Here is a 57,671-nt window from a genome sequence, read left to right as displayed (position 1 = left end):
CGCTATGGTGTCGTTATAAAGTTTAGTATAGTTTTTTGAACGTTCTCTACCAACCAATAAAGCAGGGTCGTATGTTGGCCCGGAAATCATGGAGAGAATTTCTCCTGTAGCAGGTTCTATAGCTACAATACCACCTCTTTTTCCGTTCATTAGGGTTTCACCATACTCTTGTAAGGTTTTATCAATGGTAATACTAATTTGTTTTCCTTGTTCAGGTAAAGTATCTAATTCCCCATTTTTATATGGACCAATATCTCTATTGAATCTGTCTTTTTGTATGTATTGCACACCCTTTCTTCCTCTTAAAAGGTCTTCGTAATAACGTTCTACTCCAGTTCTGCCTTTTAATTCACCTTGTACATAATACTTGTTAACGGCAAGATCTCCTTCGTTTACCTCGCTAATATACCCAAGAACATTGGCTGCACTGGGCGTGTCGTAATAACGTAAAGATCTTTTTTGAATATAGAAACCTTTGTATTTACGCATTTTCTCTTGGAGCTTAGCATAATCTTGTTTTGATAGTTGAGGTACAAGTACAGAAGGAAGTCTAGGGGAGTATACTCTCGCTTTTCTTAATTTTTCAACGAATTTCTCTTTTTCTATGCCTAAAAGCCCACAAAACTCTAAAGTGTCCAGAGCCTTTACTTCTCTTGGTATGACCATGACGTCATAAGCAGGGTCATTACCTACCAATAGATGACCATTACGATCGTATATGTAGCCACGTTCTGGATAATCATAAATAGCTTTAATTGCGGGGTCTTCTAAAACCTGTTCTGCAGAAAAACTAAAAATTTGCAAATAGGATAGCCTTCCCAAAAAGGTAATTGCGATTACAATGATAATAGATGATAAAAGAATTTTTCTCATTCTTTTTTAGTGCTGAATAACGTACTGAACAAAATACCTAATATCAACGTGGAAATACCCACTACGACTGTTTTTTGTAAAATTAACAAGCTATTTGCAAAGCTGAAAATTTCTAAAGTGAAGTATACCAAGTGATGTATTATAATCAATAACGCTAAAAACGTAAATTGTTGTGCCTTAGTGCTATTGTTTAACTTAAAACTTTGAAATTCATAATTGACACCAAAGACAAAACGCATTATGGTTGGTCTTAAATAGGCTATGGTTACTGTGGCTGCTGCGTTAATGGCAAGTGTGTCAGAGAAAATATCTACGCAAAGACCTAAGAAAAAACATAGAAGTATAAAGGTAGTTCTATTTTGTTTAATAGGATACCAGTAAAGAAAGAGAATGTAAACCAGTGGGTTTATATACCCAAAAAAATTCAATTTATTGAATACTAGTACTTGTACCAATACCAATAAAATAAATCGGAGTACAATTAAAAATGTCGTACTATTGATCATTGGCCTCTGTTTCTGCTTCTAGTTCTAAAACTTCTTTGCGATTTAAATTTTTAATGATATATATAGTCCCAATATTGGTCATATCATTGAACAGTTCTACATTAATAAAGTAGAAACTTTTAGAATTGTCCAAATCAAAACTTTTAATGGTTCCTATAGGTATATTCTCCGGGAAAATGCTACTCATGGCTCCCGTTACAATGGTATCGCCAATGGTTAACGGCACCAATCTTGGAATGTCAATTAGTTGAACAACATTATAATCGGTCGTGTTTTCCCAAACTAAAGATCCAAAGTGGTTAGAGTTTTTGATTTTAGCGTTTATGGTAGATTTGTCACTTAAAATACTCTGCACGGTAGAAAAATTATTTGACGTGTTTTCCACGATGCCAAGAATACCTTTATCAGTTATAACACCCATATCTTGTGCAATACTATCGTTTTCACCTTTGTTGATAGTTATATAATTGCGTTGATCGGCATAGCTGTTATTAATTGCCCTACCCCTAATTATTTCATAATTAACAGAAGTAGAATCTATTCTTGAAGGCGATAGTAATACGTTGTTGAATAGCCTATCCCTAAGTCGTTTGTTTTCCTCTACCAGCCTGTTGTTTTCTTCCCTTAATCCAAAATAGGAAGTTATATTATCTGAGAATGTATATATACTTCCAGTAATATAGTTGGAGGAATTTAAAAATTTAGATTGATGGTACGAATGCGATTGAAATGTGAAAATGAATGAAATAAAGAGCAAAAAAAGGTATAGTAAGAAAATCTTATTCCTAATTAAAAAATTTATGATCTGCTGCATTCACCTCTAAATTTTTACTCAATAATTGAGATTTGAAATTAACTCTCGTTAGTTAAGTTCTAACAAGTATTAACTTGTAAAACATCATCATAACCACTATTAAATGATTTTTAAACTTTACTAAAGGTTGTTTATCGTGAAGTTAAAAAGTTATTCTTAAAAAAAGAACTTCTTACTTGATCAATATACTCTTATAGCGTTCTAGATTTTTTAATGCAATACCGGTACCACGAACAACTGCACGTAAAGGATCTTCCGCGATATACACAGGTAGATCGGTTTTTTGTGATAGCCTTCTATCCAGACCACGTAGCATAGAGCCACCACCGGCAAGATAAATACCTGTATTGTAAATATCGGCAGCTAATTCTGGTGGAGTTTGGGATAATGTTTCCATTACCGCATCTTCTACACGCAAAATAGATTTGTCAAGAGCTTTAGCTATTTCTCTATATGAAATTTGAACTTGTTTTGGCTTTCCTGTTAAAAGATCGCGTCCCTGAACCGACTTCTCATCTGGCGGAGATTGTAGGTCTTCGGTTGCCGAACCTATTTCTATTTTAATGGCTTCTGCAGTACTTTCACCTACATAAAGGTTGTGTTGGGTGCGCATGTAATAAATAATGTCGTTGGTAAATACATCACCTGCAATTTTAACAGACTTATCACAAACAATACCACCAAGTGCAATTACGGCAATTTCAGTAGTACCACCCCCTATATCAACAATCATGTTACCTTTTGGTTGCATAATGTCTAAACCTATACCAATAGCTGCTGCCATTGGTTCGTGGATCAAATACACCTCTTTACCGTTAACACGTTCTGCAGATTCTTTTACGGCACGCATTTCTACTTCTGTAATTCCACTAGGAATACAAATAACTAAACGCAATGCTGGTGGAAACCATTTTTTCTTTAATGCCGGAATGTTCTTAATAAACATCATCAACATTTTCTCAGAAGCGTCAAAATCAGCTATTACACCATCTTTCAATGGTCTAATAGTTTTGATATTTTCATGGGTCTTTCCTTGCATCATGTTGGCTTCTTTACCAACTGCAATGATTTTACCGCTAATTCTATCTCTAGCAACTATTGACGGACTGTCAACAACTACCTTGTCATTATGAATTATAAGGGTGTTCGCTGTACCTAAATCTATAGCTATTTCCTCGGTCAAGAAATCAAAAAATCCCATATGTGATGTTTAAATTTTAGATAAAAGGGTGTATTTCATCGACAAAAGTAATGAAATTAATGCTTGAAATGACGTGTGCCTGTCATCACCATTGAAATTTTGTGTTCGTTGCAATAATCTATGCTTAATTGGTCTTTTATGGATCCACCTGGTTGTATTACACTGGTGATTCCTGCTTTATCGGCAATTTCAACACAGTCTGGGAACGGGAAGAATGCATCACTTGCCATAACCGCACCTTTAAGGTCAAAATTAAAAGACTCTGCTTTGTGTATTGCTTGGTTTAAGGCATCTACTCTACTGGTTTGACCGGTACCACTTGCGCAAAGTTGTTTGTTTTTGGCTAAAACAATGGTATTGGATTTTGTATGCTTACAAAGTTTTGATGCAAAAATTAGATCTTCTAACTCTTGATCGGTAGGTTTAGTGGTAGTTGCATTCGTAAGGTCAGCAATAGCATCTGTTTTATGATCTTTTTCTTGAAGAAGCATACCGTTTAAACAAGTTCTTACTTGCATTTCTGGCATGTCAACTTCATTTTGGATCAAGATGATTCTGTTTTTCTTTCCTTTTAAAATTTCCAATGCCTCAGCATTGTAGCTTGGAGCTATAACTACCTCGCAGAATAATTTATGTATTTCCTCTGCTGTAGCCTTATCAATTTCTTTGTTACTGATTAAAACACCGCCAAAAGCAGATACGGGGTCACCGGCTAAAGCGTCTACATAAGCTTGGTGCAAAGTGTCTCTTTGTGCTAGTCCGCAAGCATTGTTATGTTTTAAAATAGCAAAGGTTGGTGCGTCATTTTTAAACTCTAGCATTAAGTTTACAGCTGCATCAACATCCAATAGATTGTTATATGATAATTCTTTACCGTGAAGCTTGGAGAACATTGCATCAAAATCACCAAAGAAGAATCCTTTTTGGTGAGGGTTTTCTCCGTAGCGTAAAACCTTACCGGAAGTTTCACTGACTTTAAGCGCGGCTAAATCATGGTTTTGGTTGAAATAATTGAAAATAGCAGTATCGTAGTGGGAGGAAACATTGAAAGATTTAGCGGCAAAACGCTTTCTATCCTCTAGGCTAATGTTTCCGTTATCCGCAGAAATCACTTCAAGAAAATCAGCATAATCCTCCATAGAGGAAACGCAAGTAACATCTTTAAAGTTCTTGGCTGCGGCACGTATAAGCGAAATACCACCTATATCTATCTTCTCAATGATATCTTGCTCAGAAGCACCACTGGCAACCGTTTTTTCAAACGGATACAGATCCACAATAACAATGTCTATTTGCGGAATTTCGAACTCTGCCAACTGTGCAACATCACTTTCGTTATCCTGTCTGTTTAAAATACCGCCAAATACTTTTGGGTGTAAAGTTTTAACTCTTCCTCCTAAAATAGAAGGGTAGCTTGTTACATCCTCTACGGGAACAACGTCTATTCCTAAATCAGTGATGAATTTTTCGGTTCCTCCAGTGGAGTAAATAGTGATTCCTAATTCTTGAAATTTTCTTACTATCGGCTCTAATCCGTCTTTATGAAAAACTGAAATTAAGGCTGAAGACGCTTTTTTTACACTGCTCATTGTATGATGCTTAAATGTTTTTAATAAGCAAGCAAAAGTAATTTTTTTGCGGTTACAAAATGGCGTAGTTTATCAACAAAAACCCTAAAGTTTTAAAGAATTTTGGCTACTTCAAAATTAACGAATTCCAAAAAGGTCTCATCTGCCTTTGTAAATGGGTCTGGAGTGTTAGAATCTATGTCTATTTGCCCAATGTTTTCGCCATTTAAAAATAAGGGTATAACTATTTCTGATTTCACGGTAATACTGCAGGCTATATAGTTGTCTTGTGCTTGAACGTCAGGTACCACAAAATTTTCATTACTTTCTGCAACCTGCCCGCAAATGCCTTTGCCAAAAGGAATAATGGTATGGTCTGTTGGTGCACCGGCGTATTGGCCTAGTTTTAGCTCGCGCTTGTCCCCGTTTTTAAAATAAAACCCTACCCAATCATAATGTGGTACTTCGGCTTTTAGAAGTTCACAAATGGCTAGCATTTTTGCATCTGGAGTTTTGTTTGAGTCTATAATGGAGCTTACTTGAGGGCGCAATAAATTGAACATACCTTTTTTTGACAAAAATACATATTGTTATTGTGTAACAATAGACTCTAAAACAAAAAAAGAGGATGTATTTAAACATCCTCTTTTTAACTATTTGATTATGATTTAAGATTATGGTTGAATCTTTACATCGAATTCAATAAAGTCGTTATTGTTGAAGCCAGGTTCTATGGCTGTAATTTTAATTAAACCTTTTTTACCGTAGTTATCTACAAATTCAATAATATCGCCTACACTTAAGTTCGTGATTTTTTGGGCGCTAGAACTTGTGATAAAATTTAATTCACTGTTTAAGGCTATTGCGTCAAATGCTGCGACATCTATTGTTGTAGAAGTTGCAAAAAACATTTGGTTCAATGTTTCGGTAGCGGCATTCTCTTCCTCTGCGCCAGGTTTAAGTCCTTCAACATCAAATCCAAATGAAGCATCATATTGTTCCGTTGAAGCAAAAGAAGCGTTGTCTTCTGCAGAGGCACCGGAAGCACCGTAGTAATATCCAAAATCCCAGAAAGCTCTAAACTCAGGTCCCACATCAATTCTATATACAGTTTCATTTAATAGGGAAAAGAAAGATTCCGTTGATCCATCTTGTGCAGGGGCAAATAGTTTAATATCCGTAAATTCCCTAACTGCAGCTACAGGGTTTGCGCCTGTACCTACGGTAACTGTAATTTGACCTACTCCTAATGCCAATCTTTTTGAGCTATCTCGAAAATCTCCTTTGCCTGTAGTGGTCCAAAATGAATAAACAATTTCACCGTTTTCAATATCTGGTACAGGAAGTGGAAATGAAAAATCTATTTCTTTCTTGGTGGCGCCATCTAAATCTATAGAGCCGTCTGCTTTCAGTGCTTTGTCAAGATCATCACTTTCCAAATCAAAAGAACTAAAAGGCATTTCACCTTGACCTAAGTAATTTTGTGTAATATACATTCTACGTTGAGTAGTGGCATCTGAGGTAAAAATAACCCTACCGGTTACATTCGTGCCCGCTTCTCCGCTAGCAGAGGCAGAAGTTATGTTAGATGAAGGTACGGCCTCATTGAAAACTATTGTTGCTACCTCCGGTTCATTAGTGTCATCGCCATCATCACCGCCAGTGTTATCTGGTATTGGGGTGTCAAAAACAGATCCGTCGTCTGAACTACAACTACCTATAAAAAGCGCAATAGTGCAAATAAGAAAAGTGGTTTTTAATTGTTTTTTCATAATTGTTAAAAATTTAGTTATTGGTTATTACGTTAATGTGTTCAGTGCTTTTAACTTGAAAAAAGATTTTATCGTATATGTTTTGCAATATTTCTTAATGAAATTACTAGGGATTTAATGTCTTGTACTAAATTTCATTAAATATGTGATTTTTAATTTTTTATAATCTGTAACTTTGTAGTCATGAAAAATTTGTTTCATAAGCTGTTTTCCTTGACAATGGTATTTCTGTTGTTGTTATCCACTATTTCGTGGACAGTAGAGAAGCATCTTTGTATGGGGCGTGTTATGGATGTTGGTGTATTTACACATGCAGATGATTGTTGTTTGGGATTAGATGCTATGTCAACAAGTGATGAGCCAATTGAAGATAAAAAGCCTTGTTGTGATAATGAAGTGTTTACCATGCAAGGGCAAGATGATTTGACTTATCATGAAACAGATTTAGATTTTCCCATAAAGATATTTTTATATTCTTATGCAAGTACCTATGTAGGCTTGTTTGTAGAAACGGAATATGATATTCTTTGTAATGTAAATCCTCCTCCTATACTCACAGAGGATTTACATATTCTTCACGAAGTTTTTTTAATATGATTCCAAGAGATAATGGTATTTAATGCCATGTCATAAATGGTAGATACCCGTTAAAAGTTAAATATTCCTTGCTGGAACTCATGTAGGTGGCATGGTCTCAATATTTAAATTTTATGTCTTAGTGTACAGGATGCACAGATTAGGGAATAAATGAAATGAAATACTTCGAATAAAAAATAATGAATAAATATATAGTAATACTAATAACGGCTATGCTGCCTGCTTTTATATTTTCGCAAGAACAAGAAAAGGTGGACGGTGTGGTCTTAGATTCAGAAGGCTCAAATGCGCTTGGTCTTTCTGGTGCCAATGTGTATTGGCAAGATTCCCAAACGGGAGTGGTAACTAATTTTGATGGTGAATTTTCCATACCTTATTTAAGAGGGCATAATAAATTAATTATTAGTTATGTAGGTTTTGAAAGTGATACGTTGGTTATAAATGAACTTAAGACAATTCGTATTGGTTTAAAGCCTTCAAATGAGCTAGATGAGGTGGTGGTGCAACAAGAGCGTGATGCTATTCAGAAAACCTATTTTAGTCCGCAGAATGTGATTACGGTAAACAGCGATGAGCTGTTAAAAGCGGCCTGTTGTAATTTAGCGGAAAGTTTTGAAACCAATCCGGCTATAGACGTAAACCTGTCCGATGGGCTAACGGGAACTAAGCAAATTGAAATGTTGGGTTTAACCAGTCCGTATTTATTGATAACCCAAGAAAATATTCCAATGGTGCGCGGTGCATCGCAGGCTTATGGCTTAACGTTTACACCAGGTACGTGGATAGAAAGTATTCAAATATCCAAAGGGGCTGGTAGTGTTGTTAATGGCTATGAAAGTATTTCAGGGCAAATAAATACAGAGCTCGTAAAGCCGTTAACCGATAATGCCGTATTTGTAAATGGATATGTAAATCAAAATGGGCGTTATGAATTGAATACCCATTTCAATAGAAAGCTAACGGAAAAGTTGAGCACAGGGCTTTTTGTTCATGGTAATACCAGAACGCAAAAAGAGGATGACAATAATGACGGATTTTTAGATGCACCCTTGGGTAAGCAAATAAATGTAATGAACAGATGGCAATATCAAGATGCCGAAAAAGGATGGGTTAGTTTCTTCAATATTCGTTTTTTGAATGATGAAAAACAAGTAGGGCAAGTGGATTTTGAGCCAGATACGGATAGAGTAGATGGTGGAAATAGGTCACTGAGCGTAGCTGAAGTTTCTGCACTGAGCGAAGCCGAAGTGTGGGGAAGTGAAATCAATACCCGCCGGTTTGATACGTCAATTAAGTTAGGTTATGTTTTTCCGGAATTGCCTTTTCAAAGTCTGGGTTTTCAAACTTCTTACAGTTTGCATAAACAAGATTCCTACTTTGGATTTAGAACCTATGATATTAACCATGAAAGTTTGTATAGCAACCTCATATTCAATTCCATTATAGGTGATACTAGAAATAAGTTCAAAACTGGTATTACTTTCGCCTACGATGGCTATGATGAATTGGTGTCGGCAACAGATTACTCTAGAGTAGATAATTCTGTAGGTGCATTTATGGAGTACAGTTATGAGAATTTAGAAAAAGTGAGTTTAACCGCAGGTTTACGTGTAGATAATCATAATAGATTGGGAACATTTGTGACACCTAGATTTCACATTAGATATACACCATGGGAAAAAGGAAGTTTACGGGGGTCTTTTGGTAGAGGTAAAAGGGCTGCCAATATTTTTGCCGAGAATCAGCAGCTATTTGGCTCTGCAAGAACCGTCAATATTGCCAGTACAGATGGTGAAGTTTATGGTTTGGAGCCGGAAGATGCATGGAATTATGGAATAAGTTTTTTACAAGGATTTAATTTCTTGAACAAAAAAGGTGATATTACTTTAGATTATTACATCACTGATTTTAAGAATCAGGTAGTAGTAGATTGGGAGAACCCTCAGGAAGTTTCTTTCTACAATTTGGATGGTGATAGTAGTGCCAAGAGTTTTCAGGTTGAGGTGAATTATGAACTATTGCCACGTTTAGACTTAAGAACATCATATAAATTCTATGATGTATCAACAGACTATAGGAGCGGAAACCTTCAAAAACCCTTACTGGCGCAACATCGATTTTTTGTTAATTTAGGGTATGAAACCGAAGCCAAGGAGAACGAATCTCAGTGGAAATTTGATTATACCTTGCATAGTATGGGTAAGAAAAGACTACCAGATACAAGTAGCAACCCAGTAGCGTACCAGTTGGCTGAGTATTCATCGCCTTATAACCATATGAATGCTCAAATTACCAAGGTGTTCTCAAAAAGTGTTGAGGTATATGTAGGAGGTGAAAACCTTTCTGATGTACAGCAAGACAACCCTGTTTTAGGGGCAGATGATCCGTTTGGTCCAAATTTTGATACTACAATAGTGTTTGCGCCAATTATGGGTAGAATGTTCTATGCAGGCTTTAGATTTAAAATTTAATTTATCAATTAATATACATACTATGAAAACAACTATTTTATCAATTGCAATGATGCTAATTGCCGTGATAACCTATGCACAAGAGAAGAATAAGAAAATGACATTTGATGTCAATGGTAAATGCGCCATGTGTAAAGAGCGTATTGAAGAAGCTGCGCTGAATGTGAAAGGGGTAAAGTATGCAAATTGGAGCATACCAACGCACCAGTTAGATATTATAATGGATGAGCGCAAAACCGATGCAATGAAAATAAAAACGGCTATCGTTGCCGTTGGTCATGATACCAAAGAATTAAAAGCAACAGAAGAAGCTTATAATAGTGTGCATCCTTGTTGTAGATATAGGGAAGACAATTCTGATGATGGTCAACATCATGATGGTAACTAGATAATTGCTTGGTTTAGAGTGAGGTTTTGAAAAGAAAAAAATGGGTGAAATTTTAGTTAATCTTTTGCCAACAAAATAATCACCGATCAAAATCTGAAATACATTAGCTATAGATTTATTTTTAAATTCTATACCAATGGCACAAGCAAAATCAGCAGGGAAACCAGCTGCAAAGCCTGCACCGGCAAAAGCTGGTAAAAAGGCTGCTCCAAAAGCTGCTCCTAGAAAGAAGTAGTCTAGTTATTGCCTTTAGAAGGCATACTGTTTTGGACATGAAAACCACCTTCTGTAAATAAAGAAGGTGGTTTTTTTGTTGCTCATATTTAAAATGAAAAAAACCGCTCTTGATATTTCAAGAGCGGTTTAAATTTTAAAGTCCCCTTTGGGGATTTAGGGGCTTTTACATCATGCCTGGCATTCCGCCACCGCCACCCATTGGAGGCATAGCTGGAGCATCTTCTTTAATATCTGTTAAAGCACATTCAGTAGTAAGGATCATTCCAGAAACAGAAGCTGCATTTTCTAATGCTACTCTAGTTACTTTCTTAGGATCGATAATACCTGCTTTCATCATTTCAACATACTTTTCAGACTTGGCATCGTATCCATAATCACCTTTACCTTCAAGTATTTTGGCGATAACTACTGAACCTTCACCACCTGCGTTAGAAACGATAGTTCTTAAAGGAGCTTCAATGGCACGAGCTACAATTTGTAGACCTGTAGCCTCATCTTCATTATCGGTTGACACTTTAGAAAGAACAGATTTTGCTCTTACCAATGCAACACCACCACCGGCAACAATACCTTCTTCAACGGCTGCTCTTGTAGCGTGTAAAGCATCATCAACTCTATCTTTTTTCTCTTTCATTTCAACTTCAGAAGCAGCACCAACATAAAGTACGGCAACACCACCGGCTAATTTAGCCAAACGCTCTTGAAGTTTTTCCTTATCATAATCAGAGGTAGTTGTCTCTATTTGAGATTTGATCTGGTTAACTCTAGTTTTGATATCTTTTGCAACACCGCCACCATTAACAATCGTAGTGTTGTCTTTGTCTATCTGCACTTTTTCGCAAGTACCTAGCATGTCTAAAGTAGTGTTGTCTAAAGAGAAACCTCTTTCTTCAGAAATAACCGTACCACCTGTTAAAATTGCGATATCTTCTAACATTGCCTTTCTTCTGTCACCAAAACCTGGAGCTTTAACGGCAGCAATTTTTAAAGAACCTCTTAATTTGTTCACTACCAATGTAGCCAATGCTTCACCATCGACATCTTCAGCTATTATCAATAATGGCTTACCAGATTGAGCTACTGGCTCCAATACTGGTAATAAGTCTTTCATTGAAGAAATTTTCTTGTCGAACAACAAGATGTATGGGCTGTCTAATTCAGATACCATTTTTTCTGAATCGGTAACAAAGTAAGGAGAAAGATATCCTCTGTCAAACTGCATACCTTCAACAACATCAACGTAAGTATCTGTTCCTTTGGCTTCTTCAACGGTAATTACACCTTCTTTACCAACTTTACCGAAAGCTTGAGCGATCAAATCACCAATAGTTTCATCGTTGTTGGCAGAAATAGAAGCAACTTGTTTAATTTTCTCGGAAGAATCACCTACTTTTTTAGATTGTTTGGCTAAATCGGCAACGATAGCTTCAACAGCCTTATCAATACCTCTCTTTAAATCCATAGGGTTTGCACCTGCAGCAACGTTCTTTAAGCCTTCTTTTACGATAGCTTGAGCAAGAACGGTAGCGGTAGTAGTACCGTCACCTGCTAAATCATTGGTTTTAGAAGCAACTTCTTTTACCATTTGAGCACCCATGTTTTCTAATGGATTCTCTAATTCAATTTCTTTTGCTACGGTAACACCATCTTTGGTTACTTGTGGAGCTCCGAATGATTTGCTGATAATAACGTTTCTACCTTTTGGTCCTAATGTTACTTTTACTGCGTTTGCCAATGCATCAACACCTCTTTTAAGGCCGTCTCTAGCATCTATATCAAACTTAATATCTTTTGCCATTTTTATTTGTTGTTTAAATTTTGACCCAATGATATGTCTTAGGTCATTAAAATTATTAATTATCTATTTCGTGAAAATTAAAAGGTCTTAGGTTTTATGCCCAAGCCAAATGCTATTTTTAGATAATAGCTAGAATATCACTCTCTCTCATCATCAAGTAGTCCGTACCTTCTAATTTTAATTCGGTACCGGCGTACTTTCCGTAAAGAACTGTATCTCCAACTTTAACGGTAACACTGTCATCTTTTGTACCAGGACCCACAGCAACAACTTTACCTTTCTGTGGTTTTTCTTTTGCGGTATCAGGAATGTAAAGTCCAGATGCAGTTTTAGTCTCAGCTGCCATTGGCTCAATAAGAACTCGGTCTGCCAATGGTTTGATATTAACTTTAGCCATAATTATTAATTTTTAAATTGATTTTTAGTTTTGTGCATATGTAAAGGCAGAAATTATGCCATTGCCTTTTTACTGACAAATTGTAAACAAAAAATGCCAGCTTGTCATAAGCTGGCATTTTAAATATATTGTAGTGTGTAGTCTATAAACTATCTGAAGGCGTAGCTTCATTTGTTACTGGTGGTGTTACCTCTTCAGGTAATGTTTCAGGAACTACGGTTTCAATGTCGTCACCTTGTAATAATTTAGAATCTGCATCGCCAAAATTGCCTTTAAGTGCAATGTTAGATGCTAAAATTAAAACTATTAATAAACCAGCTAGCGTCCACGTACTCTTATCTAAAAAGTCACCTGTTTTTTTTACTCCGCCAACTACTTGGTTTCCACCTCCGCCAAAAGAAGAGGAAAGTCCGCCACCTTTTGGGTTCTGTACCATGATCACTAATACCAACAACAAGCAAACGACTATGATAAGTATTAGGAAAATTGAAAATGTACTCATTCTAAATTATTTATTATCTTTTCGTAATTTTTCTACCGCCTTAATTCGGTCTGCAAAGAAACTACTTTTTTCTGGATATTTCAAACTTAAAATTTTGTAGGCCTGAATAGCGTTTTTATACTTTTTTTGTTCCAGGTAAACCCTTGCTAAAGTCTCTGTCATTAGCTCGTTCTGGTTAATGGTAGATGACTGTGAAATGTCTATGGTTGTACTTTGTTCCGTAGGTACAATTTTAGGGTTGGAAGCTATGAACTTGTCAATACGGTCATATTTCTTTTTGATGGACTCGTTTTTTACCCTTGGTTTTTTTACAGGTTTATCTGTTGTCTTTTTTTCTTTGACACTGTCTGTATTTTGGCTTCCTGTCTCTACCTTGTTTTCTGCAATAACCGTTTGTTGCTTTTTGGTGCGGTCCTCTTTTGTAGGAGTGGAATCTTCTTCAACTGATTTTTCTAAAGGTTTTTTGGAGGCAAGGTTTAACCATTCTGAGAAAGAATACTTCTCTTTGGCATCAAAAGTTAAAGGTTTACCAATATCAAGCGCATTTTCTTCTTCGGTATTATTTGGGTTTTTAGATTGAAACAACTCCGGGTCCAAAATTTGCTCTGCATCTTTTTCGTCTTGTGGTAGGGGGTTGTCTTGAGATGGTGTAATTAAAGAAGGGGTGGGTGCTTCTTCAATGGTGGCATTCAGTTCTGCAGTTTCTTCGGTAAGGCTACTTTCATTTGTGGTTATAACTTCATCAGAAATGTCAAGAGAATCTGTGTTTTCTTTAGTTTCAGTTGAATGAACTATTGTTAGGTCTTTATTTTCTTCTTGAACTTCAATGGCGTTATTGACCTCAATTTCGGCAATAGTTGCCGTAGCTGTATCATATTGTAAAAAGTCTCTAGATGTAATGAAATCAAAAAGCACATCTCTATCTGTCGTAAAAGCAGCCGTTGCTTTTAGAGCCTTGTTGTATTTGTAGCTGTTTAAGTTTTTGAGTCCTTTTAAGTGAAGTGCCCGTGCAGCTTGAAAATAAGGATACTCGGCTATAATATCTTCTAAATGTTTGGTATGAATGGGTTCTACCACTTTGGTAGGGTTTTCTAGAAAATATGTAAAGTCCTTAACGTTCATGTAATTACCAGTCTGCCAAAGAGGCGTTGAAAATATCTTGGGTTAGTCTTTCAAAAATTACCTCGTGGGCTTCACTTTTTATAGTTGCTAACTGTGTGTCTGCAGGGTAGTCGTAAAAGAAAGAAAAGCTTTGGTCAAACGCGGCATCTTCTTTCAACTGATTATAAAACCTGACTTTAACCCGTATAGAAAGTCTGTTTTGCGCTGCTGTTTGCGCTGCAGTTGCAGACATTGGTGAAATTTTATATTCTGTAATTTCACCCTCGTATAGTAAATCTGGATTGCCCGTACTTATCAATTCTAAACTGGTTTGGTTTTGAATTCTATCTTGCAATGCAAGTGTGAAGTCTCTATCCATACCAGGTTCAAAAGTAGAACCAGGACTTTGAGTGGCATAATTTTGAAAATAATTGACCTTAAAGGTTTTTGCTTCACCCACATTTCCGCCAGTGAAATTGTATACACCACAACTTAAAAATAAAAATACAGGAAGTAGGTATAGTATGGATTGTTTAAGATATCTCATTGAAATGCGATTCATTTAATGTTAAAGGTCGTATTGTTTTATTTTGCGGTAAAGTGTGCGCTCAGAAATACCTAACTCAGTTGCGGCAGCCTTTCTTTTTCCTCTGTTTCTTTCTAATGACTTTTTAATCAATTCTACCTCTTTCTCCTGTAAAGATAGGGTTTCTTCTTCTTGAATTTCTTCGGCAAAATGATATTTGTCTTCGTAAGAATCTTGAATAATAGATGCTTCTTCGTTTTTGGGTTCGGGTAAGTGCAGAACGTTTAAAGAAGTGTCATCTTGGGTGTCATGATCAAAATCAACATCCTCATCATCTTCATTACCATAGATTTTACGTATAAGGTTTTCATTCTCTTTTTGAACTTTTTGAGAATCATTGTTCTTAAGTAGCTCCATGGTCAACTTCTTAAGATCGTTAAGGTCACCTTTCATATCGAACAAAACCTTGTATAGGATTTCTCTTTCGTTGCTGAAATCACTTTCAGATTTAGAATTGGAAACTACCGCAGGTAAATTACTTGTATTGTTGTTAGGTAAATATCCGTGCAGGGTAGATGCTGTAATGGCTCTGTTTTCTTCAAGGACAGACACTTGTTCAGCAATATTTCTTAACTGACGTATGTTACCCGGCCACCTATATTTGGTAAGTAAGGAAACGGCATGGTCATCTAGTCTGATCGTGGGCATCTTGTATTTCTGACTAAAATCAGATGCAAATTTTCTGAACAATAAATGAATATCTTCTTGGCGTTCACGTAAAGGTGGTATGTTGATTTCAACGGTACTTAGTCGGTAATAAAGATCTTCGCGAAAGCGTTCTTTTTTAATCGCCTCGAACATATTAACATTTGTGGCGGCAACAATGCGTACATCTGTTTTTTGAACTTGGGAGGAGCCAACTTTTAAAAATTCTCCGTTCTCCAATACACGTAATAAACGAACCTGTGTGGTTAAAGGTAGCTCACCAACCTCATCTAAAAATATGGTGCCGCCATCGGCAACTTCAAAATAACCACTTCTGGTTTGTGTTGCACCTGTAAAAGCACCTTTTTCATGGCCAAAAAGTTCACTGTCTATAGTGCCTTCCGGTATGGCTCCACAGTTGACCGCAATATATTTAGCATGCTTTCTGTGAGAAAGCGAATGAATAATTTTTGGGATCGATTCTTTACCTACACCGCTTTCACCGGTAACCAAAACAGAAATGTCTGTTGCGGCAACCTGCATTGCTTTTTCTAGAGCACGATTCAATTTTGGGTCTTGCCCAATAATTTCAAAACGTTGTTTTATACTTTGTATGCTTTCCATATAAAATGGCTACTAAAAGTTAATTATTGTCAGAATACCCAACAGCAAGACCTTTTAAGGTTGCTGAAGTGCAATCATTGATTTGAACATTTACAAAATCCCCTATTTTGTAGTTTTCCTTAGGAAAAACAACCACGGTGCTTTGAAAGTTTCTGCCCATCCACTCATTTTCGGATTTTTTAGAGGTTCCTTCGATCAGGACTTCTTGAATTTTACCTACGTGCTTTTCCGTTCTAAATTGACAGTGGCTTCTTTGTAGGGCTATAATTTCAGAAAGACGTCTCTTTTTTATAGGTTCAGGAACATCATCTTCCATTTTTCTACCTGCTAAAGTACCCGGTCTTTCAGAGTAGGCGTACATATAACCAAAGTCATATTTTACATATTCAAGCGCTTTTAAGGTATCGGCATGGTCTTCCTCTGTTTCTGTTGGAAAACCGCTAATGATATCTTGGGAAATAGCGCAGTCAGGTATTATTTTTCTAATGTTGTCTATGAGTTCAAAATACTCTTCAATAGTGTGTAAGCGGTTCATTTCCTTTAGAATACGATTGCTTCCACTTTGAACGGGTAGGTGAATATGGTTGCAAATATTCTTATGTGCCGCCATAGTCTTTATAACATCCAAGGTCATATCTTGAGGGTTGGATGTTGAAAAACGTATACGCATTTTAGGGTAGGCAAGTGCTACCATATCTAAAAGTTTAGAGAAATTGGTAGCGGTGGCTTTTTGCATTTCAGATGCATTTTCAAAATTTTTCTTAAGTCCGCCGCCATACCATAAATAACTATCTACATTTTGACCAAGTAATGTAATTTCTTTAAAGCCCTTTTGCGAAAGCTCTTGTATTTCGGCAAGAATGGACTGTGGGTCTCTACTTCTTTCCCTACCTCTGGTAAAAGGGACTACGCAAAAGGTGCACATATTATCGCATCCTCTGGTGATAGATACAAAAGCCGTTACGCCGTTGGTGTTTAATCTAACCGGTGCAATATCACCATAAGTTTCATCTTTAGAAAGAATGACGTTAACGGCATCTCTGCCAGAATCTACTTCTTTAATCAAGTTGGGTAGATCTTTGTAGGCATCTGGTCCAACGACCATGTCCACTATTTTTTCTTCATCTAAAAGCTTGTCTTTTAATCTTTCTGCCATACAGCCAAGAACACCAACTTTTAAATGGGGTCTAGATTTTTTTACTTTATTGTATTCCGTAAGTCTTTTACGTATAGTCTGTTCAGCTTTATCTCTAATAGAACATGTATTTACAAGTACTAAATCTGCTTCTTCTAACGTTTGGGTGGTGTTAAAACCTTCGGTCGCTAGTATAGAAGCTACAATTTCACTGTCCGAAAAGTTCATGGCACAACCGTAACTCTCAATATAAAGATTACGTTTGTTCGTCTCTTTTCCTTCTACTACCAAAGTTGTGCCCTGCACATTTTCGTCTATGGTTTTCTCCATTTTTGTAATACGTTGCGTATAAAATAATTTGGATGGCAAAGATACTATTATAATCAAAAATATGACAAGATGACATGATTATTTAGGTATAGTTTAAGCTTTGCGCTTATAAATTATTTAGATTTAACTTTAAAAATAACCACTACTCCTATGAATTTAGAAAACCTTGCACAGCACATACAAAGTAGACCAGATCTAGACTTTGGTACCATTTTTAGCAGATCAATAGAACTTTTTAAAAAAGTGTGGCTACAAGGCTTCATTACATTATTGTTGACATTTGTAGTAATACTGCCATTTTATATTTTGTTTTACGTGCCAATGATAGCTGCCGGAATTACGGATCGTGAAGCGCTGGAACAGAATGAACTTCCGCCAATGATGGTCATTGCAATGGTAATTTTGCTTCCTGTTTTGCTGTTGGCTATTACCACTATGGCGTTGGCGTTGAATGCGGCTTTTCTAAAGATTTGTAAGCAAAAGGATATGGATGAGGTTGCTAATGATGACTACTTTTATTTTTTTAAGGAAGGTAGATTGGGTAAAGTATTCATTTTGTCCTTATATCTTTTAGGACTCTCACTTTTAGGTGGGCTTGCTTGTGGGTTAGGTGTGTTCTATTTGATAGTGCCTATGTCATTACTACCCGCTTTTTTAGCGTTCTCAAATAATCTGTCAGCATTAGATATGGTTAAGGCAAGTTTTACGTTAGGCAACAAAAATTGGCTGGTCATTTTTGGTCTGGTATTGGTGATGTCGTTTGTGGCACAATTGGGTTTTGTTTTATGTTGTATTGGTGTATTGTTTACTGTAATGTTGAGTAAAGTACCTGCATACTATATGTATAAGGATGGTGTAGGTTTTAATGAGGTGTCGTAAATTTAACTAGTTGATAACGCAACTATTAGCGGTAACTTTAATCTATAGGGTACAACCGTTTAAATTTAAAGACCATGAGAAATTTCTTTTTTGTTTTGTGTGTAATTGCCACATCAGTATTGGTGTCATGTGATGATGACGGACCGTATGAAGATTACCTTGTAGCTAGACCAATTTTACAAGATGCAGTTTCTTTTAAGGCAGAAGCCGTAGCCGTTACGGAACCTGTGCCCATTGTGACTTCAGGCAAGATATACGCTTACGGAGATTATATTTTTGTGAATGATGTAAATCAAGGTTTTCATGTCATAAATAACCAAAATCCTTCAAACCCAGAGCCTATCGCATTTATTAAATTGGAAGGCAATAATGATATATCTATTAAAAACGATAAGATATATGCGGATAGCTATGGTGATTTGGTGATTTTCGATATTTCGGATATAAATGATATCACCTTAACCAGTCGTATTGTCAATGCCATATATAATAATGATGTTTGGATGTTCAATACAGAATTTCCACAAGCCGATTTTTATGAATACGGAGATATTGACTATGATAAAGATATTGTAGTTGGGTGGGAAGTGAATGTGGAAAGGCGCCCTATAAAGGAGTATGAGGCCAGGTTTGATTGCGACGATTGTGTTTTTGCAGATGTAGCCGAAAATTTTAATAATCAATCGCCAACAACAGGGCAGGGCGGTTCTTTGGCTCGTTTTAAGATTATTGGCAATTATCTATACGTGGTAGATTACAGTGATATTAACATATTTGATATTACCGATGTAGAAAATGTAAAGGTGTTGGATGATGTGCAAGTAGCTTGGGATATTGAGACTATTTATAATCAAGGTGATATACTATTTATCGGAGGTTCACAGGGCATGTATATTTATAGTATTGAAAACCCTCAAAAGCCAGAGTTTATTTCAGAATTTAGGCACGGTACTGCCTGTGATCCCGTAGTCGTTGATGGTGATTATGCATATGTAACGTTAAAAGGCGGTAATTTTTGTGGCACTGCGGAGAGTGGCCTTTACGTTGTAGATGTGTCCAACTTGGAAAATCCAGAATTAAAAGTGATTTATCCAATGGTCGGTCCAAACGGTTTGGGAATAAAAGGAGATACCTTGTTTGTTTGTGACGGTACTGCTGGTTTAAAAGTGTATGACAAGAGCAATGCTCCTAATATATCTTTAATCAACACTTTTGAAGATATTGTTGCTTATGATGTTATACCATTATCATCATCTCTTTTGATGATTGGAGAAGGTACCTTGTATCAATACGAATATGTAAATAATGATATTAGGCTGTTAAGTACATTACAGCTGTAAAATTATGAAATGGTTAAAAAAAAGGGGAGGCATTTATAGCCTCCCCTTTTTATTTCGTAAGCTTTAGCTGTTGAAGGCGAGCAATTGGTTTGTTTATAGCTGTGAATTTCATGAAATTACGAGCGTATCTCTGTTGGAATATGGGAAAAAATAAATTCCTGAAATTTCAAAGTATAATTTTTAGTATACATTTGTAAGTATAAACAAGGTTGATGGCGAAAAATTTAGTAATTGTTGAGTCTCCTGCAAAGGCCAAGACTATAGAGAAGTTTTTGGGAAAGGATTTTAAGGTAGAATCGAGCTTTGGTCACATTGCAGATTTACCTTCTAAGGAGTTGGGAGTAGATGTAGAGAATGATTTCACCCCTAAATATATAGTAGATAAAGAAAAGAAGGCTTTGGTTAAAAAGCTAAAAGGTCTTGCGGATAAAGCAGAAACTATATGGCTTGCGAGTGATGAGGACCGTGAGGGAGAAGCCATTTCGTGGCACTTGGCAGAAGAATTGGGGCTAGATAAGAAAAAAACAAAAAGAATTGTTTTTAACTCTGTAACCAAGGCTGCAATTCAGAAGGCAATAGAGAATCCGCGAGAAATCAACTTTAATCTTGTAAATGCACAACAAGCTAGGCGAGTTTTGGATCGTTTGGTAGGTTATCAATTATCTCCGGTACTTTGGAAAAAAATTAAACCAGGTCTTTCTGCCGGTCGTGTACAATCTGTAGCCGTAAGGTTGATCGTAGAACGAGAAAGGGATATTGAGGCGTTTGAGCCACAAGCATCATTTAAGATCGCTGCAGAATTTAAGACTGAGGAAGGTAGTGTGTTTTCTGCCAAGCTGAATAAAACCTTTGCTTCTGAAAAAGAGGCCAAGGCATTTTTAGAAAAGAATATTTCTGCAGATTTCTCGGTAAGCAAATTAGATAAGAAACCAGCAAAGAAATCGCCTTCAGCGCCGTTTACAACATCAACATTACAGCAAGAGGCATCAAGGAAATTGTATTTTTCTGTGGGTAGAACCATGCAGGTGGCACAACGTTTATATGAAGCAGGTTTAATTACCTATATGAGAACGGATAGTGTAAACTTGTCCAATGAAGCATTGGCCTCGGCAAAAGAAGCTATCATAAAGAACTATGGTGAATCTTATAGCGAGACTAGAAATTTTACCGGTAAATCTAAAGGGGCGCAAGAAGCCCATGAGGCCATTAGGCCTACTGATATGGGCAATCAGTCCCCATCATTAGAACGTGATCAATCTAAGTTATATGATTTAATATGGAAACGTACGGTTGCATCTCAAATGAGCGATGCACAGTTAGAGCGTACCAATGTAAAGATCAAGACCAATAAACATTCAGAAGAATTCACGGCGAACGGTGAGGTGATAAAGTTCGACGGATTCTTAAAGGTGTATATGGAAGGCGTGGATGATGAAGATGTTGCCGAAGAACAAGAAGGTATGTTGCCCGCCATGAAAGAAGGTGAGCGTTTGCTGAATAATTTTATCTCTGCGACGGAACGCTTTACAAGACCGCCATATAGATTTACAGAAGCCTCTTTGGTTAAAAAGCTAGAAGAGCTGGGCATTGGTAGACCATCTACATACGCCCCAACAATTTCTACGATCCTTAATAGAGGTTATGTGGAAAAAGGTACAATTGAGGGTACAGAACGTAAGTATCAACAATTGATATTAGCATCAAATAAAATAGAAGAAAAGAACCTTAGTGAAAATGTAGGTTCGGACAAAGGAAAAATGGTACCTACGGATATAGGTATGATCGTTACCGATTTCTTGGTAAGTAATTTTGCCAATATATTAGACTACAACTTTACCGCACAGGTAGAAGAAGATTTCGATGAAATAGCTTCTGGTGATGAAGATTGGAAGAAAATGATGAAAGACTTTTATAAAGATTTTCATCCAAATGTGGTAGATGTTGAAGAAAATGCGGATCGCGCAAGTGGCGAAAGAATTTTAGGTAAAGATCCTAAGAGTGGTAAACAAGTTTCTGTACGTTTGGGTAGATTCGGGCCAATGGTTCAAATTGGTACCGTAGATGATGAAGAGAAGCCAACATTCGCCAGTTTATTGCCAGAGCAATCTTTGAATACCATTACTTATGAAGAAGCAATGGATCTGTTTAAGCTTCCTAGAAAATTAGGGGTTTATGAAGGAGAAGAGGTATTGGCCAACGTGGGTAGATTTGGACCTTATGTAAAATTCGGCGATAAATTTATTTCTATGGATAAAGGGGAAAGTGCCTTTGAAATAGAGATGGATAGAGCAATAGAATTAATAGTTGCCAAGCAAAAAGCGGACGCGCCAATTGCGATGTATGAAGAAAAAGAGGTTACCAAAGGCGTAGGTAGGTTTGGTCCGTTCATAAAATGGAACGGTATGTTCATCAACGTTAATAAGAAGTATGATTTTGACAACTTATCAAATGACGATATTGTTGAGCTTATTGAAGTTAAAAAACAAAAAGAAATAGATAAGGTCGTTCAAAACTGGGAAGAAGAAGGTATTCGCATAGAAAAGGCCAGATGGGGGCGCCATAATGTTATTAAGGGCAAGATTAAGGTTGAATTGGCTAAAACGGTAGATGTTACAAAAATGTCGTTGGAAGAAGCTCAGAAATTAATTGAACAAAAAACACCAAAGAAAAAGACAAAAGCCAAGGCTAAGAAAAAAAAGTAATCTATTTTTAAGTCTTTATAAGAGTGTAGTATTTTTATGATTTCTAAACCTATTCAATAATGGCCTTTGATTTTTTAGTTCCGGTATCGGACAAAGTTTTAGCCCATAATGAGTTATTGCCAAGTCAATCTATTGGTAAAAACACCTATATACATACTGAAAAGGATGGTTTGCCGGTATTGGCAAATGCCACAGTAGCCATTTTAGGGGTAAGGGAGTCTAGAAATGCATATGAGAAAAAACACGAAAAGCTAGATGTTTCCGCTATACGATTACAGTTCTACAAACTTTTAATAGGAAATTGGAACGCAACTATTGTAGATCTGGGGGATATAGAAGAAGGCGCAACTGTAGAGGATACTTATTTTGTGGTAAAAGAAGTAGTTGCCGGTTTACTTGAAGAAGATATCATTCCTATCATTTTAGGAGCTACACAAGATATTACATATCCTGCATACAGGGCTTTTGATGGTATTAGGGATATGATCAACCTGGTAGCTATTGATAGCAGGTTCGATTTTGGTATAGAAGATGAGCTTATATCTTCGCATTCCTACATGAGTAAAATCATTACAGACAAACCTAATAACCTTTTCAATTTTTCAAATATTGGTTATCAAAGTTATTTTAATGCCCAGGAAGAAATAGATCTTATGGAGCGTTTATTTTTTGATGCCTATAGACTTGGTGAGGTTGCAAATGATATTTCTTTGGCAGAGCCTGTGCTAAGAAATGCGCACATGGTAAGTTTAGACTTGCGATCTGTAAAAGCAAGTGAAATTTCTATGTCGGCAAATTTCTCTCCTAACGGATTTAATGGTAGAGAAATATGTGCAATATCCAGATATGCCGGTATCAGTGATAAAGTGTCTGTTTTTGGATTGTACGAAATGGAGAATACCGTACAATCACAACAGCTAATAGCACAAATAATATGGTACTTTATAGAAGGTATCAATTTTAGGATTAAAGAATCTCCATACACCAAAACAGATGATTTTGTTAAGTATAACGTACCTAGCGAAGATGAAGAATTGGTGTTCTACAAAAGCTTATTAACAGAAAGATGGTGGACAGAAGTGCCATCTATTTTTACTTCACATACTAAAGCCAATACACCTGCGTTATTACCTTGCACCGAGAAGGATTATGTAGACGCATGTAATCAACAGATTCCTGAAAGGTGGTTCAAGGCCTATAAGAAAGGCTTTAATTAACATAATTTTTTTTAAAGCATTAAAAGACTTTAATACAATATTTTATATAAAACCTAGTTTTAGTTGTTAGAATAAATTATTGTATTCTGAGTTTAAACCATAATCGAAATTTAACCTAAAGTATGAAGAAGCTATTGTTATCCTCTATAGCGTTTGTTTTTTTACTCACAAGTTGTGGGTCTAAACAGAAAGGTGAGCTAACCGGAGTCCAGGGAAAAAAGTGGTATCCAGAAAAACCATATGGAATGGAACTTATCCCAAGGGGTTCTTTTATCATGGGTAAGAGTGAGGAAGACCAAGGAAAATTATTGAATGCACCAACTAAGACAGTTACGGTACGTTCTTTTTACATGGATGATACTGAAATTACCAATAGTGAGTATCGTCAGTTTGTAGAATGGGTAAAAGATTCTATTGTTAGAACCAAGTTGGCCATTTTAGCAGATGAATTAGGTATTGGTCCAGAAGAAGGTGGTATTGGTGATTATGCATTTAAAGATGCAGATACAACAAGAGCATCTGTATATGATAAATATATGTTGGATAATTACTCCGGTATGGGCGAAACAGGATACGAAGGTAGAGCGTTGAGCAAAGATGAAGACCTAGTGTGGGATACATCGGACTATCCAGATGAGTATTATACCGAAATTATGGATTCTATCTATTTATCTGAAGAAGAATCTTATAATGGTCAACGTACTATTGACGTTAAGCAATTAAAATATAAGTACAGCTGGATGGATATTGAAGCTGCGGCAAGAGCATCTGTAAAAGGAAATACTAGCCGTAAAGACTTTATCAGAACAGAAGAGGTGGAAATTTATCCGGATACTACGGTATGGATCAGAGATTTCTCATACTCGTACAATGAGCCTATGCACAATGATTATTTCTGGCATGATGCGTATAGCGAATATCCTGTAGTAGGTATTAGCTGGCAACAGGCAAAAGCATTCTGTAATTGGAGAACCAAGTTCAAGAATGATGATAATAAGAGTCGTGGAAAGCAGTTCGTAAACCAATTTAGACTTCCAACAGAGGCAGAATGGGAATATGCGGCAAGAGGTGGTATCGAAGGTGGTACTTATCCTTGGGGTGGACCATACGTTATTAGTGATACAGGTTGTTTTATGGCAAACTTTAAACCACAACGTGGAGATTATGCAGCAGATGCCGCTTTATATACGGTAGAAGCTAAATCTTACGAGCCAAATGATTATAACATGTATAATATGGCCGGTAATGTATCTGAGTGGACAAACTCTAGCTACGATCCAAGTGCTTACGATTATGTTTCAACAATGAACCCTAACGGAGGTGATCAATCTAACACAAGAAAAGTTATTAGAGGAGGTTCTTGGAAAGATGTAGCATACTTTTTACAAGTAAGTACAAGAGACTTTGAGTATGCAGATTCAGCTCGTAGTTACATAGGTTTCAGAACGGTACAAGATTATATGGGTGAGGAAGACTCAACACAATAAATAATAATATTAACAGTTTTATAATAAATTCAAATTCATTTTTTAACCAAATCTTTTTTATTAAACCTTAAATTAAATTAAAATCATGGCACAGTCAAAATCCACAAAAAAATTATTTAACATGGCCTACGGCCTTGGAGCATCAGTTGTAATTATCGGTGCATTATTTAAAATTCTTCACTGGGAGTTAGGACCTTTAAATGGTGGTATTCTTCTAGCGATAGGTCTTATAACAGAAGCACTTATTTTTGCGATCAGTGCATTTGAACCAGTAGATGACGATTTAGATTGGTCATTGGTATACCCAGAATTAGCTGGTGGTGAGAGTAAAGCTCCTAAGAAAGCACAAGCTGCTACAGAAGTAAAAGAAGCAGAGGCATCTTTATCTAAGAAATTGGATGACTTATTAAAAGAAGCTGGTGTAGATGCAAATCTTATGGAAAGCTTAGGTACTAGCATCAAGAACTTTGAAGGTGCTGCTAAAGGTATCGCTCCAACTGTTGATGCAATGGAGTCTACTAAGAAATATTCAAGCGAAATGGTTCAGGCTGCAGCTCAAATGGAGTCTTTGAACAGTCTTTATAAAGTACAATTGGAAAGTGCTAGCAAACAAGCTTCAGTTAATGAAGAGGTTGTTCAAAATGCAAGTGCACTTAAAGATCAAATGGCATCTTTGTCTACAAACCTTTCTTCATTGAATGGTGTATATGGAGGTATGTTATCTGCAATGAGCAAAAACTAATTTGGATTTTTACCGACCCGAATCAATTATTAATTAAAAATCTAAATTAAAAATCCATGGCAGGAGGAAAACAATCACCACGTCAGAAGATGGTCAACTTAATGTATTTGATCTTCATCGCAATGTTGGCGTTAAACATGAGTAAAGAGGTGCTAGCGGCATTCGGTATTATGAATGAAAAGCTAGAGACTTCTAACGAAAAGACAACAGCAAGTAACAATGCGTTCTTGGAAAGTCTTGGAACTAAAGCATCTGAAGATGCTGCAAAGTATGACAAGTTATATCAAAATGCTCAGCAGATCAAAGCAATGTCTCAAGAGTATTATGATTATTTGGAAGGACTTAAAAAAGGTATGATGGAAGGGATCGAAGATCCTAAAGATTATGCTCGTATGGATATGTCCGATTACTTAGACCAGAAATTATTTCAAGGTGAAAATTTATCGGAAGACGGTAAGAAGTTCATGAGTAACCTTACAGGTTATAGAGATCAAGTTGCTGCAATAGTACCAGCTGCTTTAAAGCAATCTGTTATCGATCGTTTCCAAACAGGAGATGAGAACGGTAAAGTTGAAAAAAGAGACGGTACAAAGCAAGATTGGATCAACTACCACTACGAAGGGTATCCTTTAGTAGCATCTTTGGCTAAATTAACACAGTTACAAGCTGATGTTAAGATAACTGAAGAGGCAGCTTTGAAATCTATGTTGGCAGGTGAGTTGACCGAGCAAGTTTCTTTAAAGAACTTTGCAACATCTCTTTCGGCTACTAAATCTGCATACTATGCAGGTGAAAAGTACGATGGTAAGATCATTATCAGCAAAACTGATAATTCTTCTACTCCAGTAAGAGCTGAGTTGACTTTAGACGGAAGAAAATTATCTGAAGGTTCTGATTATAAATTAGAGGCAGGTGGTGTTAAAATGTTGATTGGTTCTGGTTCTGCCGGTGATCATGAAGTAAAAGGTACGATCTACTTTAAGCAAGACGGTGAAGAAATTCCTGTTGAGGTTAATAACTCTTTCGCAACGATTTCTAAGCCAAATGCTGCTTTGATCGCTGCAGATAAAATGAATGTTGTTTATAGAGGTGTTGCTAACCCAATGTCTATCTCTATACCAGGTATACCTAACAATAAGGTTAGAGCATCTGCTCCAGGTCTTAAAGCGGTAAGTGGTAGTAAGTATGTAATGACACCAGGTACTGGTAGAAATGTTACTATTACAGCTTCAGGTACATTGCCAGATGGTCAGTCTGTATCTTCTAAGTCAGAATTCAGAATTAAGGATATTCCAAGACCGGAAGGTAGCATAAGCAAGCAAACTGGTAGTCTTAAACTTCCAAAGAGAAATGTTGAGATCGCTACTATAGGTGCTGGTTTAGAAGACTTCGATTTTGATTTGAACTTAGCGGTAAGCGGTTTCAAATTCAAAGTACCAGGTCAGCCAACCGTTTCTGTTAGAGGAAACAAAATGAATGCTAAGGCTAAACAAGCTTTATCACGTGCTAAAAGAGGAGATGTTGTACAAATATTCGATATCGAAGCTTATATCACAAACAATAAGAGTTACAAGTTAAAGAAAGTATCTCCAGTAGTAGTGGAGATTACAAACTAAATAAATGGAATGATACCGGGTAAGCCCTATGGTCTTGCCCGGTTAATTTTAAAGTGAAACAAACATGAATTGGAAAAATGTTTTAGTAATGGGAGCGGTAACAATGTTACCTTTATCAATGATGGCCCAGGCAAATGTATTGAACGCAAAGAAACCTAGTGAGGTTGGTATTCGTACAGAAGCTCAAAAGGCTGTGGATAATGATGCTCCATTAGAATATGGTTATGTAGATGATAGGGATATACTTTGGTCTAAAACCTTATGGGAGACCATAGATTTAGATGAGAGAGTAAACTTCCCATTATACTACCCAACAGATACTATGGATATTGGACCAGATAGAAGGTCGTTATACCACGTACTGGTTAAAAATTTAAAAAGTGGAAAATTAGATACTTATACAGATTCTTATTTTACACAAAAAAGAACTTATGCAGATTTAAAAGATGCCTTGCAAATGGTTGATACCCTAGATTATGGGTATGAGCAAATGAATGCAGGTGAAGCTGTTTCTGAAGAGTATATTACTCGTAGAACTATTTCTGCAGCGGATATTGAAGAATATCATATAAAGGGAATTTGGTATTTTGATAAAAGACAAGGAGAGTTAAAGTACCGTCTTTTAGGTATTGCTCCTGTTGCTCCGGATGTTAACTTTATGGACGACGAAAATCCAGATATGGTTGAGCTTTTTTGGGTATGGTACCCAGATGCGCGTGAAATGTTGCACGAGGCTAAACTATTTAACTCCCAGAATTCTGCACAACCCATATCATTTGACATGTTGTTGAATGCACGTAGGTTTGATGCTGTTATTTATAAAGAAGATAACGTTCAAGGAGATAGAAATATTGATGATTATATTTCTGATAATGCTTTGTTCCAATTGTTGGAAGCAAAAAGAATCAAAGAAACTATTAGAGATAAAGAACAAGACATGTGGGCTTACTAAGCTTGCTGAAAATCCAATTCACATAAAAAAGACCCGATCTGTAGATCGGGTCTTTTGTTTTATATACTGTTTCATACATTGTAAGTACATTTGTGGTATGGTAGATTATATGATTGTTGGTCTAGGTTTGGCAGGTACTGCCTTTTGTGAAAACCTGCGCAGAAATAATAAGACTTTCGTAGTGTTTAATGACCGTTCGCAAACATCTTCTAGGGTTGCAGGTGGTTTGTACAATCCTATAATTTTAAAAAGGTTTACACTCTCATGGCGGGCAGATGAGCAATTGCCTGTGGCTACCGAATTTTATAGCGGGTTAGAGCAATTTTTAAATGTAAGGTTTGATGAAAAATTAAATGTACTCCGAAAATTCGCTTCTATTGAAGAGCAAAATTTGTGGTTTGAAGCTGCCGATAAAAACAAGTTAAAGCCCTTTTTGGATGTTGCCTTGGCGCAAAACGATAATGCAGCCCTTAACATCCCTTTTCAATTTGGTAAAGTATTACAAACAGGTAAACTAGATACTAAATTCTTATTTGATAGTTATGAGAAATGGCTAAGTGAAAATGATAAAATTTTCGCACAGACATTTCATTATGAGCAATTGAAAATTGAAGAGGATTGTGTTGTATATCAAAATGTAAAAGCTAAAAACATTGTATTTACCGAAGGGTACGGTATGGTGTGCAATCCGTTTTTCAATTATTTGCCAATGCAGGGGTCTAAAGGAGAATATATTGTAATCAAGGCAAAAGATTTAAATGAGAGGAATATTATTAAATCATCTATTTTTTTAATTCCGCTTGGTGATAATCTATACAAAGTGGGTGCAACTTACAATAGAGAACAAAAAGACAATATTACTACAGAGAAAGCCAAGAATGAACTTATAGAAAAACTTAATGGCCTTTTAAAGTGTAATTATACCGTGGTTGATCATGTAGGAGGTATGAGACCTACGGTAAAAGATAGAAGACCATTGGTGGGGCAACATCCTAAACACAAAAACTTATGGGTGCTGAACGGTTTTGGATCTCATGGTATTACCATTGCACCGTGGGCGGCCAAATCTCTTTATGATCGTATTGAAACAAAAGCACCGCTATTGGCAGAAATGGACATAGCCCGGTTTACTAATGACTAGTGTTGTATAAAGTGGCCTTGGCATCATACTTCACGAACATATTGATCCAAATATTTCTAGAAATTCTCATGATTACAGGCATAAAAACGACCAGGGTTCCAATTATCGCAATAAAAGTGGTGATGAGGCCAGCTCCAAGAAAAAGATTGGCTATGACAAAAGCTGCAACGGCAAAAGCAATACCTACTGCATAACTAACATACATAGCGCCATAAAAGAAAGAAGGCTCAATTTTATATTTTAGGTCGCAATGACCACATCTTTCGTGCATTTCAAAAATTTTGCCCATATGATATGGGTTTTTGTCCACATACATACTTTCTTTATGGCATCTGGGGCAACTTCCTGTTAAAATACTGTAGAGTTTGTTTCCTTTTTTTAACATTTGCAAAACTTTATACTAAGGTACGATTTTAAGGCATTTTTCTTGTCTTATATCTATTTGAAGAAAAGATAATTAAGCATGTATGTATAGATAATTTTTATCTATATCCAAGGCTAACAAGAAGAATTAGAATTTATGTTAAACGTTCACAACCTATCTGTCTCTTTTGGAGGAGAATATCTATTTGAAGAAATTTCATTTCGCTTAAATGCCGGTAATAGAGTAGGATTAGTAGGTAAAAACGGTGCAGGTAAGTCAACCTTATTAAAACTGCTTAATAAGGATATGGCTTTGGATACCGGAGTAATTGCAGTTGAAAAAGACATAAAAATTGGTTTTTTAAGACAGGATATAGATTTTGTTCAAGGCAGGTCGGTTTTAGAAGAAGCTTATCAAGCTTTTGAAGAGATCAAAGCTCTAGAGTTAAAGTTAGATGAGATTAACCATCAATTGGCAGAGCGTACAGATTATGAATCAGAATCGTACAATCAATTAATAGTAGATTTAAGTGATATTACCCAACATTATGAAATTTTGGGAGGATATAACTACCAAGGGGAGACAGAAAAAATACTGCAAGGTTTAGGTTTCAAAAGAGAGGATTTTGATAAAAAGACCGAAACTTTTTCCGGTGGATGGCGAATGCGTATAGAACTTGCAAAACTACTGCTGCAAAGTAATGACGTGTTGCTCTTAGATGAGCCCACCAACCACCTGGATATAGAATCCATTATTTGGTTTGAGCAGTTTTTAAATAATTATACCGGTGCCGTTGTAATTGTTTCTCATGATAAAATGTTCTTGGATAATGTAACCAATAGAACCATAGAAATATCTTTAGGTCGCATATATGATTATAATAAGCCATACACCCAGTATTTGGTTTTAAGAAATGAGATCAAACAACAACAAATTAATGCACAAAAGAATCAAGAGAAAGAGATTCAGCAAGCAGAGCGTTTAATAGAGAAGTTTAGGGCAAAATCTACCAAGGCTTCTATGGCACAATCTTTAATAAAGAAGCTTGATAAAATTGAACGTATTGAAGTTGATGAAGATGACAACAGTGTAATGAGTCTGCGTTTTCCTGTATCCGTCACCCCTGGCAAAGTAGTGGTTGAGATAGAGGAGCTTTCTAAGTCTTACGGCAAAAATTTGGTGTTAAACGATATTAATTTGCTCATTGAACGTGACAGCAAAACGGCTTTTGTTGGGCAGAACGGACAAGGAAAATCTACCCTGGCTAAAATTATAGTTGGAGATTTGGAACATGAGGGGCACTTAAAACTGGGACATAACGTGCAAATAGGCTATTTTGCTCAGAACCAGGCAGAGTATTTAGATGGTAATAAGACCATACTTGATACCATGATAGATGCCGCCAATGAAAAGAATAGAAGTAAGGTTAGAGATATTTTAGGGTCATTTTTGTTTAGGGGAGATGAAGTTGATAAATACGTTAAAGTTTTGTCCGGTGGTGAGCGTAACCGTTTGGCTTTGGCAAAGATGTTATTGCAGCCATTTAACGTACTTGTAATGGATGAGCCTACCAATCACCTGGATATCAAATCTAAAAATGTACTAAAACAAGCCTGTTTAAATTTTGAAGGCACCTTAATTTTAGTTTCTCACGATAGAGACTTTTTACAAGGACTTACAAATAAAGTCTATGAGTTTAAAGACCAAAAGATTAGAGAATATTTGGGCGATGTAGATTTTTACTTAGAGCAACGCAAAGTAGAGGATTTTCGGGCAATTGAGAAAAAACAGACGGTAGTTACTGAAAAGGAGAAGCCAAAAGCATCCACATCATTTCAAGATCAGAAAAAAATTAAGAGTTTAAAAAATCAATTAAGCTCTGTAGAGAGTAAAATTGGTTCTTTGGAAAAGGAGATCAAAGAAATCGACCATAATTTATTGGTAGACTATGATGCTACTATAGCTGAGCCTAATTTCTTTGATGGATATCAAGCCAAAAAGAAGAAATTAGAGACGTTAATGCAAAAGTGGGAAACGTTAACTATTGATATTGAGGAATTAACATAATTCAGTTTTGTCTCACCACAGATTTTGATAGTTTCACCACAGATTTAGCTACTTTCACAACATAGCAGGGTAAATCAACGATAAAATTTCAGTTTTCAACGTTATTAGTTCAAATTTGTAGGATAATTCCTAGTTGAATACGTTTACCAAACCACCATCATATGAAAAAACTATACTATTTAAGTTTCAGCTTATTATTTCTGACAACAGTTTGTTTTGCAGAAGTATCTAAAAAAGAGAAAAAAGCATTAATTGATCTTTACGAAACTACCAATGGTAAGCATTGGGTAAAGAAATGGGATCTGAATGCACCAGTTTCTAAATGGCACGGGGTTAAGGTTGAAAATGACAAGGTAGTTGAAATCAACTTGTTTCATAATAATCTTATGGGTTCTTTATCCTCGCAGATAGGTGATCTTGAGAACCTAAGAGTATTGAACCTTGCATTTAATTCAATAACAGGTAAGTTACCGGTAGAAATTGAAAACCTATCCAATTTAAAAATATTAAAGTTAGAAATGAACAGGCTAAATGGTGAACTACCTGAAGGTATTGGTAGCTTGTTACAACTAGAGGAACTTTCTGCTTTCAATAATTTTTTCACAGGGGAGATTCCATCTACGGTTGGTAATTTAAAAGGATTAAAGGTGCTGAACCTTTCTAGTAATGAATTCATTGGTGATATACCAAGTTCATTGGGTGCATTATCTCAATTAGAGACTTTGGGTCTTTTTGAAAATAGATTAGAAGGTGCTATTCCAAGAGATATGGGTAACCTTAGTAATTTAAAGGAATTGGTATTGGCGAACAATAGACTTATAGGTGATATTCCCAACGAGTTTTCACAATTGGCTAGCCTAGAGGTATTTCAGATTCAGAACAACAATTTTAGTTCTTTTAAAGCTTTAGAGCTTTTGGAAACTAAAGAATATTTGGTTTTTGATTACGATAAAGAAGACGAAAAAATAGAATTTAAGGATATAAACTTCAGTAGAACCAGAATGGCGGATACGAAGTTTGAGGATATAGAAGAGTAAGAGTAGTTTACACTTTTAGTTAGTTTGGTGAAAGAAAGAGATGTTGAACAGCATCTCTTTCTTGTTTTTGTACCATAAAGGTTCAGCTATATATCATAAATGTATTTTTTGCACGTTATAATAAAAGTACTTTTTACACTAAAGTAGGTTTATACTTGTTTAAGCTGTGAAAAGTGTATTTAAAAAGCCCCCAAACCTTAATATTTTCAGTATGAAAAATGTTATTAATTTTACCTGCATAGTGCTTTTCATGACCTGTAGTTATTTGGTCAATGCACAAATACCTGAAAAGGAGAAACAATATTTAATAGATTTCAATAAGAGCACCGTTGGTGAACAGTGGCAGCGTAAATGGGATTTGAAGTCCGATCCAGCTACTTGGCATGGAGTTGAGGTTGCAAACGGTCATGTTGTTGGTTTAAAATTATATCGCAACAATTTAACAGGTGCTATTCCTGATGGTATTTCTGCGCTTTCTCATTTAAAATCATTGAACCTTGCTTTTAACGTGATTGAAGGTGAACTGCCTAAAGATTTGTTTAGTTTGCAAAAATTGTCCTCGTTGCGTTTAGAAATGAACAAGATATCAGGGACTTTGCCCCAAGATTTTTCAAAAATGGCAGCATTGGAAGAACTTTCTATGTTCAATAATTTATTTCAAGGTGAAATTCCTGATGGTATCGGTGAAATTTCTAATCTTAAGATTTTGAATCTTTCCAGTAATTATTTGGAGGGAAGTTTGCCCAAGTCGCTTGAAAAACTTGAAAAATTAGAGCGTTTAGAGTTATTTGGAAATAAGTTGGCAGGAGCAATTGAAGTAGATTTAGGACGTTTGGTGAACTTAAGGGAAATAATTCTTTCTTATAATAAATTTGAAGGCGATTTGCCAAGTGGTATGGCAACATTGAGTAACCTGGAATTTGTACAATTGCAAGGCAATGATTTTAGATCTCTAAACTCATTGTTAAGAATGCAAAGTACTAAACTTGCCGTGTTTGATAGTGATGACGAATTTTTGAATTTAAAATTTGGTACGGGCGAAATAAATAGAACACGTATAGTAGATACCAAATATGAAGATGCAAAGCGAAATTAAATAGCTTAAAAATACTAAGGGAAAGGGATGCGAGAGCATCCCTTTTTTGTTTTATACCTACAGTAAAGTCAATATTTTTTATGATTACTTTAACCATAAAGGCTTTCAATGCCAGAAGTGTTTTTTTGTAGTTTCGCCGATGATTATATGATTTCCAAAAAATTCTAGTTAAAGTCTATTTAAAAAAGCTATTCTGTTTTAACAATATTTTGATGATTACCCTATAAGGTAAAGACATTTTACTCGTTGATAGTAAGTGCTTTTTTTAAAAACTTTTGTACACAACGGCATGTTGTTTTAAGCTGAGATTGTTTCAAAGTCGTTTCACTCTTGAATTTGGTCGTTTCATTTAATCATCATCATCCTAAGGGATATTAAAAAGTACTTTTGATCCTGTGTTTTTTGAAATACGCTTATAAATTATAATAAAATGCGAAAAATTATTTTTACCGTTCTAGGTATTTTACTAATTGTAGTATCCTTTTTTTTAGCGGGTTATATTATTGATAGTAAGAAAACATTCAAACCCAAATCTGAGAAAGTAGTAAAAACAGTATTTACCGAGGTCGTTGAAAATGGTACGGTACCAATTATAGTATCGGCAAATGGTAATTTAACCGCTAAACAACGCGTAGAGCTATATGCGGAGGTTCAAGGAGTCTTCAAAAAGGGGAGCAAATTGTTTAAAGAAGGTCAGTCTTTTCGTAAAGGTGAGACCATTATAAATATAGATGCAGATGAATACGCGGCAAGTGTGCAGTCTGCCAAAAGTAATCTCTTCAATCAATTAACGGCGGTAATGCCAGATTTACGTTTAGATTACCCGGACATTTACTCAAAGTGGCAAGACTATCTTACCAATTTTGATATGTCTAAAAGTACTCCGGCGTTACCGGAAATGGCTACTGAAAAAGAAAAGTTCTTCATCTCTGGGAGAGGTATTTTAACCAGCTATTATAATGTTAAGAATTTAGAACAAAGATTATCCAAATACCGTATTGTAGCACCATTTTCCGGAGTACTGACAGAGACTTTGGTTACAGAAGGTACTTTGGTGAGATCAGGTCAAAAACTAGGGGAGTTCATTAATACCGAAGTTTATGAATTGGAAGTTGCCATAAGTAAAAGATATACGGATCTATTGAAAGTGGGTGAATCGGTAGAACTAACAAATTTGGATGATAACAGCACATATAAGGGCAAGGTTACTAGAATCAATGGAAGTATTGATCAAGCGACACAAACCGTAAATGCATATATAGAGGTAGAAGATAAGAATCTAAGGGAAGGAATGTACTTAGAGGCTGATCTTGATGCTAAAAAAGAGGAGAATGCTATTGAGGTAGATAGAGGTCTATTATTGGAAGATAACAAGATTTTTGTAGTAAGGGATTCTATACTTGACGTCATAGATGTAGAGCCCGTTTATTTTTCAGATAAGCGTGTAGTTCTTAAGAATGTCCCCAATGGTGTTACTATAGTGTCAAAGCCAATAAGCGGAGCTTATACCGGTATGGCAGTTAAAATTTATGCTGAACAACCAGAAAATACTAAAGGATAATGCGTAAACTGATTGAATATTTTATTCGGTATCATGTTGCCGTAAATGTCGTAGTAATATCCTTTGCCCTATTTGGTATAGTTGGTGCAAAGGCATTAAAATCTTCTTACTTTCCACTGACGGATTCTAAGAATATTTCCATCACCATTACCTATCCAGGTGCTTCGCCACAAGAGGTGGAAGAAGGTATTGTTCTAAAGATAGAAGATAACCTAAAAGGACTTGAAGGCGTTGATCGTGTAACCTCTACCTCAAGAGAAAATAGTGGTACGATCAATGTGGAGATCGAAAAAGGGGAAAATATAGATTTCATGCTGTTGGAGGTCAAGAATGCTGTAGATAGGGTGCCTACCTTTCCAACTGGTATGGAGCCTTTGATCGTTTCTAAGTTAGAGACCGTTCGCCAAACCATATCATTTGCAATAAGTGGAGATAATATTCCGTTGGCAACATTAAAAAGTGTAGGTAGGGAAATTGAGAATGACCTACGTGCAATGGACGGTATATCTCAAATAGAGATCTCTGGTTTTCCAGATGAGGAAATTGAAATAGCCGTGAACGAGAATGACCTTTTGGCATACGGACTTTCATTTACAGAAGTTGCAAGTGCAGTCGGTAATGCCAATATACTTGTAACCGGTGGTAATATTAAGACCGATGCTGAAGAGTATTTAATACGTGCCAATAACCGTTCGTATTATGGTAGTGAGTTAAATAACCTTGTGGTTAGGGCAGATCAATCAGGTAACGTAATTCGTTTAAAAGACGTGGCCGTAGTAAGGGATCGCTTTGCGGAAACTCCAAATGCAAGTTACTTCAATGGCAATTTATCTGTCAGTGTCTCTATTACAAGTACCAATAATGAAGATCTTATTGTAGCTGCCGATCAGGTGAATGAGTATGTTAATGTATTCAATGAAAAGTACAATAACATTAAATTGGATGTTGTTTCCGATCAATCTATCACACTTAATCAAAGAACGCAACTATTAACCGAAAATGCCATTATGGGTATGGTATTGGTGTTGATATTCCTATCACTTTTCTTGAATACAAGATTGGCGTTCTGGGTAGCCTTTGGTTTACCGGTAGCGTTTTTGGGAATGTTTGTATTTGCGGGCTTCTTTGATGTCACCATTAATGTACTATCATTATTTGGTATGATTATCGTAATTGGTATTCTGGTAGATGATGGTATTGTAATTGCAGAGAACATCTATCAGCATTATGAAAAGGGTAAATCTCCTGTTCAGGCAGCTGTAGACGGTACTATGGAGGTATTACCTCCAATTATTTCCGCTATTATAACCACTATTTTGGCATTTTCTATTTTCTTATTTTTAGATAGTAGAATTGGGGAATTCTTTGGTGAAGTATCCGTAATCGTTATTTTAACATTGGTGGTGTCATTGGTAGAGGCATTGGTCATATTACCTGCTCACTTGGCACATTCAAAAGCATTACAGCCTATAGATACCAAGCCAAAAAGCGGATTCGCAAATGCATTTGCCAAACTTAGGGTAATCAATGAGTTTGGAGATAGATTAATGGTATGGATGCGTGATAATCTTTATACTCCCGTATTGAGATTTTCAATGAATCATAAAATATTTATGTTCGCCGTTTTCGCTTCCGCATTCATATTAACGTTAGGTTCTGTTGGTGGTGGTATTATTAGAACGGCTTTCTTTCCAAGAATTGCCAGTGACCGTGTGGGTATAGAATTAGAAATGCCAAACGGAACCAATGAGAAAATAACAGATTCTATTATTTCATTTATAGAGGAGAAAGCAATCATAGTAAATCAAGAACTGTCCGATAAATATTTTCCTGAAGGTGATAAAATGGTTTTTGAAAATATGATCAGAAGATTAGGACCGGGGTCTTCATCTGCGGTTTTGACCATTAACCTATTACCAGGCGAAGAAAGACCTAATGAGATTTCTGCGGATATGGTTACCCGTAGATTGGAAGAATTGGTAGGTCCGGTTTTAGGAGTAGAAAGTTTGATCTATGGTTCTGGTGGTAATTTTGGAGGATCGCCTGTATCGGTATCCTTATTAGGGAATAATATAGAGCAATTAAAGGCTGCAAAGGTTGAGCTTAAAGAAATTCTTACTAAAAACCCAAGATTAAAGGATATTGCCGATAATGATCCTGCCGGTATTAAAGAAATCAGATTGACCTTAAAGGAAAATGCCTATTTACTTGGCTTGGATCTTCAAGCTTTAATGACCCAGGTTCGTGCCGGTTTCTTTGGTGTACAGGCACAACGTTTTCAAAGGTCGCAAGATGAGATTAGGGTTTGGGTGCGCTATGATAGAGAAGAGCGTTCTTCAATTTCCAATTTAGATGATATGAGAATTGTAACTCCGTCTGGTGAGCGTGTGCCATTAAGCGAGGTTGCAGATTATACTATTGTTCGTGGAGATGTAGCCATCAACCGTTTAGAAGGAAGGCGTGAAATTCAGGTATCCGCAGATATGAAAGATGTAAAGGATAGTCCTACGGAAATCATGACAGAGATTCAGAACGTACACATGCCGGAAATACAATCTAAATATCCAACGGTAAGTGCTTCTTATGAAGGGCAAAATAGAGAATTGGAGAAGTTGACAGGGTCTTTAAAACTGGTTGGTTTTACGGTAATCCTTTTAATATACATCACAATTGCATTTACGTTTAGAAGTTTCAGTCAGCCGTTAATGTTATTGTTATTGGTGCCATTTAGCTTTACCGCAGTTGCTTGGGGTCACTGGATTCATGATTTTCCTATAAACGTACTTTCTATATTGGGTATCATTGCATTGATCGGTATTATGGTTAATGATGGTTTGGTACTCATAGGTAAGTTCAATTCTAATTTAAGGGAAGGTATGTCTTTTGACAACGCCATTTTTGAAGCCGGTAAATCAAGATTTAGGGCAATTTTCTTAACATCGGTAACCACGATCGCCGGTTTAGCTCCATTAATGTTAGAGACCAGTAGACAGGCGCAATTCTTAAAGCCAATGGCAATTTCCATTGCTTATGGTATTGGTATTGCTACGGTGCTTACCTTATTGATGTTGCCATTGTTTTTATCGTTCAGTAACAACTTAAAAGCACAGAATCTATCTTTCGCTTCTGGTCATAAGATTACGAAAGAAGAGGTAGAAAGAGCGATCAAGGAAAGAAAGGAAGCTGCGCATTTAGAAGGTCATACGCAACATGCAATAGAAGATGGTGCACAAACACATAAGAATCTAGATAAGTTATAATGAGTAAAGTAAGATTCATCACATTATTGATATTTCTCCCTGTTTGTTCAATTTTTGCACAAGAGAAAACACTCTCAAAAGAAGAAGCTGTAGCTAAGGCATTGGAGAATAATTTTGGAATTGAGATTGCAAAAGGTCAGGTTGATATTGCCGAGAATAATGCTAGTGTGCTCAACTCCAGCTATTTGCCAACGTTAACGGGTACTGCCGCTGCTACATATAATAACAATAATACCACTACGGAATTCCCAGGGCAGTTCAATGATGATGGTAGTGCTAGAGATGATATTTCCATAGATGGTGCAGAGAGCCAAAGATACAGTGCGGCTTTAAACCTTAACTACACTTTGTTTGATGGTTTGGGTAGGTACTATAACTATAAAAGACTAAAAGAGCAGTATCAGCTAAGTACTTTACAGGCACGTGAGACTATTGAGAACACCATGATCCAAATGTTTACGGTCTATTTTGAAATTGCCCGTTTAACTGAAAATAGAAATGTACAAAAGCAAGCTTTGGAGATTTCTAGGGATAGGATCACAAGGTCGGAATATTCTTTTGAATACGGACAAAACACCAAATTGGATATTTTGAACGCACAGGTAGATATGACCAATGATAGTATTGCATTATTGAACACTGAGCAGCAATTGGCCAATGCAAAGCGCGATCTAAACGTAGTGTTGAATCAAGATTTAAGTTCACAGTATATGGTAGATACCACAGTGGTCTTTATACCTAAGTTTCAGATTGTGGAGTTTATGGATCAAGCCATAGCCAATAACGTGGCCGTACTACAGACAGAGACCAATTTGAACATTAATGCCTATGACATTAAAGTAAATAAGTCTGGGTATTTGCCTACTATTGGGTTAACGGGTTCTTACGGTTGGAACAGAAACCAGAATGCACCTTCTGCGTTTTTAACGGGAGCGGTTTTTCCGGGTACAAATTCTAACGTTGGTAATTATGCATTGGGTGCCAGTTTAACATGGAATCTTTTTGATGGCGGTAGTACAACGGTAAGCGTAAAAAATGCAAAAATTGCCTATGCCAATCAAGAACTGTTAAGAAAGCAGGTAGAGCTAGAGGTAAATCGTGATATGCAGAATGCCATGGCGTTATATGAGAATCTGCTGAAAATATATCAAATACAAGAACAGAACGTATTTACCAATGAGAATAACTTTGAACGTTCAAAAGAGCAGTTTCAGTTAGGTAGTATTACGTCCATAGAATTTAGACAGGCACAGATCAATTTATTGAATGCGCAGACCAATAAGAATTTGGCAAAATATGATGCTAAGCTGGCAGAACTACAATTGTTGCAGCTAACTGGGCAGTTATTGAATATAGAATTGTAAGGGGCAATTAATTACGAAAGACATGTATAGCGATAGAACAAATAGCGAACTCATAGAGATAATGAACCAACATTCATTGCTCACTTTTGAAGCGCAATTAAGTTTACAGGAGGAGTTGCAAAAGCGTGCTGTTGTTGTGGACCTTAGTGATTTAAACACCACCATTGCAAATAAAAGGGCACAGATCCAGAATTTAGAGTATTTGAAGGATTTTGGTTTTCAAGCAAATAGAACCGTTGACGGATTTACCGTTACAAGAACTCAAAAAGCATTGTTTACAGATGTTTTAGCGGTTATTGTTGGTCTTTTGGTGTTTCTTTTGGGCGTGTACGGTTGTATCAATTTGGTATACACCTTTATAAATGGAGATGAACTGGATGTTTTTACTTTGGCATATAAATTTGCCATGGCAGGTTTAATTTTTATTGGCTTCAGTTTTTTTAGTGGGTTACAACGACTTTTCGATTTTTATGGATTTGAGTTACGTAAGGCGAACGGTTCAATAACCTTAAAAAAACGCTTTGATGTAAAGTTGGAAGAAGTACAGATCAACGCTACCGATATTCATTTGGAAGAGGATGAGGATATTTTGGCCATAAAATTAGGCCATGAGACCATTTTTACTTCAAATGGCGGAAATCTTATACAAACTCTTACCTTACAAGAATTGGCAAAAGAGCTGAAAGCGTAACCATTTTCTATGTTCGAGCATTATTTTCAATGTCCGTATTGCTGGGAAGAAGTTTCCATGCTTCTAGACCCATCTATTGCGCAACAGACTTATGTAGAAGATTGTGAAGTATGCTGTAACCCGATCGAGGTTACTCCGCAATTTCAAGAAAGTGAACTTGTAGCGTTTAATGTTCAGAGTATAGAACAGTAATTACTCGGGTATGGCGATCTTGCCACCAAAGGTATCATCCTTGTCCACTGATTTTGGATTTCCATATACCGTAATGGAACCACCAGCTTTTACTTTTGCAATAACGGCCTCACTGGCATAAACTTCGGCACTGCCACCAGATAGCACTATTACGGTACTGTTTTTAGTCTTTAGCCCCTTGTTAAAAAGTTTACCTCCGGTATTGATCATGACCTCTTGGTTGGTGCTGGTACCCGAAAGTTTTATCTCACTACCACTGGTGCTTTTGGCAGATACATTGTTATAGGCAATATTTAAGGTAATGGTGCTGGCATCTTGTGCTTCGATCGCTAAATCTGTACCAATGACCAATCCTGTAGATATAATTCTAGAATTCTTATTGGCATCTATTATCGATAATGCTTCGGTATAATAAAGTTTAAGGCTTAAGATGGAATTTAATACAGATTCCCCAGAACACATTTTTAAGCGTAAACGTGCATCGTTTTCGGTAATGCTAAGGTCTTTTTTGTGTTCAAGAGGTATTTCGATCTTGTTTTCCTCGCCTTTTACCAGGGTAACGCTAATTCTATCATACACCTGTAACTCGGTAAAGTTTTCTAAAGGAATTACAGCGTTGTTTTGAGCAACTAAAAGGGTAGTGCAGAAAAGCATGGTAAAAAATAGCAAAGATTTCATGAAGCGTTGGCAATTAGATTACAAAGTTAAGATACAATTTGATTTTAAGCACCATGCGACAGCAAATCATAAAACTCCTTTTTTTAAGTTAAAAAACGCCTTGGTCAGCTTTAGGTTTTACAGTTTTGCTATCTTATACTATAGTTTAATCATCTCTTGGTTCATGAAAAGGAAATATCTTTTGGTCACACTTTTTGTAATAGTTGGCATTGTAGGTTTTGCAGGGGTACAATATCTGCCAACATCGGAAAATGAAGGTGTTTCCGTAGCTCTGGATTCCGTTTCTACTAGAAGGGATTTACGTAGGTCGTTCTTTGATAAACGAGAGATTTTAGTGGTGTATGGGGCAAAGGACCCCAACTTGCAACTGCAGTACCAAAAACTTCTGGACGTACTTTCAAAACAAGAACTTACTCGTTCTAGACGCAGTGTAAAGGTGAGTTTTAAATCGGTAGATGAGGTTGGTCAAGAAGAATTTAAGACATCTATTGTCTATTTGGTGGGTGCTGTAAATGAAAACCCTTTCATTAAAAAATATATGGCCAATACGCCGTTTCAAATTTCTGAAACCGATATTACCATAGGGACTAAGAGCATTCCAAATAACAATTCAATTTTAGGCGTTTGTTTTTACCCAAGTCCGGTGGACTCAAAATTACCTTTCGCATATTTAACAGGAACCGATGCCAAAGAAGTGTTTGAACTTTTTGCCGATAAGGTAGCAGAAAGAGGTCAGTCGTTTTACCGTCAGAATTTAGAATATGAGGTATATGAGCAGAAAGAACGATTGGTTATGGGCGATTTTAATATCCGTTGGGGAATTGAAGGGTCTACTTTCTTTGATTTCGCCACAGGTACAAGAGTGTTATTGGATACTGAGGAGTTTAAGTTTATAGACCATCAAAAAGCGATCGATACTGCAGATGTAACTAAAAAATTAAAAGAGATCAAAGCGGCCAAGGCCAAAGTGGTCAATTTTGTTGGTAACGGCAATGTCCCAAAAATCACCTATAACTTTTATACCTGTACAGAAGAGAAAGGTTTAATGACAGGCAATACCGATCACTCTACTTTTGATCCCGCAACAAATGCCGTACATACTATTGTTAATAATATATATGCACATAATAATATAGGTAGGGACAATGCATTGGTTTTATACAACCTAATTGGGGAGAGTAGTAAAACCATATTTAATGTAGGTCTACCTATTTATTTTACGGATACTTGGCAAATGAAAGGCTATAAGTACTGGGCGGCAAGATTGGTAGAATCTGAAAATACGTATACCGTAGCAGAGCTATTGGACAATTCATTTTTAGAAATGGAATCTTCATTGATCAGGGATTGTATGGCAGGTGCCTTCACAGATTTTTTGGTCAAGACTTGGGGTAAGGATCGGTACTTGAAACAATATAAGAACGTATCGCTTTCTGATACTGAGAAAAAAAGATTGAATGTAAAATGGCAGCAGTATTTAGAGGAGTTGCCAAAAGCGCATCCTAAAATCCAAAAGCAAGCAAAGACATTACCCTATCTAAAAGGTTTTAATTTTGCACATGAAGGTTATAGTATTTACAACGGCTACGGTTCTCAAAAAGCGACCGAATCTCTTTTAAAACAAAAGAACATGGGCAGTAATGCCATGGCCATTGTACCTTATACGGGTATTAACGATATTAATACACCAACCCCTTTACACTTTAGTGATAATGCCGGTAGTGAAAATGATGATGCCGTGGTACATGCCGTGTCCATGGCAAGTAAAATGGGCATGTATACCTTGCTAAAGCCACAAATATATGTAGGTGGAAGCTGGCCAGGTGGTATAGATATGCCTACGGATGCCCAATGGGATAAATTTCATGATTATTATTATAGATGGATTCGTCATTACGCCTTCTTGGCAGAAATTCATGGGATGGATGCCTTATGTATTGGTGTGGAATTTACAAAGGCCACTTTGGCAAGACCAGATGCTTGGCGCCAAATGATCAAACAAACCCGTGCACTTTACTCAGGTAAGATCACTTATGCCGCCAATTGGGGCGATGAGTTCGAGAAAATCGAGTTTTGGGACGATTTAGATTTCATTGGGTTGAACTCCTACTATCCATTAAGTAAAAAAGACAATCCTACCAATGCCGAAATGAGCTTAAGGTTTGATACTGTGAAGACCAAAATTAAAAAAGTATATGACCGTTTTAAAAAGCCAATAGTTTTTACCGAAATCGGATTCAGGAGTATAGATACCCCTTGGAAGAATCCGCATGCTGAGGCAGATGAAACTATCAATGAAGAGGCACAGCAAAGGTCTTATGAGGTTATATTTAAGGGAATTCAAAATGAGCCATGGTGCCAGGGCATACTATGGTGGAAATTTCCTAGCTACATAGAATACCGTGGCGAGCATAACAATGCCTTTACTCCAAATAATAAATTGGCAGAGGAAACGGTTAGGGAGTGGTTCACTAAATAGGAAGGCATCCGTAAAAACAAAAGTATACTCTTTGTTTAAAAGCATCAGATTGGTAGTGCTCAAGTACTAATTTCTTCAAAATTATTCCCGCTTTACATCCACCAAAAATAATTCATAACTGTCTAAAGCTGTTTTAGATGGCAAATTCGACAGTTGAGTCACTAATATTATCTGCCTGCGGTATTGCTCAATATCTTTGGGGTATAGAAAAACAATTCTAAAAACTTAAAATTATAAAATCATGAAAAACATTAAAATTTTATCGGCGGTAGTCATAGTGGCCGTCACCTTTATATCATTTAAAGGAGTACAGAAACAAAAGGAAGCAGATAAGGCAGAAATCACTGCTATTTTTGAAGATTGTGTTATTGATCTAGAAGCGCAGTTAGAAGCATCTTTAGAAATGGGCAAATTAAACGCCAATGAAATAGAAGTGGTAGAGATGGCCGAAGAAATAAACTTAGGTTTTGACACCTTTGAATATTTGCCCCTTGATTTTGATCCCTATGCAGGTGCTAATTTATCCGATATAGATTTTGAAATTTTTGAAGAGGAAGAAATAGTGGAATTAGGTTTTGAAACAGCGGCATATTTGCCAAACAATTTTGACGCCTATGCACTTTAAGAAGTTAGTGTAGTTTAAATGTAAGTTGGTCTTTGCTTTTGTGAAGGCCGGCTTTTTTACGTTTTACAAATTCAAAGTTATTATTACGGTATATTTGAGAAGTACCATTTAGAAAAGAGATTACATGGCATTGACAAAGGTTAAACAGGGCGAAGTAGTAAAAACGGCCCTACTTATAGGTATTTTGGTATCGTTGCCAAAAACGATCTATCTATATAATGGTATTATGGAGGGGAATTTAAATTTCTCCATGTCATGGGTAACCGATTTTTTATATAGGTACCTATTTTTCTTCTGTTTTTCTTGGTCGGTCATTCAGTTAAATGCCAATATAGATTATGATGGTTTAAAATGGCCTCCGTTTTTAAAATGGCTATTAATACTGGTCATAAATGTTGTATCGCTGTTTGTAGTGGTCAAGGTAATTATTGCGTTTTATCCTTTGGTAAATGGCAGGGTATTGGAATCTCACGAAGAAGGTTGGGTCAATTTCACCTTCATCAATCTATCTATAGTGTTATTTTTTATAGCCAGGTTATTACGGGTAAGTACGGATAAGCAAGAAAGTAGAATAGAAAATGAACAGTTGAAACAACAGAATTTGGAGAATGAGCTTGCCGCCCTTAAAAACCAGATAGATCCACACTTTCTGTTCAACTCCTTAAACTCGTTATCGTCATTAATTCGTGAGAATGAAAAAGCTACGCAGTTCGTAAATAAGCTTTCATACATGTACCGCTACATTTTGCAGAGTAGCGAGATCAATTTGGTGCCCGTTAAAGACGAGCTAAAGTTTTTACGTAGCTATATTTATTTAATGGAAACCCGTTACCGCGATCGTATACGAATAGAGGTAGATATAGATGAAAAACTCTTAGATCGTAAAGTGCCACCTTTGGCTTTGCAATCGTTAGTGGAGAATTCTGTAAAGCATAATGAGATATCATCTACCAACCCGTTGACCGTTAAGGTGTATTCTACAGAAGAATCGTTGTTTGTGGAAAATCCTATTCGTACGCGTAGCACCGTGGCAGAAGGTATGGGCACGGGCTTGTACAATTTAAAGAAACGCTACTTGCTTTTACTAAAGAATGAAGTTAAGGTAAGCACCCAAAATGATATATTTAAAGTAGAATTGCCCTTAAACCAACCGGCATGAAAGTAATAATTGTAGAAGATGAACTTGCCGCTAGTGATAACTTGGCGTATCTGCTGACCAAGATCGATCCAAATATTGAGATCGTTACGGTGTTAGATACCGTTAAGGCTGCAGTAGATTTTTTCAGTAATCCGTTTGAAGGTATTTTGGTGTTTATGGATATTCACTTGGCAGACGGTATTTCATTTGAGATTTTTGATCAGGTCACTATTAACATCTCTATTATATTCACCACCGCTTATGACCAGTATGCGTTAAAGGCATTTAAAGTGAATAGTATTGATTATCTGTTGAAGCCTATTGATCAAGAAGAGCTTTCAGATGCCTTGGATCGCTTTAATGCCCAAAATCAAAAAAAGGGTATGGACGAGCAGCAGATGCAAAGTCTCTTACATTTAATACAGACCAAGCCCAATAGGTATAAACAGACATTTTTAGTGGGTATCGGTGATCAATTATTGCCTATTAAAACTGCGGATATTGCCTATTTTTATATAGATACCGGTATGGTAAAAGCGGTTACGGTACAAGAGCGTTCGTATGTTTTGGATATCAAGTTAGAGGAAGTGGAAGAGGCACTTGATCCAACACTTTTCTATAGGGCAAACCGGCAATTTATAGTACGTAGAGAAGCTATTGTTACTATAAAACTACACTTTAACAGTAAGCTGTTGGTAGAAGTCCATCCGCCGTGTAGTGAGCGTATTGTAGTGAGCAAGGCAAAAGCATCGGATTTTAAAAGTTGGGTAGGTAGGTGAAAGTAAAATTTTTATTTTTCATCAAATCATGTAACAATTTGCACAAAAATGCTACATATAGGCGTAGTTAATTATCAAAATCGTCCAAAACATGCAAAAACACATTCAGCCCCTTACCATGAAAATTTTAAAATACTTTATTCTTACTGTTGGTGTTTTAGGTTTAGTGGCAACACTTTTAAATGTGTTCTATTTTAAAGATACATCAAGTAGTAATTTCGGTAGTTTTATAAGCTGTATATATTTAATATTCATCTCTTTTAGATTTGAAAAGATGATCACCTGGCTAAATTCCAAACTAAAAAGAGCTTAGCGACCAGCACGCAGCGATAACGCACTTACTCACCAACAAACTAACTAACTCACTATTTCACCAACAACTAGCTCACTAACAAACTAGTTCACTAACACACTAAATCACTAATAAACTAAACAAACTAACAACTAATCATCAATCTCCGCATCCGGAAGGTCAAGAATCGTTGAGGTAGATAATGAGTTACCGGCAATACCTTTAATAGAACCAAACAGCACGTTAATATTCTCTTGAACGCCCCAAATTTGCTTTTCCCTAACCGCAAAATTCTTGTAGGCGGCTTTTTTCTCGTAGTTCAGTTGCTTGATCATAGAATCATAGTTTTCAATAATTCTATTGATATTCTGTACAAACTCGTTACTGGTAAGGTAAGAATACAAAAGTTCCATTTTATCGCCCTTGTTCTCGTCAGATGATTTGATCGATTGTGTTTTTAGCAGCAACTCGCGCAGCACCAGTGATACACTTTTTACCTCATTGAACCCACAGATCCATACACCGTTCTTCTCACCAAAGCGATCCATATCTGGTGGAAAGGTCTCCGTAACGATCACCGCAATATCTGCCTTGCAATTGATCTGGTCTTGCTTCAGCTTATTGATCCAATCATTACTGAAGTTCTTGGTACGCTTGCTCTCATATACGATAGAACCACAGGTCTGCTGAAGAGAGTTAATCACCGTTTGTATACAATCTGCACCACGAATACCCTTGCCAACCTCGTCTATATTATCAAAAGGGTAGGTGTTACGTAGCAACTCTTCTAAGGCAAGTTCTTGTATTTCGCCCTGCATTTGCATAGAACCTTGTTCGGCCTTACGCTTCATTTCATCAATAAGTTTCTTTTGGTCGTCCAGTTGCTTTTGGTATTCCTTCTCTTTCAGCGCCATGGCCTCACGCTCTTTTGCCTTGGCTTTTTCTTCTATGATAGATTGCTTCTCCAACAACTCTTTTTGCACGTTCATCTTCAGTTCCTCGGCTTTCTCCTTTAATTCGTTCTCACGTTTTAAAAGATCGATCTCTTGGGCGCGCAAAGCTCTGTTCTCCTCTTTCTTTTTTTCGTTCTCTTGTTGTAGGGCACGCAATTGCTGCTCAAAAGATTCGTTGGTCTGCTTTTGTATTTTTTCAGATTCCTTGGCAAGGCGTTGCGCCAGCTTCTCTTTAAAAAGCTCGTTCTCCTTTTCTTTTTTCTTCTCGAACTCTTCTACCTCAAGTTCAAGCTTTCTACGTTCTTTATTGAATTTCTCTGCCTGCTCTGCTACTTTACGTTCGTATTCAGCCTTAAAATGAGCCTGCATTTTGCCAGAAAGCGCCTCTTCTACATCAAACTCATGCGCACAATTCGGACATTTAATTTTATCTACCATGTTCAAATATCATTTGTAACTATAAAAATACAGAACCCAAATTAGGCATACAATCTTTAGGCGATAATCCAATCAGAAATACACCATGTTATTGTTGGCGGACTGACAATTGTCATAGAATAAACAGCCGTTAGAAATTACATTTACCGCAATTAAAATGACCAAACTATGATAACAATGAATCTTCCCTTGGTGAACTGGAGCAATGGTGTAGTAATGATCGCCGTATTTGCCGGTGTCTGCATTGCCCTGGTAGGGATTGTGCTTTCTATTATGAATACCGATAAAAAGAAGCAGGAGTAATATTATTGATACAAAACGTACCGTGGTGGCGTAAGTCCGTTCAAGCGCATGGCAACCAACATTTGCCCTCTATGGTGGGTAATATGGTCTGCCAACAGCATACATATTTGCCTTTTAGAACGATCTAGCCCAAAATAATCCAAATGATCATCCAATGCTTTGGGGTCAAAATCCTTTAATAAGGCAATAGCTTCGGTAAAGGTTTGGTCTATACGCGCCATCATTTCCGCCTTGGTCTTATGGGCAGGTTTAAAAATGGTATCGGTTTGGTATACACGGGCTTCACGACCACCTAAGAGCGACTGGCTATGCCAATCTAACGCAAAACCAATGTGCATTAGATTTTCGGAGAAGCTCAAAGATTCTGCTGTGGCTTTGTAACCATATTTTTCTTCGGGCATCATTTCTGCGACTAAGAGCAAATACTTGCGGGAGTTCTCCAAACGCTCAATACTATTTTCTAGAAATTGATCTTGCTGGGCAACCAACGTTATGGAGGTAAACAGGATGAAAGAGATAAGTGCAATTGTTTTTTTCATGATGATCGATGATGAAGTGAGCAACTAATTTACTCCATTTGTTGCAGTGAACAGCCATTTTTACGCTCTTCTTGGGAGAGAATCCAAACATTGATGACTTTTTGGTCTAAGTCATTTTCTTCATTTGGCATTACAAGGTCTATGGTCGCAATACTTTCTGTAGCTATGGTATAGGTATCATGCTCTAATAGATAGCCGTTTACATACACCGGATTATTTTCTTCCAAATCAAAAAAGGCATTGAGTTGTGTTTGCGTTTTAAAGGGTATATTTTTTTTTAGTTTGGCAAACAAAATACCGTTTGCCGTAAGATTATAAAAATGCGCTTTGCGACTAGGTTTTTCCTTTATCACTGCTATTTCTTCCATGTCTTCCTTTGAAGTGATGATGTTTTTATTGGCGATAATATGCTCGTCAATCAAGAATATTGGGCAACTAATATTTGCGGCCTGTGGCAGTTTATTGAAGCTGTCTTGGGCATTGCTGTATACATGAAGTAGTATGAAAATAATGGTGGAGAAGATGGTTTTCATAGGGATGGATAGCTTACACCAGTTTTACTCAGTTTTATGTCTCTTTGAACTACGTGCAATTTTATAGATTAAAAAAAGCGGAATTAACATGGGTATTATACCCAAAGCATTTTTCTTATAAATGGATGCCACCGTGCCAATAACAAATATGGCTGCGAGAAAGCCGATCAATGCAGCATTGATTAATTGTCTTTTTCTCAATTTCTTTTCTTCAATTTTAAGATTATTGTTGTTCAAATTGGTGAATGGTTTTAATAGTCCGGCTATGATTTCGACCCGGAAGGATTGAAATCAAGATTATTTATTTTTTAGGTCAATTTAAGAATATTTGAAAAGGGACTTAAATGTTGGTTTGAATTATAGCTTATGTTACCTGCTGGCTTTTTATTCAAATTCAATATTAGGATAATGAGGTTTCCATAATTCATTCAATTCGACATTTGAACTGGCAAAGTTCAAATCACTGATGTTATTTTTTAAAAGTAATTGTTTAAATCTATCAGAAATATAAGTTCCCCAAGAATACAACGGAATTTGAAATAGGTCTATAGATGAGTCAAACCTTTTGTTGAATACAATTCTATTGCTTTTGAAGTGGATATTTTTTAAGTCTTTAGTTCTTTCTTTCTTTTCCCTTTCTTTAATATCGAGGGAATAAATGTCAGTAATTTTTGATGAAATATTTCTATTCTCCTGTATAAGCTTTAAAAGGTTTTCATGAGATTCTAATTTACCCTCTATTTTTTCATCTCTCAGTATTAAAATTTCACTTTCATCAAAGTTTATCCAGTTATAACAAAGCATATTTTCAGAAGTTTTTAACTTGACTTGCCTATAATTCAATGATTTATAGAATCTGAATAAGCCCATATCCACATTCACTTTTTTAACTATTACCGGTGTCAAATCGTAAGGGATAATATTACTTTTTTCAAATAAATCGAATGCTTTTTTATTCATGACATAATCGTAAGAGAAGAGTATGTCATTTATTGAGTTAAACTCTTTGTCATTATATAGTCTACAAACTAAAGTCTTTTGTCCATTTATGATCTTTTCGTCGCATTGCTCTATTGAGCCAGAATCATTAATATGTAAAGTGTGGTATTTCATTATTCAGCTTGCAGGTAACGTTAAGTATAAGAAATCGTAGGGCAGGTGGTAAGCACTTTCGTTACGGTTTATTACTTAGCTAATTATAAATATTTTGCTTTTATCTTTTTTGTTCTAAGCGCCAAATTTTATACTTAGAGGACATTGTTAATATTCACAGACCTTTCGGTTTAGCACAAACGCCCTATGTTTTTTATACATTGTTAGCAGCTGGGCTTTCTCCGTCAAATATTTTTTTCACATTTTCATATTCTGATTTAAGCATTAATCTCTCCTTGGTAAGAGTTATTATTTTAGCTTTTTTTCTGAATTGTTCTAAATGTTCGTTTTCCATAGCACATAATAAAACTTGCGTTTTTTTAGATGTCTTATTCGTTAATAGGTTGACTATCTTTTCATAATTAGTGTCTGATTGTTCTTGTTGATTTGGTGTATCAATAACTAATGCAGACTTAACTTCGTTTCCGTACTTTTCAACCATAGTAAAGACACTTAGATAATAAGCTAAAATAGCTCTTGAGCCTTCTGCTGCACCACCTTCTTTAATGACTTTATTATAATCTAAAGGAGAACTAATATCAGATATGTTAACAGCTTCAGCATCTAATAATTCTATATAGTCTGAAAATATAGAACTAAAAGAATTGTTTATTTCTTCTACGTCTTCAGGTGTAATTAATCCTTTTTGTTCTTTACTTATTCCTCTAATTTCCTTTTTAAATGTATCTACTGAATTAACTTTTTGAACTTTATCTTTTAATACATTTTTTTTAATTGAATTACCTGCAATATTTTCAATTATTTGATTGAAATCTATGTTTTTAGTTTCAATGATTTTCTCAGAATCATCTTCTGAATCTAAAGAGATTGAAGGCTCTTCATTAATAATATATTTTTCATTAATTTGATTAATACTTTCTCTAGCGTTAGTTAATTTAATATTAGCCTTAGTTAGTTTTGTATTAACCTTATCAAGCTCTGTTAGAATAGATTCTAATTGATTTTCAGCTTGACTTTTATCAGTCATTATTGAAGTCCTATTAATTATAGAGTTCTCGTGAACAATTCCACACAAAGGGCATTCAACTTCGTCTTCTTCTATATTTTCAATAGTGAATTTATAATCTTTGTCAAGTTCCGATATTATTTTTTCTGTGATTACTTGTTGTTGCTCTAGATATACTCTGTCTCCATTAAATATTGTTATCTGACTTAATACTTTTTCTTGCTCTTCTTGTAACTTTCTTAAGTCAATTTTAATTTCTTCAGTTAGTATTTCAAATTCTTTGGTTTCGGTTATGGTGTTATTTATTTGTGGAATATAATCTTCAACTATTTCTAAAGTTGTTTTTATTTTCTCAATTTGAGCTTCAACTATTTTTTTTAAATCTTTCTTTTCAGCTTTATCATTTTCAAGTTCAAAATGTTTTGGAGTAAGTAAACCAACGTGATATTTGACAATTGTACTTCTCCAGTTAGAAAACTGATCTAGCTTTTCGAAATTGTCCCAAGCTTTAGACCAACTTCTTTTTTGGTCAATATAAAATGGTAAAAAATAAAATGCAGGTGGTGGAACTTCCATTAAACCAGAACTACGGTTTGGAAGAAGTGCTTTAAATTCTAAAATTTCAGCTAATTTTTTAGAATATTCCCCTGTAATTTTCTCATAATTAATAAATTCACCATCATCAGTTTTTAAAGAGATATTATTTTTATAGCGCTTAACAGTATATAGAGTTGTATCAACAACGAATTCTACGATAGTTTTACTATCAGTTGTACCCCAATTTGTATCTAAAGTCGGTTCACAACCGATTCCCCAAAACAATAATTTTACTAGTGTTGATTTTCCTACACTATTGTCAATTGCCGTTATTAGATTCAATGTTTCGCTGAACTCGAATTGATTTGCTGTTTTTGTTGAATTTGATAGAATCAGCAGACGTTTGAATTTTAAGTTTGGCATTCTTTGCAGTTCTTAAGTTTCTTATTAATATTTTAAAATTTTCTTTACCCATTTACGCCATCATTATATATTCACAAATTATCGCACTTCTTATTTCAGTTTCATTATTAAATTGTCTCAGAAATTTTTTAGGAATCTGATTTTTTACATTCTCTATTAATGTTTCTAAAATATCAATTCCTTTATCTATGTTGATTTGAATCTGTTGAGTAATAAAATTAGTGGTATCAATTTGAAGTGTACTACTATTACTTATTCTTTTAGTACGATATCTGTCGAACGAACGTTTTAGTAATTTTGATTTTATAGAGTTAAGCCCTAATTCAGAACAGATTGCATAAAATTCAATTTCAACTTTATTTTCGTCTTTAATACTTGTAAAAGCATTAATTACTTCTGTCACAGTTATAGATGTCAAAGCTTTTTTAGATAGCAAATCATCCCATTTTGTGTAATCGTAGGTTACTTTACCTTTTCTATTAACTTCATCAATAAGTAATCGATATATCTCTACAGGACTGGAATGAGAATTAGGAAATAAATTAAAAACAAGTTTAGCAATTGAAGCAATAACGTCATTTTGAAAATTCTTTTCTGATAGTTCAGGAACGATAAATTGAATATTAGAAGGTAATGTTGCAATATCCATTTCTTTTTTTATAGCATCTTCTAATTTTTTGAATTGAGTGTCAGATAAATCGTCTAATGTTATCTTGTCGAGTTTTAAACCTTCTTCTTTTAGTTCAAGAGAGAAATCATTGAGAGCTACTAAATTTAACTCAGTTATTTCATGTTTAAAAGGCTTTTCAAAACCACTACTAATTAGTTTTCCTAGTACACATTTATTGTTTTTTTTCTTAGTAACTAGTTGATATGTATTTAGCTTTCCTTTTGTTGTTTTGACTTGATTAAATTCAAATTTTGCTTTTGAAGAATTTAAAGAGTTACTTACAACTACATCTTCGTGGAGTTCAACAAATACAGCATATTCATCAGTTTCAATATGATTATTTAAAACTCGATATAATGCCCAGTGATATTGATATGAGTATTTTTCAAAAGTTTCAGAACCCGCTTTTTCTCTTTGCGCTGCTAGAAGTGGATTTTGTTTTTTACTCATTTTCTGGTTTTGTTGTTTTTGCCTTGCTGCTAACAATTGTGTATGTGTACAATTACACATATTCTCAAATAATAAGGTATATGTGCAATTGCTATTATAAAACATTTTCAGCTAAAGTGGTAGGGGAGTATACTTTGCTTGCTAATGCAATATAAAGAAGTTATGGTATATTTTCTTACGGCTTTCCGTAAAACTGTCAGAAAAATAAATGGGTAGCCTGCTATAGGGCGGGGAGGTTTATAATTGAGATCAGAACACCTAAGAACCCACCCCTTTGGTCCCCTCCCAAGAGGGGAGGTTAGCGTCTTTGTTTTGGGTTTGTTGGTTGTTGGGGATCTACGTTTTCAAAAAGGTTACCACCACTTTCTTATCTAAAAAGTGAAATAATAGTCACAAATTGTTCCCCTCCTCGGAGGGGCTAGGGGTGGGTTTTTAAGGGTTAGCATGTTCCATAAAATCTACAGCACCCAATCACCCACCCCATTGGTCCCCTCCCAAGAGGGGAGGTTTTCGTCTTTGTTTTGGGTTTTTTGGTTGTTGGGGAGCTATGTTTTCAAAAAGGTAGCCACCACTTTTTTATCTAAAAAGTGTAATAATAGCTAAAAACTATTCCCCTCCACGGAGGCGCTAGGGGTGGGCCCTACCGGGTTAGCATGTTCCATAAAATCTACAGCACCCAAACACCAACCTCTTTGGTCCCCTCCCGAGAGGTGAGGTTTTCGTCTTTGTTTTGGGTTTGTTGGTTGTTAGGGAGTAACGTTTTCAAAAAGGTTAACTAGTATGTTTTATTTAAAATGTCCAATAAAAGTCACAAACTGTTCCCCTCCTCGGAGGGGCTAGGGGTGGGTCCTTTAGGGTTAGCATGTTCCATAAAATCTAAAGTACCCGTTTACCCATCCCTCAATCCCCTCCCGAGAGAGGAGGTCAGCGTTTTTGTTTTAGGTTTTTTGGTTGTTGTGGAGCTACGTTTTAATGATGCCGACGCTCGCCCCGACCCTAAAGGGTGCCCGCGCGCAATATTGAGTTAATGTGATCAATTAGCCCTTTAAATTCATTTAGTACTTGATCATTTGTGAATCTTAGTTCAGAAATACCAATATCTTTTAGATATGTAGTTCTTTCTTTGTCTTTTTCTATTTGCTCTGGTTTTAGATGATAACCACCATCAATTTCAATGGATAACTTTAGTTTATGACAATAAAAATCTAGAACATAACCTGCAATAGGGTGTTGCCTTCTAAACTTATAACCTTGTGGTTTGGTTTTGAGATAATTCCATAAAATACATTCTGTTTCAGTCATAGAAGCTCTCAGTTTTGCAGCATTTCTAAATACCGAAGGTGTTGCTCCATGGTGCATTCCAGATACGTTTGTTTTATCTTTTTTCATTTCTGTATTGTAGAAAATCCACCCTTTAGGGTTGGGGCAAGATTTTCGGGGCTTCTTGTTTTGATGCTAGGGTGTCTACGTTCTAAAACTAATCAATCTCACACTGCTCCACCTTCATACCGTTCATTTCCTGTCCGTTTTGAAATAGGGTCAAACTTTCTGTATTTCCGTTTTCGTCTTTTATGAACTGAATTTGTGCGGCAACTTCTTTTAAATAAAAAGTATCTTTCGATTTGGCGAAAATATTGAACGATGGCTGCCCCGTTGCCTGTGCTTTTAATTGTTTACCATCTTTGGTAATCGTAATTTTAAAAGTGGGCATCAATTCGTAGACGCCTAAGTTACTTTCCAGTATATTAATTTAGGAGTGCATCTATTTCTTCTGATTTTGATTGCCCGATTGCTGCAGTGCTTATTAAAAGCATAACAGATAAGCAAGTAAGTAACATACTGCCAATACTGCGATGTAATGATTTCATAATTTGTTTTTTTTGATTGATTGAATTACTCTAGGTTATTTATTTTTCATTCTTATAAACTGTACCGTTTTTCATCACGAATTTTACGTGTTCCAAAGTGGAGATGTCTTCTATTGGATTTGTGTCTACAGCAATAATATCTGCGAGCATACCTTCTTTTAATTCACCACGATCCGTGAGTCCTAGCATTTCTGCACTATTGGTAGTAGCGGTTTTGATAGCCTCTTTAGTACTCATGCCACAATCTATTAATGCCGCAAATTCAATGGCGTTTTTTCCATGTGGAATAATAGGCGTGTCCGTCCCAAAAGCAATTTTAACATCTGCTTTTATAGCTTTGGTAAGGTTTTGTTTGGCAATGGGCATTACATATTCTGCCTTACCGGCCATAACGGGATCCATTTTTTCTATCATGGGTTCTATTATAGTAGCCAGTCCCCTGGTAGGTACTAGATAAACACCATTTTCTTTCATAAGTTGAATGCCTTCATCATCTATAATAGACCCATGTTCAATAGAGTACACGCCGGCCTTTATTGCCTCTTTAATACCTTCTGTACCATGTGCGTGGGCGGCAACTTTAATATGGTGCCTAGCAGCTTCGTCAACAATGGTTTTCATTTCCTCATTGCTTAGTTGTTGGGCGCCAATGGCATCTTCCATAGAGAGCACACCTGCCGTGGCGTGCATTTTTATGAATTTGGCACCATGCTTAATTTGATATCTTACCGCTTCTATGGCATCATACTTACCATTGATCACTCCGTCATTTGGACCCACAGTGACCAAACCTTCCGCCAGTCCTAAAGAAATATCCCCGTGTCCGCCGCTAATGGTAATCATATGTCCCGATGGAATAATTCGTGGTGCAGCAATGGTACCTTGGTCAGAAGCCTCTGAAACGGCAACATCAATTAATTCTGGTGTAATATGCAACTGCCCTATACTTCTAATGGTGGTAAAGCCTGCCATCAGTGTTTTTTCAGCATTTGCAACGGCCCTAATAGTACCTTGACTGGCACTTTCCTTATAAACATAGTCCCAACTACCTTTAAATTCCCCATCTAAATGCACGTGCATGTCCATAAGCCCGGGTAACAATATTTTACCCGTTAAGTCAATCGTTTCCAAACCTTCAGGCAATGCCTTTGGATTAATGGATTTGATACTTCCATTTTCAATGAGTAGGTTGGCAGGTGAAATTAACTTACCGGTTCTAACATCTAAAAAAGAAGCTGCTTTTATGAGTTTTGATTGTGCTAAAACGGATGATGTAGTTGCTAAAAGGATAAGAAGGGTTAAAACTTTTTTCATTTGGTCAGATATTTGTTTTACGGTTTTTTAAAAAAATCCAATGGTTATGGATTTACTATAAAGATAATATTATAAAGTGTTAGGGGAGAGTACTTTGCTTATGGAAAGATACAGAAGTTTGATTAATAAAGATTAGTGGATAGAATTAAAATAGCTACAAACCGTTCCCCTCCCGAGAGGGGAGGTTAGCGTTTTTGTTTTGGGTTTGTTGGTTTAGGGAGAATTACGTTTTCAAAAAGGTTGCCACCACTTTTTTATCTAAATAGTTTAATAATAGTCA

The 57,671-nt window shown here is 36.1% G+C and carries 52 protein-coding genes (1 of these 52 cut by a window edge); 26 read left to right on the top strand and 26 right to left on the bottom strand.

What is annotated here, in order from left to right; genetic code table 11:
- From mrdA to VBZ51_RS05845, 7 genes are all read right to left on the bottom strand, one after another.
- Positions 1-873 carry the beginning of a penicillin-binding protein 2 gene (gene mrdA / locus VBZ51_RS05875; protein WP_416576354.1) on the bottom strand. The gene continues 996 nt to the left of window position 1, outside the view, so 873 of the gene's 1,869 nt are visible here — the first part of the coding sequence; it begins with the start codon at positions 871-873; its stop codon lies beyond the left edge, outside the window.
- The gene (mreD, locus tag VBZ51_RS05870) at positions 870-1,379 is read right to left on the bottom strand and encodes a rod shape-determining protein MreD (protein ID WP_058105058.1); all 510 of its coding nucleotides are present in this window, start codon (positions 1,377-1,379) and stop codon (positions 870-872) included. Before mreD ends, mrdA begins: the two co-directional genes overlap by 4 nt.
- Complete coding sequence (mreC, locus tag VBZ51_RS05865; RefSeq protein WP_058105059.1) at positions 1,369-2,193, bottom strand: rod shape-determining protein MreC; 825 nt, start codon at positions 2,191-2,193, stop codon at positions 1,369-1,371. Before mreC ends, mreD begins: the two co-directional genes overlap by 11 nt.
- Positions 2,194-2,365: 172 nt before the next feature.
- Positions 2,366-3,394, bottom strand: a complete 1,029-nt coding sequence (locus VBZ51_RS05860) for a rod shape-determining protein (RefSeq protein WP_027066022.1) — start codon at positions 3,392-3,394, stop codon at positions 2,366-2,368.
- 56 nt (positions 3,395-3,450) lie between these two features.
- A complete protein-coding gene (gene purH, locus VBZ51_RS05855) occupies positions 3,451-4,983 on the bottom strand; it encodes a bifunctional phosphoribosylaminoimidazolecarboxamide formyltransferase/IMP cyclohydrolase (protein ID WP_058105060.1) in 1,533 nt (510 codons plus the stop codon).
- A 92-nt stretch (positions 4,984-5,075) separates the two neighbouring features.
- Positions 5,076-5,525, bottom strand: a complete 450-nt coding sequence (locus VBZ51_RS05850) for a GAF domain-containing protein (RefSeq protein ID WP_058105061.1) — start codon at positions 5,523-5,525, stop codon at positions 5,076-5,078.
- 111 nt (positions 5,526-5,636) lie between these two features.
- A complete protein-coding gene (locus VBZ51_RS05845; protein WP_416576353.1) occupies positions 5,637-6,734 on the bottom strand; it encodes a hypothetical protein in 1,098 nt (365 codons plus the stop codon).
- 183 nt (positions 6,735-6,917) lie between these two features.
- On the opposite strand from VBZ51_RS05845, the gene VBZ51_RS05840 reads away from it, so the two are divergent.
- From VBZ51_RS05840 to VBZ51_RS05830, 3 genes are all read left to right on the top strand, one after another.
- Positions 6,918-7,331, top strand: coding sequence for an HYC_CC_PP family protein (locus VBZ51_RS05840; RefSeq protein WP_416576352.1), 414 nt, complete (start codon positions 6,918-6,920; stop codon positions 7,329-7,331).
- A gap of 179 nt (positions 7,332-7,510) precedes the next feature.
- Positions 7,511-9,802, top strand: a complete 2,292-nt coding sequence (locus VBZ51_RS05835; RefSeq protein ID WP_416576351.1) for a TonB-dependent receptor — start codon at positions 7,511-7,513, stop codon at positions 9,800-9,802.
- A 22-nt stretch (positions 9,803-9,824) separates the two neighbouring features.
- Positions 9,825-10,190, top strand: coding sequence for a heavy-metal-associated domain-containing protein (locus tag VBZ51_RS05830; protein WP_058105147.1), 366 nt, complete (start codon positions 9,825-9,827; stop codon positions 10,188-10,190).
- 400 nt (positions 10,191-10,590) lie between these two features.
- Here the strand turns inward: VBZ51_RS05830 and groL are convergent, their stop codons facing one another.
- The 7 genes from groL to miaB all read right to left on the bottom strand — a co-directional run bounded on the left by groL (position 10,591) and on the right by miaB (position 17,545).
- Positions 10,591-12,225 (bottom strand): chaperonin GroEL, encoded by a 1,635-nt coding sequence (gene groL, locus VBZ51_RS05825; RefSeq protein ID WP_058105064.1) that lies wholly within the window; start codon positions 12,223-12,225, stop codon positions 10,591-10,593.
- A 118-nt stretch (positions 12,226-12,343) separates the two neighbouring features.
- Positions 12,344-12,622 (bottom strand): co-chaperone GroES, encoded by a 279-nt coding sequence (locus VBZ51_RS05820; RefSeq protein ID WP_036156781.1) that lies wholly within the window; start codon positions 12,620-12,622, stop codon positions 12,344-12,346.
- A gap of 142 nt (positions 12,623-12,764) precedes the next feature.
- Positions 12,765-13,124: a preprotein translocase subunit SecG gene (gene secG, locus VBZ51_RS05815; protein WP_058105065.1), complete on the bottom strand. Its 360-nt coding sequence runs from the start codon at positions 13,122-13,124 to the stop codon at positions 12,765-12,767.
- A gap of 6 nt (positions 13,125-13,130) precedes the next feature.
- Positions 13,131-14,246, bottom strand: a complete 1,116-nt coding sequence (locus tag VBZ51_RS05810) for a hypothetical protein (protein WP_416576350.1) — start codon at positions 14,244-14,246, stop codon at positions 13,131-13,133.
- 4 nt (positions 14,247-14,250) lie between these two features.
- The gene (locus tag VBZ51_RS05805) at positions 14,251-14,772 is read right to left on the bottom strand and encodes an LptE family protein (protein WP_058105067.1); all 522 of its coding nucleotides are present in this window, start codon (positions 14,770-14,772) and stop codon (positions 14,251-14,253) included.
- 21 nt (positions 14,773-14,793) lie between these two features.
- Positions 14,794-16,080 (bottom strand): sigma-54 interaction domain-containing protein, encoded by a 1,287-nt coding sequence (locus VBZ51_RS05800; protein ID WP_416576349.1) that lies wholly within the window; start codon positions 16,078-16,080, stop codon positions 14,794-14,796.
- 19 nt (positions 16,081-16,099) lie between these two features.
- Positions 16,100-17,545, bottom strand: coding sequence for a tRNA (N6-isopentenyl adenosine(37)-C2)-methylthiotransferase MiaB (miaB, locus tag VBZ51_RS05795; RefSeq protein ID WP_416576734.1), 1,446 nt, complete (start codon positions 17,543-17,545; stop codon positions 16,100-16,102).
- 150 nt (positions 17,546-17,695) lie between these two features.
- On the opposite strand from miaB, the gene VBZ51_RS05790 reads away from it, so the two are divergent.
- The 9 genes from VBZ51_RS05790 to VBZ51_RS05750 all read left to right on the top strand — a co-directional run bounded on the left by VBZ51_RS05790 (position 17,696) and on the right by VBZ51_RS05750 (position 29,621).
- Positions 17,696-18,424 carry a hypothetical protein gene (locus VBZ51_RS05790; RefSeq protein ID WP_416576348.1) on the top strand — a complete coding sequence of 243 codons (729 nt, stop codon included), beginning with the start codon at positions 17,696-17,698 and terminating at the stop codon, positions 18,422-18,424.
- Positions 18,425-18,498: 74 nt separating this feature from the next.
- Positions 18,499-19,764, top strand: a complete 1,266-nt coding sequence (locus VBZ51_RS05785) for an LVIVD repeat-containing protein (RefSeq protein ID WP_416576347.1) — start codon at positions 18,499-18,501, stop codon at positions 19,762-19,764.
- Between the two features lie 212 nt (positions 19,765-19,976).
- Positions 19,977-22,466 (top strand): type I DNA topoisomerase, encoded by a 2,490-nt coding sequence (gene topA / locus VBZ51_RS05780; protein ID WP_074670025.1) that lies wholly within the window; start codon positions 19,977-19,979, stop codon positions 22,464-22,466.
- A 59-nt stretch (positions 22,467-22,525) separates the two neighbouring features.
- A complete protein-coding gene (locus VBZ51_RS05775; protein WP_058105073.1) occupies positions 22,526-23,683 on the top strand; it encodes a formimidoylglutamase in 1,158 nt (385 codons plus the stop codon).
- Positions 23,684-23,805: 122 nt separating this feature from the next.
- Positions 23,806-25,170 carry a gliding motility lipoprotein GldK gene (gldK, locus tag VBZ51_RS05770; protein ID WP_058105074.1) on the top strand — a complete coding sequence of 455 codons (1,365 nt, stop codon included), beginning with the start codon at positions 23,806-23,808 and terminating at the stop codon, positions 25,168-25,170.
- Between the two features lie 85 nt (positions 25,171-25,255).
- Positions 25,256-25,912, top strand: coding sequence for a gliding motility protein GldL (gene gldL / locus VBZ51_RS05765; RefSeq protein ID WP_058105075.1), 657 nt, complete (start codon positions 25,256-25,258; stop codon positions 25,910-25,912).
- 56 nt (positions 25,913-25,968) lie between these two features.
- Positions 25,969-27,528: a gliding motility protein GldM gene (gldM, locus tag VBZ51_RS05760; protein ID WP_058105076.1), complete on the top strand. Its 1,560-nt coding sequence runs from the start codon at positions 25,969-25,971 to the stop codon at positions 27,526-27,528.
- A 64-nt stretch (positions 27,529-27,592) separates the two neighbouring features.
- Positions 27,593-28,480, top strand: coding sequence for a gliding motility protein GldN (gene gldN, locus VBZ51_RS05755; RefSeq protein ID WP_058105077.1), 888 nt, complete (start codon positions 27,593-27,595; stop codon positions 28,478-28,480).
- A 97-nt stretch (positions 28,481-28,577) separates the two neighbouring features.
- Positions 28,578-29,621, top strand: coding sequence for an NAD(P)/FAD-dependent oxidoreductase (locus VBZ51_RS05750; protein ID WP_416576346.1), 1,044 nt, complete (start codon positions 28,578-28,580; stop codon positions 29,619-29,621).
- Here VBZ51_RS05750 and VBZ51_RS05745 read toward each other — a convergent pair.
- Positions 29,611-30,006, bottom strand: a complete 396-nt coding sequence (locus VBZ51_RS05745) for a DUF983 domain-containing protein (RefSeq protein WP_416576345.1) — start codon at positions 30,004-30,006, stop codon at positions 29,611-29,613. The genes VBZ51_RS05750 and VBZ51_RS05745 overlap by 11 nt on opposite strands.
- 135 nt (positions 30,007-30,141) lie before the next feature.
- On the opposite strand from VBZ51_RS05745, the gene VBZ51_RS05740 reads away from it, so the two are divergent.
- The 8 genes from VBZ51_RS05740 (at position 30,142) to VBZ51_RS05705 (ending at position 41,253) form a co-directional block, all read left to right on the top strand.
- The gene (locus tag VBZ51_RS05740) at positions 30,142-32,052 is read left to right on the top strand and encodes an ABC-F family ATP-binding cassette domain-containing protein (protein WP_071340378.1); all 1,911 of its coding nucleotides are present in this window, start codon (positions 30,142-30,144) and stop codon (positions 32,050-32,052) included.
- A 161-nt stretch (positions 32,053-32,213) separates the two neighbouring features.
- The gene (locus VBZ51_RS05735) at positions 32,214-33,089 is read left to right on the top strand and encodes a leucine-rich repeat domain-containing protein (protein WP_074670020.1); all 876 of its coding nucleotides are present in this window, start codon (positions 32,214-32,216) and stop codon (positions 33,087-33,089) included.
- A gap of 211 nt (positions 33,090-33,300) precedes the next feature.
- Positions 33,301-34,185 (top strand): hypothetical protein, encoded by an 885-nt coding sequence (locus tag VBZ51_RS05730; RefSeq protein ID WP_416576344.1) that lies wholly within the window; start codon positions 33,301-33,303, stop codon positions 34,183-34,185.
- 430 nt (positions 34,186-34,615) lie between these two features.
- Positions 34,616-35,746, top strand: coding sequence for an efflux RND transporter periplasmic adaptor subunit (locus VBZ51_RS05725; RefSeq protein WP_074670018.1), 1,131 nt, complete (start codon positions 34,616-34,618; stop codon positions 35,744-35,746).
- Positions 35,746-39,006, top strand: coding sequence for an efflux RND transporter permease subunit (locus VBZ51_RS05720; protein WP_416576343.1), 3,261 nt, complete (start codon positions 35,746-35,748; stop codon positions 39,004-39,006). The genes VBZ51_RS05725 and VBZ51_RS05720 overlap by 1 nt, the downstream gene beginning before the upstream one ends.
- Positions 39,006-40,370, top strand: a complete 1,365-nt coding sequence (locus tag VBZ51_RS05715) for a TolC family protein (protein ID WP_416576342.1) — start codon at positions 39,006-39,008, stop codon at positions 40,368-40,370. Before VBZ51_RS05720 ends, VBZ51_RS05715 begins: the two co-directional genes overlap by 1 nt.
- A 22-nt stretch (positions 40,371-40,392) precedes the next feature.
- On the top strand, positions 40,393-41,061 hold the full coding sequence (locus VBZ51_RS05710) for a hypothetical protein (RefSeq protein ID WP_321828320.1): 669 nt from the start codon (positions 40,393-40,395) through the stop codon (positions 41,059-41,061).
- Between the two features lie 9 nt (positions 41,062-41,070).
- On the top strand, positions 41,071-41,253 hold the full coding sequence (locus VBZ51_RS05705; protein ID WP_058105087.1) for a CPXCG motif-containing cysteine-rich protein: 183 nt from the start codon (positions 41,071-41,073) through the stop codon (positions 41,251-41,253).
- On the opposite strand, the gene VBZ51_RS05700 is transcribed toward VBZ51_RS05705, so the two are convergent.
- Positions 41,254-41,931 carry a head GIN domain-containing protein gene (locus VBZ51_RS05700; RefSeq protein ID WP_348361031.1) on the bottom strand — a complete coding sequence of 226 codons (678 nt, stop codon included), beginning with the start codon at positions 41,929-41,931 and terminating at the stop codon, positions 41,254-41,256.
- 163 nt (positions 41,932-42,094) lie between these two features.
- Here VBZ51_RS05700 and VBZ51_RS05695 point away from each other — a divergent pair, with 163 nt between their 5' ends.
- The 5 genes from VBZ51_RS05695 (at position 42,095) to VBZ51_RS05675 (ending at position 47,265) form a co-directional block, all read left to right on the top strand.
- Positions 42,095-44,410, top strand: coding sequence for a glycoside hydrolase family 113 (locus VBZ51_RS05695; protein ID WP_416576341.1), 2,316 nt, complete (start codon positions 42,095-42,097; stop codon positions 44,408-44,410).
- Between the two features lie 241 nt (positions 44,411-44,651).
- Positions 44,652-45,035: a hypothetical protein gene (locus tag VBZ51_RS05690; RefSeq protein WP_416576340.1), complete on the top strand. Its 384-nt coding sequence runs from the start codon at positions 44,652-44,654 to the stop codon at positions 45,033-45,035.
- 124 nt (positions 45,036-45,159) lie between these two features.
- Positions 45,160-46,194, top strand: coding sequence for a sensor histidine kinase (locus VBZ51_RS05685; RefSeq protein ID WP_416576339.1), 1,035 nt, complete (start codon positions 45,160-45,162; stop codon positions 46,192-46,194).
- Positions 46,191-46,952 carry a LytR/AlgR family response regulator transcription factor gene (locus VBZ51_RS05680; RefSeq protein WP_416576338.1) on the top strand — a complete coding sequence of 254 codons (762 nt, stop codon included), beginning with the start codon at positions 46,191-46,193 and terminating at the stop codon, positions 46,950-46,952. The genes VBZ51_RS05685 and VBZ51_RS05680 overlap by 4 nt, the downstream gene beginning before the upstream one ends.
- Positions 46,953-47,043: 91 nt before the next feature.
- The gene (locus VBZ51_RS05675) at positions 47,044-47,265 is read left to right on the top strand and encodes a hypothetical protein (RefSeq protein ID WP_416576337.1); all 222 of its coding nucleotides are present in this window, start codon (positions 47,044-47,046) and stop codon (positions 47,263-47,265) included.
- Between the two features lie 131 nt (positions 47,266-47,396).
- Here the strand turns inward: VBZ51_RS05675 and VBZ51_RS05670 are convergent, their stop codons facing one another.
- Positions 47,397-48,635: a DUF2130 domain-containing protein gene (locus tag VBZ51_RS05670; RefSeq protein ID WP_058105094.1), complete on the bottom strand. Its 1,239-nt coding sequence runs from the start codon at positions 48,633-48,635 to the stop codon at positions 47,397-47,399.
- Positions 48,636-48,812: 177 nt separating this feature from the next.
- Between VBZ51_RS05670 and VBZ51_RS05665 the strand changes: the two genes are divergently transcribed.
- On the top strand, positions 48,813-48,938 hold the full coding sequence (locus VBZ51_RS05665) for a hypothetical protein (RefSeq protein WP_300024704.1): 126 nt from the start codon (positions 48,813-48,815) through the stop codon (positions 48,936-48,938).
- A 2-nt stretch (positions 48,939-48,940) separates the two neighbouring features.
- Here the strand turns inward: VBZ51_RS05665 and VBZ51_RS05660 are convergent, their stop codons facing one another.
- From VBZ51_RS05660 to VBZ51_RS05620, 9 genes are all read right to left on the bottom strand, one after another.
- A complete protein-coding gene (locus VBZ51_RS05660) occupies positions 48,941-49,477 on the bottom strand; it encodes a DinB family protein (protein ID WP_416576336.1) in 537 nt (178 codons plus the stop codon).
- 29 nt (positions 49,478-49,506) lie between these two features.
- Positions 49,507-50,010, bottom strand: coding sequence for a hypothetical protein (locus VBZ51_RS05655; protein ID WP_416576335.1), 504 nt, complete (start codon positions 50,008-50,010; stop codon positions 49,507-49,509).
- Between the two features lie 24 nt (positions 50,011-50,034).
- Positions 50,035-50,247: a hypothetical protein gene (locus VBZ51_RS05650; RefSeq protein ID WP_416576334.1), complete on the bottom strand. Its 213-nt coding sequence runs from the start codon at positions 50,245-50,247 to the stop codon at positions 50,035-50,037.
- 147 nt (positions 50,248-50,394) lie between these two features.
- Complete coding sequence (locus tag VBZ51_RS05645) at positions 50,395-51,123, bottom strand: hypothetical protein (RefSeq protein WP_416576333.1); 729 nt, start codon at positions 51,121-51,123, stop codon at positions 50,395-50,397.
- A 193-nt stretch (positions 51,124-51,316) separates the two neighbouring features.
- Entirely contained in the window at positions 51,317-53,089 is a 1,773-nt protein-coding gene (locus tag VBZ51_RS05640; protein WP_416576332.1) for a hypothetical protein, read from the bottom strand.
- Between the two features lie 52 nt (positions 53,090-53,141).
- A complete protein-coding gene (locus VBZ51_RS05635; protein WP_416576331.1) occupies positions 53,142-54,209 on the bottom strand; it encodes a DUF4297 domain-containing protein in 1,068 nt (355 codons plus the stop codon).
- A gap of 996 nt (positions 54,210-55,205) precedes the next feature.
- Positions 55,206-55,598, bottom strand: coding sequence for an endonuclease domain-containing protein (locus VBZ51_RS05630; RefSeq protein ID WP_244275699.1), 393 nt, complete (start codon positions 55,596-55,598; stop codon positions 55,206-55,208).
- Between the two features lie 88 nt (positions 55,599-55,686).
- Positions 55,687-55,950: a DUF3471 domain-containing protein gene (locus VBZ51_RS05625; protein ID WP_416576733.1), complete on the bottom strand. Its 264-nt coding sequence runs from the start codon at positions 55,948-55,950 to the stop codon at positions 55,687-55,689.
- Positions 55,951-56,116: 166 nt separating this feature from the next.
- A complete protein-coding gene (locus tag VBZ51_RS05620) occupies positions 56,117-57,391 on the bottom strand; it encodes an amidohydrolase family protein (RefSeq protein WP_416576330.1) in 1,275 nt (424 codons plus the stop codon).
- Positions 57,392-57,671: the final 280 nt, after the last annotated feature.

This window comes from Maribacter sp. HS, assembly GCF_048059195.1.
Lineage (GTDB): Bacteria > Bacteroidota > Bacteroidia > Flavobacteriales > Flavobacteriaceae > Maribacter > Maribacter dokdonensis.
Note: the sequence above shows the minus strand (reverse complement) of the source record. Positions and strands in the feature narration are given on the sequence as shown.

What these genes read in the sequence shown, in the direction of transcription:
- VBZ51_RS05655 (WP_416576335.1), bottom strand. Translation starts at nt 50,010, where the DNA reads ATGAAAACCATCTTCTCCACCATTATTTTCATACTACTTCATGTATAC.
- VBZ51_RS05675 (WP_416576337.1), top strand. Translation starts at nt 47,044, where the DNA reads ATGCAAAAACACATTCAGCCCCTTACCATGAAAATTTTAAAATACTTT.
- VBZ51_RS05805 (WP_058105067.1), bottom strand. Translation starts at nt 14,772, where the DNA reads ATGAGATATCTTAAACAATCCATACTATACCTACTTCCTGTATTTTTA.
- VBZ51_RS05690 (WP_416576340.1), top strand. Translation starts at nt 44,652, where the DNA reads ATGAAAAACATTAAAATTTTATCGGCGGTAGTCATAGTGGCCGTCACC.
- mreD (WP_058105058.1), bottom strand. Translation starts at nt 1,379, where the DNA reads ATGATCAATAGTACGACATTTTTAATTGTACTCCGATTTATTTTATTG.
- VBZ51_RS05680 (WP_416576338.1), top strand. Translation starts at nt 46,191, where the DNA reads ATGAAAGTAATAATTGTAGAAGATGAACTTGCCGCTAGTGATAACTTG.
- VBZ51_RS05820 (WP_036156781.1), bottom strand. Translation starts at nt 12,622, where the DNA reads ATGGCTAAAGTTAATATCAAACCATTGGCAGACCGAGTTCTTATTGAG.
- gldK (WP_058105074.1), top strand. Translation starts at nt 23,806, where the DNA reads ATGAAGAAGCTATTGTTATCCTCTATAGCGTTTGTTTTTTTACTCACA.
- gldL (WP_058105075.1), top strand. Translation starts at nt 25,256, where the DNA reads ATGGCACAGTCAAAATCCACAAAAAAATTATTTAACATGGCCTACGGC.
- VBZ51_RS05730 (WP_416576344.1), top strand. Translation starts at nt 33,301, where the DNA reads ATGAAAAATGTTATTAATTTTACCTGCATAGTGCTTTTCATGACCTGT.
- VBZ51_RS05720 (WP_416576343.1), top strand. Translation starts at nt 35,746, where the DNA reads ATGCGTAAACTGATTGAATATTTTATTCGGTATCATGTTGCCGTAAAT.
- VBZ51_RS05790 (WP_416576348.1), top strand. Translation starts at nt 17,696, where the DNA reads ATGAATTTAGAAAACCTTGCACAGCACATACAAAGTAGACCAGATCTA.
- VBZ51_RS05800 (WP_416576349.1), bottom strand. Translation starts at nt 16,080, where the DNA reads ATGGAAAGCATACAAAGTATAAAACAACGTTTTGAAATTATTGGGCAA.
- VBZ51_RS05630 (WP_244275699.1), bottom strand. Translation starts at nt 55,598, where the DNA reads ATGAAAAAAGATAAAACAAACGTATCTGGAATGCACCATGGAGCAACA.
- VBZ51_RS05830 (WP_058105147.1), top strand. Translation starts at nt 9,825, where the DNA reads ATGAAAACAACTATTTTATCAATTGCAATGATGCTAATTGCCGTGATA.
- VBZ51_RS05840 (WP_416576352.1), top strand. Translation starts at nt 6,918, where the DNA reads ATGAAAAATTTGTTTCATAAGCTGTTTTCCTTGACAATGGTATTTCTG.
- gldM (WP_058105076.1), top strand. Translation starts at nt 25,969, where the DNA reads ATGGCAGGAGGAAAACAATCACCACGTCAGAAGATGGTCAACTTAATG.
- VBZ51_RS05620 (WP_416576330.1), bottom strand. Translation starts at nt 57,391, where the DNA reads ATGAAAAAAGTTTTAACCCTTCTTATCCTTTTAGCAACTACATCATCC.
- topA (WP_074670025.1), top strand. Translation starts at nt 19,977, where the DNA reads ATGGCGAAAAATTTAGTAATTGTTGAGTCTCCTGCAAAGGCCAAGACT.
- VBZ51_RS05700 (WP_348361031.1), bottom strand. Translation starts at nt 41,931, where the DNA reads ATGAAATCTTTGCTATTTTTTACCATGCTTTTCTGCACTACCCTTTTA.
- VBZ51_RS05835 (WP_416576351.1), top strand. Translation starts at nt 7,511, where the DNA reads ATGAATAAATATATAGTAATACTAATAACGGCTATGCTGCCTGCTTTT.
- secG (WP_058105065.1), bottom strand. Translation starts at nt 13,124, where the DNA reads ATGAGTACATTTTCAATTTTCCTAATACTTATCATAGTCGTTTGCTTG.
- VBZ51_RS05670 (WP_058105094.1), bottom strand. Translation starts at nt 48,635, where the DNA reads ATGGTAGATAAAATTAAATGTCCGAATTGTGCGCATGAGTTTGATGTA.
- VBZ51_RS05810 (WP_416576350.1), bottom strand. Translation starts at nt 14,246, where the DNA reads ATGAACGTTAAGGACTTTACATATTTTCTAGAAAACCCTACCAAAGTG.
- purH (WP_058105060.1), bottom strand. Translation starts at nt 4,983, where the DNA reads ATGAGCAGTGTAAAAAAAGCGTCTTCAGCCTTAATTTCAGTTTTTCAT.
- VBZ51_RS05635 (WP_416576331.1), bottom strand. Translation starts at nt 54,209, where the DNA reads ATGAGTAAAAAACAAAATCCACTTCTAGCAGCGCAAAGAGAAAAAGCG.
- VBZ51_RS05685 (WP_416576339.1), top strand. Translation starts at nt 45,160, where the DNA reads ATGGCATTGACAAAGGTTAAACAGGGCGAAGTAGTAAAAACGGCCCTA.
- VBZ51_RS05750 (WP_416576346.1), top strand. Translation starts at nt 28,578, where the DNA reads ATGGTAGATTATATGATTGTTGGTCTAGGTTTGGCAGGTACTGCCTTT.
- VBZ51_RS05705 (WP_058105087.1), top strand. Translation starts at nt 41,071, where the DNA reads ATGTTCGAGCATTATTTTCAATGTCCGTATTGCTGGGAAGAAGTTTCC.
- VBZ51_RS05665 (WP_300024704.1), top strand. Translation starts at nt 48,813, where the DNA reads ATGAATCTTCCCTTGGTGAACTGGAGCAATGGTGTAGTAATGATCGCC.
- VBZ51_RS05845 (WP_416576353.1), bottom strand. Translation starts at nt 6,734, where the DNA reads ATGAAAAAACAATTAAAAACCACTTTTCTTATTTGCACTATTGCGCTT.
- groL (WP_058105064.1), bottom strand. Translation starts at nt 12,225, where the DNA reads ATGGCAAAAGATATTAAGTTTGATATAGATGCTAGAGACGGCCTTAAA.
- VBZ51_RS05715 (WP_416576342.1), top strand. Translation starts at nt 39,006, where the DNA reads ATGAGTAAAGTAAGATTCATCACATTATTGATATTTCTCCCTGTTTGT.
- VBZ51_RS05725 (WP_074670018.1), top strand. Translation starts at nt 34,616, where the DNA reads ATGCGAAAAATTATTTTTACCGTTCTAGGTATTTTACTAATTGTAGTA.
- VBZ51_RS05645 (WP_416576333.1), bottom strand. Translation starts at nt 51,123, where the DNA reads ATGAAATACCACACTTTACATATTAATGATTCTGGCTCAATAGAGCAA.
- VBZ51_RS05745 (WP_416576345.1), bottom strand. Translation starts at nt 30,006, where the DNA reads ATGTTAAAAAAAGGAAACAAACTCTACAGTATTTTAACAGGAAGTTGC.
- mreC (WP_058105059.1), bottom strand. Translation starts at nt 2,193, where the DNA reads ATGCAGCAGATCATAAATTTTTTAATTAGGAATAAGATTTTCTTACTA.
- VBZ51_RS05740 (WP_071340378.1), top strand. Translation starts at nt 30,142, where the DNA reads ATGTTAAACGTTCACAACCTATCTGTCTCTTTTGGAGGAGAATATCTA.
- VBZ51_RS05860 (WP_027066022.1), bottom strand. Translation starts at nt 3,394, where the DNA reads ATGGGATTTTTTGATTTCTTGACCGAGGAAATAGCTATAGATTTAGGT.
- VBZ51_RS05775 (WP_058105073.1), top strand. Translation starts at nt 22,526, where the DNA reads ATGGCCTTTGATTTTTTAGTTCCGGTATCGGACAAAGTTTTAGCCCAT.
- VBZ51_RS05660 (WP_416576336.1), bottom strand. Translation starts at nt 49,477, where the DNA reads ATGAAAAAAACAATTGCACTTATCTCTTTCATCCTGTTTACCTCCATA.
- VBZ51_RS05785 (WP_416576347.1), top strand. Translation starts at nt 18,499, where the DNA reads ATGAGAAATTTCTTTTTTGTTTTGTGTGTAATTGCCACATCAGTATTG.
- VBZ51_RS05640 (WP_416576332.1), bottom strand. Translation starts at nt 53,089, where the DNA reads ATGCCAAACTTAAAATTCAAACGTCTGCTGATTCTATCAAATTCAACA.
- miaB (WP_416576734.1), bottom strand. Translation starts at nt 17,545, where the DNA reads ATGGAGAAAACCATAGACGAAAATGTGCAGGGCACAACTTTGGTAGTA.
- VBZ51_RS05695 (WP_416576341.1), top strand. Translation starts at nt 42,095, where the DNA reads ATGAAAAGGAAATATCTTTTGGTCACACTTTTTGTAATAGTTGGCATT.
- VBZ51_RS05735 (WP_074670020.1), top strand. Translation starts at nt 32,214, where the DNA reads ATGAAAAAACTATACTATTTAAGTTTCAGCTTATTATTTCTGACAACA.
- VBZ51_RS05710 (WP_321828320.1), top strand. Translation starts at nt 40,393, where the DNA reads ATGTATAGCGATAGAACAAATAGCGAACTCATAGAGATAATGAACCAA.
- VBZ51_RS05850 (WP_058105061.1), bottom strand. Translation starts at nt 5,525, where the DNA reads ATGTTCAATTTATTGCGCCCTCAAGTAAGCTCCATTATAGACTCAAAC.
- gldN (WP_058105077.1), top strand. Translation starts at nt 27,593, where the DNA reads ATGAATTGGAAAAATGTTTTAGTAATGGGAGCGGTAACAATGTTACCT.